The organism is Salmonella sp. 32020114201800008SM (assembly GCF_017572025.1).
Lineage (GTDB): Bacteria > Pseudomonadota > Gammaproteobacteria > Enterobacterales > Enterobacteriaceae > Salmonella > Salmonella enterica.
This window is the reverse complement of the sequence record NZ_JAGEQM010000005.1, coordinates 1-57,671: the sequence shown is the minus strand read 5'-3', so window position 1 is coordinate 57,671 and position 57,671 is coordinate 1. Positions and strand designations below refer to the sequence as shown.

Sequence of the window (57,671 nt, the reverse complement as noted above, 5' to 3'; positions counted from 1 at the left end):
AAGCTGAATACGTTCAGTCAGGTTGAACGCCACGAAGTTTTCCGAGTTCAGCCCTTGCTCTTTCCACTGCGGGTTGGTGCACTTCGCGCCGTTCATGACAATAAAGTCAGGTTTGAAGCCTACCAGCTCTTCGTCCGTTGGGCGAATGAACATATTTTTAACGAAGTGGGCCTGCCAGGCGACTTCCGTAATAAAGCGCACGGAAAGACGCGTATCGGCATTTGCGCCGCAGAACGCATCAACAATGAATAAGCGTTTACCGGAAAGCTGATGCGTCACCAGACCTTTCAGGTGTTGCCAGGTTTCCTGGGAAAGCGGCTTATTATCGTTTTTACCTTTACCCTTATCGGACCACCACAGCGTATCACGCGTGGTGTCGTCGCGAACAATATACTTATCCTTAGGCGAACGACCGGTAAAAATACCGGTATCAACGGCAACAGCGCCCAGGTTAGTTAACACGCCACGCTCATAGCCTTCCAGACCAGGATTAAGTTCTTCCTGATAAAGGGTGTCGTAGCTGGGATTGTAAACGATATCCTGGACGTCGTTGATACCATAAGCCTTGAGATCTTGCGGGGTTAAATTGTTAACGCGCATATCACTGCTCCTTAGCCAATATATATTACCGAAAATAGTAAGGTTTTTTGAGGTTGGTTAACCGCGACAAGGCTCATAGATTTACGTATCTGGACAAAATCACGATTGACGAAAAACACTGTGACTCCTGTCACGCAGCGGCGGTTATTATGGCAGGAAACCTACTTTTGTTGTGGAAAATGTTCTGAAAACGTTAAAAGGAAGTGTTTTTGACCGACATAATGTGACTGTAATCGCATTCATGTAAGAAAGTTACGTAACACCAACATTAACAATATCGATTCACCTCTCTGCGTTTTTTTCTGAATTATGCATGACGACGCCTGGCGGTGAACAGATGGTGCAATAATGCGGCTTTCTCATCATTCTGGATAACGACATGGAAAGTGTAGCGCTTTCACGTACTACTCGCTGGGGGATGTTGCTCACCGGTTTGCTGCAGGGCGTCTTGTGCTACCTGCTGATGGCCTGGCTGGTACCACAAAATAGCGACTGGCTGTTCTATGGTATGCCTGCGACGATAGCGTTGTCGTCAATGCTATTGCTTACCGTGGTCTCTTTTAAACAGCGCGCGCTGTGGGGCTGGCTGGGGCTGATCTTTGTGGTCGTGCTGGCAATGAGCGGCTGGCTGAAATGGCAGGTTGAGGCGGTGGAGAAATGGCGCCTGGCCGAGCTCCTCTGGCTGTATGGTCTCCGGCTTGTGTTGATGGCGATGCTGGTATTACCCTGGATGCAATATCAGTTACATTCGCAAACCGGTTCGGCGCGTTATCCCCAGTTTTATATGCGGTTATGGCATAACGTACTGACATTGTTTATCGTCCTGGTCGCCAACGGACTGTTCTGGCTGGTTCTCCTGCTCTGGAGCGCGCTATTCAGGCTGGTGGGCATCCGCTTTTTCAGCACCCTTTTCTTTGAAACTGAAGCCTTTATTTATGTGACCATCGGCTTGATTACGGCGCTGGCGGTCATTCTCGCCCGCACGCAGTCGCGCCTTGTGGCGGCGGTGCAAAAGCTGCTGACGCTGATCGCGACGGGTTTACTGCCAGTGGTGTCGCTGCTGGCATTGCTGTTTATTGTGACGTTACCCTTTACCGGACTGGAGGCGATTTCTGCGCGTGTTTCCGCTGCGGGGCTGCTATCCACGCTGACGCTGATGCTGCTGCTCCTCGTGGCGATTGTCAATGAACCGCAAAAGCGCGTATTACCCTATCCGCGCGTACTACGCGGCATGATTAGCGCCTCGCTGTGCGTTGCCCCGATATATATGCTGCTGGCGGGCTGGGCGTTATGGGTACGCATTCAGCAATACGGCTGGACGCCGGATCGTCTGTATGGCGCGCTGACGGCGTCTGTCTTGCTGGTATGGTCCTTCGGTTATCTGATCGGTCTGTTACGCCGCGGACGCGACTCTGGTGAGTGGCAAGGCAAGGTGATACTGAGCGTCTCTTTGTTAACGCTGGTGATATTGCTGTTGCTGGCCTCGCCTGTACTTGATGTCTGGCGTATTAGCGTCAACAGCCATATGGCGCGTTACCATAGCGGTAAAATTACTGCGGATCAGATCAGCCTGTATATGCTGGATCACAGCGGCAAACCTGGCCAGGAAGCGCTGAAATCGTTGCGGGATGACGAGGCGTTTACGCAGAACAGAAAGCGCAATCGTGAACTGATGACGTTTTTGCAGAGAAATAAGGTCTCTCCGACGGCGGACGATTTAGCGCGGGTGGTGATGATTGCGCCCGGTAGCCAGAAGCCGGATGCCGCATTTTGGGCGTTTGTCAAAGAGCAGAGTTATTCGGACGATTCCTGCCTTGAACCGGATGCCTGCGTGCTGGTGAGTCAGGATCTTAACGGCGACGGTCAGCCTGAGCAGGTGCTGTATAACTTTATTGTTGCCGAGAGCCAGGTCTACGGCTTAAAAGAGGGGAAATGGACGCAGAAAGCGTTCGCCCGATTGCCGGACGGGTTTTCTAAGACGCAACTGTTGCACGCGATTGCCGGGCATCGGTTAGACTCAGCCCCCAAAGCCTGGCGCGATATCATTGTTGATGGTCAGCGGTTGGATGTGGATTACTACAACGAGTAAGCTTTTTGCCGGATGGCGGCATAAATGCCTTATCCGGCCTACGGAGCGGGATGCTGTAGGCCAGATAAGCGCAGCGCCATCAGACAATGATGTTGCCGACTACGAGGCGATTAATGAACCTGTGGATCGGCAGGAGAGGCGTTGTTACGGATCTCCGCGATATCCATCGCATTGAACAGGTAATGATTGCCGCAGTAATCGCAGTGCATATCGATTTCGCCTTCTTCCGCCAGAATGCTGTCCACTTCTTCATCCGGCAATGTTTTCAGCGCGCCCGCGCAACGTTCGCGTGAACAGGTGCATTTGAACTCAACATCTTGCGGATCGTAGAGCGTGACTTCTTCTTCGTGATACAAACGCCACAACACGTCATTTGCCGGTAACGTCAGCAGCTCTTCGCTTTTAATGGTTTCCGTCAACATGGCCAGATGGTCGAAATCCTCCGCCTGCGCGTTCTGTGCTGGCATCACCTGGAGCAACATTCCACCTGCCGCCGGTTTACCGTCGACATCGCCGGTACGAATAAACAGGCGCGTCGGCAACTGCTCGGAGCGCAGGAAGTAATCTTCCAGGCACGCCGCCAGAGTATCGCCTTCCAGACCCACTACGCCCTGATAGCGCTCACCCTCTTCCGGCGTAATGGTGATCACCAGATAGCCGTTGCCAACCAGCGTTTTGAGATCCGCATTGTCAGGGATATCGCCCTGAACGCGAGCCACGCCGCGCATCTGCTGCTGATTATTGCCATTGATCACCGCCAGGCTTAACGGCCCGTCGCCCTGGAGTTGTACCGTAATGTCGCCGGCAAACTTCAGCGTCGCGGTCAGCAGGCTAGTGGCGACCAGCAGTTCGGCCAGTACGGTTTTCACCGGCTGCGGGTAGGTATGATTGTCGAGGATCTGTTGCAAGGTTTCCGAAACGGTCACCAGCTCGCCGCGAACGGCAAAGTTTTCAAACAGATAACGATGTAATTGGTCATGTTGCGGCATAATCATCTCTCTTGCGGGTGACAGTTATTCGCTGTCGCCGTGTTTAAATCGTAACAGGTCGCGGCGCTCTTTCTTGTCCGGTCGCCTGTCCGGATGCGGCATGGTCAGGGCGTTAAGCTTGCGTGCCTGCGCCATTTTTTCGCGTTTTTCCACGCTTTCCGCCGTCTCTTCATACAGAGCGACGGCTTCGCTGGCCGGACGGCGCTGTTCGGTGATGGCTTTAACGATCACCGTCCGTTCGTCATTTCCCTGACGCAGGGTAAGGGTTGCGTTCAGCTCGACGATTTTGCTCGGCTTACTGCGCTGGCCGTTGTAATGCACCTTACCGCCTTCAATCATCTCGCGGGCCATCGCGCGGGTTTTATAAAAACGCGCGGCCCACAGCCATTTATCCAGTCTGACCTCAACGGAGGACTTTTCTTTCATGGCGTCTCCTTCACATCAGCGAGGGGATCAGACGGCGGTAGTCGTTCAGGGACGGATGGCGCGTATATTGCTTTTCCGCCAGGCCGGAATCGGGATTCGTCACGCCAAGACAGTAGCGAATACCAAACCGGGCGGCGGCGTCGAGAATCGGTTCGCTGTCATCGATAAACAGCGTTTTCTCTGCGCTTATTCCCGTTTCCTCAGTGACAGCGCGCCATAACCGCTGATCCTCTTTGGGATAACCAAATGTGTGGGTGGAAAGTAATAAATCAAGGTGTGAGGCCAGACCGGTATGCTCCAGCTTCACCGCCAGGTTATGTGGATGCGCATTGGTGAGCAGAATCCGACGTTTTCCGCTGGCTTTTAACGCATTCAGAAACGGTACGGTATCGTCGCGCAAAACGGCGCGCGGCCCTTGCGCCGTCGTCATGGCGCAAATATCCAGACCCAGACGCTCGCTCCAGTAATCCAGACAGTACCAGTTTAGCGTATGCTGTACGGCATGATACTGCTGGCGAATATATTCCTGCGCGTCCTGCGGCGAAATACCCTGCTGCGCGCCGTAGGTTTCCGGTACCAGCTTTTGCCAGAAATAGTTATCGAACGCGAGATCGAGCAGCGTGCCGTCCATATCCAGCAAAACGGTATCCACGTTTTGCCAGTCAATATCAATATGCATGGGGAACTCCAGGGTAACGCAATTTGCGCGACAGGGTAGCATACCCTGTCGCACGGCGGCGCTATCAGATGAGATTTTCCGGAGAGACGGTTAACCTGGGATTGAGGCAGCTTTCATAGTATTCCTGGATGTCCGCCATACGGGTACGGTGGCGTTGATAACGTCTGAACGCCTGAATGCCGTTGTAGACCGCGCTCACTATCATTGCCAGCATCAGCAGCGTGGTACCGAGGTAACGCCACCAGCCGGATTTATCGGGGATACGATGCAGGCTGATATGCTGCGTACCGTTGGCATCGGTATACACGCTGGTGACAATGCCCTCGGCGCTAAATGGCGTCTGCATGAGCGTTTGCGCCAGACGCTGGAAGGCGCTCCACTGTTCCTGCGCGGGATAGTCATACAGCGGCGTTGACGGCCAGGCCTGATCAACCAGTTCGCTGCCTTCATCGCTAGCGATCAGGAATCCGCCGGGAGCGGGGCTATTCAGCGACTGGGCGGCACGCGCGGTCTCGCGAGAAATAAACGGCGCCGTTGAGGTCGTGACCAGATTTTCCAGCGACTCTGCGCTTACGGGGCGTAGCAGCACGTTGACGCCGTCCAGTTTGCCGGCGTTCGCGCGTTTCACCAGCGCGTTCCAGTCTTTACTGTTACCGAGATTAACCAGCGCATTTTTCAGGCGCACGCACTCGTCTTCCGCCGCGCACAAATCAGCGGTTTTCAGAACAATATCGCCAAAGTCATCTAATAATACCATGCCCGATTTTTGGATCGCGGAGCGTAAAGATGCGCTTACGCGCGAGTCGTCTTCGGGTTTTGGATGGAGCTGACGATTTACCGCCTGGCTTAGCGCCATCGCTTTATTCACCAGGTCTGATTCCGGCAGCGGTAGCGCAGGCGCGTCATTCCAGATGATTTGCGAGCAATCGAACGGCATAAACGGTGAGTTAGACTGCCCGCTCCAGGTCGCCCCGGAATGAATATTACACATTCCTTTGCCGCTCAGGTGCAGCGTATCGCCCACCCGTACGCCAGCCTTTTCAAGCTGTTTTACCGTTGTCGCTTCAATGGTTTGCGCGCCTTTCATCCACGATAGCGTGAACTTGATTGGCATATCCAGCGGGATCCAGAACAGCAGCATAAACAACACCAGCAGCGAACCGATAGCAATAACAGTGCTGCGTAACCAGTGCTGCAACGGGAAGTTTTTCACTTCATCATGCAGGGATAAAAACCGGCCCTGGCGCGCGACATGGCGATCAAGGTAAATATCAATATCCGTTTGTTGCCCAAGATCCTGCGTAATGTAGGGTTGCCAGTGGGCAGGGTAAATAAGGTCGATGATGCCCAGCGAAATATTGTTAATCTGCTCCTGATTATTCTCCCCAAACAGTCCCCAGCGGCGGGGCGTTCCCCGCAGACAGTGAATTTCCCGCAGCGCGCTTTTCGACGGCGGCGCAAAAAGCCCCCAAAGTCCGGCTGCCAGCAGCAGGATAGCGCCGCCTATCATCCACGGTACAAAAACGTCTGGCGTTATCAGACAGAAAAAGAATAACAAAAAGGAGGCGACGATTAACAACGCTTCGCGCAAGCCAGCCGGGCGGCTGAGCGCATATTCTTCGTGGGTCTCCTGACGGATATTCAACAGCTCAATCTGCTCGCTCTCTTCGCCGCGAATCGACGCCTGCGTAGAGGCCGTATTCTGTAGCGCGTAGCCACGCGACTCCTGCATATACTCTTGCAGCGTATGGCCGTTTAAAGAGATCACCAGCGGCAGCGTATCCGTGAGGATTAGCTCAACGTTGTTTTCATCATTGATGTACTGTTCCCAGAAAGGCGGCAGATGGACTTCGACGGAGTCGAGGTAGTAGCGCCATTTATTAGGATCGTCAGTGGTAATGCCGTAGCGGGTGATGGAGTGAGTCAGTATCACGACACTGTTGCTTTCCGCATTCAGCGTCAGTGAGATGGGCGCAGTACTGGCGCCTGTCGGCCCCGGAACTTGCTGGATCTGGCTAAGGTTATCGAGATAGTTTTCTACCGCGCTGCGCTCTTCGGGCAACAGTTTACGCGTTTGCGCGTCCTGAAAGGCGCTGATCCACGGTAAACTCCCTCGTCTGGACTTTACCCGGAACCGCCATATTGCCAGTAGAGAGCAGGCCAGCAAAGCAGCTATAAAAATCAGAATGGTGCTCATGCTTTCCCCATCTTACTAAGTCTGTCAGGCGTGGTCAGTCGCACCCTGTCCAATAAACATTTTTCTGTGGTTGGCTATCGGCAAGCGTGGAGTTGAACTTGAGCATTGTAAAGCGCATCCCAGTGAAGGCAAATCATAGCAATACCACCAAAAACGGAATATCAGCAAATTCCTGGAGTTATTTCAACCTATTGACTTTTAATTTGAAATAAGAATTAATTTTTATTACGTTACATAAATGTAAATAAACGGCAATTCGCATTGCCGAAACCGTGCGGTATGTCGCACAATGACCACAGATTACACTGCAAAGATTCTCACAATGAGCAAATCATTACAAAAACCCACCATTCTGAAAGTGGAAACCGTCGCACAATCCCGACTGTTTAACGTAGAAAGCGTGGATCTGGAGTTCAGCAACGGCGTGCGTCGCGTGTATGAACGTATGCGACCATCAACCCGTGAGGCGGTAATGATTGTGCCGATCGTTGATGAGCATCTGATTCTTATTCGTGAGTATGCGGTGGGAACCGAATCCTATGAGCTGGGCTTCTCGAAAGGATTGATCGACCCGGGCGAGACCGTTTTTGAAGCGGCGAACCGGGAGCTCAAAGAAGAGGTCGGGTTTGGCGCGCATAACCTGACCTTCTTAAAAAAACTCAGCATGGCGCCCTCTTATTTTTCCAGCAAAATGAATATCGTGGTGGCGGAAGATCTCTATCCGGAGTCGCTGGAAGGCGACGAGCCTGAGCCATTGCCGCAGGTACGCTGGCCGCTGGCGCATTTAATGGATCTGCTGGAAGACCCCGATTTTAACGAGGCCCGCAACGTCAGCGCGCTGTTTCTGGTACGCGAGTGGTTGAAAGCGCAGGGCCGAATTGCCTGATGGCGCGGCGTTGATCAAGCCAACGGAAAGTTTGTCTCCCCGTTCGCCGTCATCCGCTAAACACAATAAAAAAGGCGCCGGAGCGCCTTTTTTGATCAGAACAGTTCGTGTGTTTCACCATTATCAATAATGGTGGTTCCCACCTCGTGTACCGCCTGTTGTGTCGGCTGCGTGCCTTCGATGAAATACTCTTCACGGCTGTTACCGCCGCTCGCCAGTTGTCCGGTACTGCGGTCGATATTCACCGTGACGATGCCCGGCGGCGGCGTTAGCGGCTGTTCCGGCACGCCTTCCAGCACGGCTTTCATATAGGCGTCCCATGCAGGTTGCGCGCTCTTCGCGCCGCCCTCATAGCCGGAGATTTGATCTTTGATCGCGCCGGAAGCGGTGGTGCGGCCTAAATCACGGCGGTGATCGTCAAAGCCGATCCATACGGAAGTGACGACGCCAGGACCATAGCCGGAGAACCATGCGTCTTTCGAGCTGTTGGTCGTACCGGTTTTGCCGCCGATATCGCGACGTTTAAGGTCGCGCGCCGCACGCCAGCCGGTACCCATCCAGCCGGGTTCGCCAAAGATATTGGTGTTCAGCGCGCTTTTGATCAGAAACGCCAGCGGCGTATTGATCACATGCGGCGCGTATTCCTGCGTGCCGTTTTGCGCGACCAGCGCCTGGTTTGCCTGTTCCAGCTCAGGCATCGGTACGGCGCTGTTTTGCTGCTCTTGCGAAACCGCGACCTCTTCCACATTGGTGTTTTCCAGCACGTCAGATTTCTGCGTATTGCCGTAAATGACCGGGATATCGCACTCCGGGCAGGCGATTTTCGGTTTCGCTTCGAAGATCACGCCGCCCTGATCGTTCTCAATCTTGCTGATGAAATACGGGTCGATCAGGAAACCGCCGTTCGCCATCACCGCATAACCGCGCGCAACCTGCATCGGCGTGAAGGAGGCGGAGCCCAGCGCCAGCGATTCGGTATGCACGATATTCTGCGCCGGGAAGCCGAAGCGTTGCAAATACTCCGCCGCATAGTCGACGCCCATGGCGCGCATGGCGCGTACCATCACCACGTTTTTCGACTGCCCCAGCCCCTGGCGTAAACGAATCGGTCCGGCGTACTGCGGCGGGGAGTTTTTCGGACGCCAGTCTGAACCTGCCCCGGCGTCCCAGCGGGAAATCGGCACATCGTTGAGCATACTGGCGAGCGTCAGCCCTTTATCCATTGCGGCGGTGTAGAGGAACGGTTTGATGTTCGACCCCACCTGACGCAAAGCTTGCGTCGCGCGGTTAAATTTACTCTGATTAAAATCGAAACCGCCGACCAGCGCCATTACCGCGCCTGTTTGCGGGTTAAGCGAAACCAGCGCGGAGTTCACTTCCGGTACCTGCGCCAGCCACCAGTCGTTATCCACCTGACGAACCCAGATTTGCTGACCTGTCTGGACGACATCGGTAACTTTACGCGGCGTCGGCCCCTGCTGTGTATCCGAGCGGTAAGGCCGCGCCCAACGCATTCCTTCCATATGTAGCGAAACGGACGTACCGTCGGCAAGCGCAGCGGTCGCCTCTTGCGGATTAGCGCTGGTGACCACGGCGGGAAGCAGCGGTCCGTAGGTCGGTAACGCTTTCAACGTATCGGTAATTTTTTTACTGTCCCACGCCGTTTCGCCCACTTTCCATAGCACATTCGCCGGGCCGCGATAACCGTGGCGCATGTCATAGTCCAGCACGTTATTACGCACCGCCTGTTGCGCGGCCTGCTGCACTTTGCGGGTGATGGTCGTGTAAATACGATAACCATCTTCGTAGGCGCTTTCGCCATAACGGTTATACATTTCCTGGCGCACCATTTCCGACAGATAAGGCGCGGAGAAGGCGATTTCCGGCGCGTGATAATTTGCGTCGATAGGTTCGCTACGGGCCTGATCGTACTGCGCCTGAGTGATATATCCCTCGCTTAACATTCGCGAAAGCACTACGTTACGGCGCGCTATCGCCCGATCCATCGAGTAGAGCGGGTTAAAGGTAGAAGGCGCTTTAGGTAGTCCGGCGATAACCGCCATTTCGCTTAGACTAAGCTGGTCAACCGTCTTACCAAAGTAGACCTGTGCCGCCGCGCCAACGCCATAGGCGCGGTAGCCGAGATAGATCTTGTTCAGATAGAGTTCGAGGATCTCATTTTTATTCAGCAACTGCTCAATACGAATCGCCAGAAACGCTTCCTTGATCTTGCGCATCAGCGTGCGTTCGGGGCTAAGGAAGAAGTTTCGCGCCAGTTGCTGGGTAATGGTACTTGCTCCCTGCGATGCATGACCGGAGAAGAGCGCGACGCTGGCCGCACGGAAAATACCTACCGGGTCAATGCCGTGATGCTCATAAAAGCGGCTATCTTCGGTGGCGATAAAGGCGTTGATCATTTCCGGCGGAATTTGATCGAGCGTAACGGGAATACGGCGTTTTTCGCCATATTGCGCGATAAGTTCGCCATCCGCGCTGTAAACCTGCATCGGAATTTGTAAACGCACATCTTTCAATGTCGCGACGTCAGGTAGCTGCGGCTCAATATAGCGATAAAGGCCATAAATCGAGCCTGCTCCCAGCAGGATGCAACATACTGCAAGGATCAATAAATACTTTACGAACTTCACTGGAGATTTCCCATTTAGTGTCATTTGGGCAGTTTATAAACAAACGCGCGGTAGTATAAAGGCAAGCCAGACGCATTGATATACCCGTTAACGCGACGGGTGATAAGGAGATCGACCGTTATGGCTTTTAAAACCTGGCAAATAGGATTGCATATTCAGCAGCATGAAGCGCTGGCCATCGCCGTTATTCGCGGCGCATCGGGCTGGTCCCTGCAACGTTGGTGGCGACTGCCGCTAATGAACGCCTCCACGGCAGAGGGTACGATTCCTGACCCGCAATCGCTGGCTCACGTACTGCGACCCTGGAGCCGCGAGCTGCCGCTACGTCACCGTATTTATCTCTCTTTTCCCGCAAATCGGACATTGCAACGCGCTTTTCCACATCCGCCGATGCGTCTGCGGGAACGTGAGCAAGTCGCATGGCTTTCACAAACGATGGCGCGTGAGCTGGATATGGATCCGGACTTATTGCGTTTCGACTTTCAGGACGATGCGCTGAGCCCTGCGTTCAACGTTACCGCCGTGCAAAGCAAAGAAATTTCAGCGCTGTTAACGCTGGCGCAAACGCTCAATGTGCGCATCGCTGCTGTAACGCCCGATGCCTGCGCGCTACAGCGCTTGCTGCCGTTTATACCTTCGGGGCGGCAATGTCTGGTCTGGCGCGATGAGAGCCAGTGGCTGTGGGCGACGCGCTATGCGTGGGGACGTAAATCGGCGCGAGAGGCGATGACGCTGCATGACCTTGCCGCGACGTTATCCGTCGTGCCGGAACATATTTCGTTATGCGCCGAAGGCGAATTCGACCCCTGGCGCGCCGTTACCGTCCGCCAACCGCCGGTTCCGCCGGACGGTTATCGCTTTGCGATTGCGCTGGGTTTAGCCATGGGGGAGATACGCTGATGGCGCATTCTGTCAATTTGCTCCCCTGGCGGCGCCAACATTACGTAGCGCGTCTGCGGCTGTGGTGCGTGGTATGGGGCGCATCCCTGCTGCTGATAGCAAGCCTCGCGACGATCGCCCGGTTGGTTTTTTGGCAGGAGGGGAGGATTAATGAACTGCTACTGACGGCGGAAAACGGACGCACGACGGCGCTTGCGGCGAACATACCGCAGTTGCAGCAGCGTCAGCGGCAGCAACAGGCGCGATTACAACGTCAGGCGCAGCGTGAACTGACGCAAGCCTGGCAATCTATCTTGACTGACCTTGCCAACCTGTTGCCAGAGCAGGCATGGCTGACAAGTCTCAATTATCAGCAAGAGACGCTAGAGCTGGAAGGGCTGGCGAGAACGTTTGACGCCCTGCTCACGCTTGAAACATCGCTTCGTCACTATGTCAGTTTTCCGCTAAACCGCACGGGCGCCACGCGGCAGGATGCGCAAGGGCGCTGGCAGTTCCATTATCAGTTAACGAGGAGCGCCGCCCGTGAACGCGCTCTTTGATCTCTGGTACGGGATGTCGCGCCGTGGTCGGGTTTTTTGTTGGTGTGCAGGCGTGCTGTGCCTGACGCTGACGGTTGCGTTATATGTGGGCTATCCCGGCTGGAAAACGTTGGATACGCAACAAACGCGGTTAAGCCAGCAGCGCGAGGCCGCCCGGCAACAGTGGCGTCATCTGCGCCGTCTGAGCGTCGCGGCTGAACCGCTGTTCGGGCGCACCGTGGAAAATCCGCGTCCTTTTTCGCCGTTAGATTTCCAGGCGCCTCCCCTGCGTTTGCTGCACTGGCAGCCATCGGCGCAGGGGGGAGAAATGGCGCTGAAAACGTCCTGGGATGCGGTGCCGTCGCTGTTTGTCCGGTTAGCCGAAAGCGAGATGAGCGTAAGTCGGTTTTCATTGCGTAGAGAGGGGGCGGAATTATTGATAACGCTGCAACTGGAGCGCCTGGCGAATGAAGGTTAGCCGCGGTGTATTGCTCTGTTTTTGTTTGCTGACGTTGACGGGAATGCGCGATCCCTTCCGCCCGCCGGAAGATCGCTGCCGGATAGCCGAACTCTCGCAGTGGCGATATCAGGGCGCGGTGCGTAAAGGCGAGCGATGGACAGGCATTCTTAAAGATAGTCAGCAAAAATGGCGACGAGTGGAAGAAGGGCAGACGCTGGAAAACGGTTGGACGATTGTCCGCCTGACGGCGGAAGCCTTAACGTTAACGACCGGTAAAAATTGTGCGCCGCCGCAGTGGCGGTGGCTACGTCAGGGAGCGGACAATGAAGCGATGGATAGCCATAATACTGATAGCCTTGATGCCCGCCGCGCAGGCGGGAAAAGCGGCGAAAGTGACGCTAGTGGTTGATGACGTCCCTGTGGTGCAGGTTTTGCAGACTTTAGCCGAGCAGGAGCGGCAGAATCTGGTGGTGTCGCCGGACGTCAGCGGGACATTATCGCTACATCTGACGGATGTGCCGTGGAAACAGGCGCTACAGACGGTGGTCAATAGCGCGGGGCTGGTGCTACGTCAGGAGGGGAATATTCTCCATGTTCATTCACAGGCCTGGCAGAAAGAACACAGTGCGCGGCAGGATGCCGAGCGGTTAAGGCTTCAGGCTAATTTACCGCTGGAAAACCGCAGCATTAGCCTGCAATACGCCGATGCCGGCGAACTGGCGAAAGCGGGCGAGAAACTCCTGAGCGCGAAGGGAACCATCATGGTAGATAAGCGCACCAACCGCCTGCTGTTGCGCGATAACCGCGCGGCCCTGGCGGAGCTGGAAAAATGGGTATCGCAAATGGATCTGCCGGTGGCGCAGGTGGAGCTGGCGGCGCATATCGTCACCATTAACGAAAAGAGTCTACGGGAACTGGGCGTAAAGTGGACGCTGGCTGACGCGACGCAAGCGGGCGCGGTGGGTGACGTGACGACGCTTTCCAGTGATTTATCCGTCGCCGCCGCCACCTCACGCGTCGGGTTTAACATCGGGCGCATTAACGGACGCTTGCTGGATCTGGAGCTGTCAGCGCTGGAGCAAAAGCAGCAGTTGGATATTATCGCCAGCCCCCGGCTGCTGGCTTCCCATCTGCAGCCAGCCAGTATCAAGCAAGGCAGCGAAATTCCTTATCAGGTTTCCAGCGGCGAAAGCGGCGCGACCTCCGTGGAATTTAAAGAAGCGGTGCTGGGGATGGAGGTGACGCCCACCGTTTTGCAAAAAGGGCGCATCCGCCTGAAGTTACATATCAGCCAGAATGTTCCCGGTCAGGTACTACAACAGGCTGACGGCGAAGTGCTGGCGATAGATAAACAGGAAATTGAAACGCAGGTAGAGGTAAAAAGCGGCGAGACGCTGGCGCTGGGCGGTATTTTTTCGCGAAAAAATAAATCGGGTAGCGATAGCGTGCCGCTGTTGGGGGATATTCCCTGGCTTGGTCAGCTCTTCCGCCATGACGGCAAAGAGGACGAGCGACGCGAATTAGTGGTGTTTATCACCCCCAGACTGGTGGCGACAGAATAATTTATGCATAAAAAAGCGCTGTTTTTGCACTGAACGCATCTGCGGGATTTGACGTGCGGATGTATTTAGCATACAAGGAGTACCGATTTGAGAGTCGTGCTTTTCGTTGCTTACGCATTGATTAATGCGCTTTGCCTTGCCGAAGGTGTGCATAAGACCGATGATAAACGGCTGAATGTCCGCTGATGCAGACGTATTGGTTCTGCGGATTGCGCGCAATTGTTTGAAAGTAGAGCAATTTGTAGGCCGGATATGTTGTTCTGGTCGCCATCCGGCAACGCTAACTCGGGTTTTGCAACAATCAGGCTTGGTGATTTATTCAGTTGCCAAACCCGCTTGAGTATTGAGATAATTTTCAGTCTGACTCTCGCAATATCTTATGAGGTTTCAGTTCATGTCCTGCTGCGCTGGGTGTCTGTGAAGCGGGTTTACCATTAACGAATAGTCTTAGTAGTACCGAAAAAATGGCAGAGAAACGCAATATCTTTCTGGTTGGGCCTATGGGTGCCGGAAAAAGCACTATTGGGCGCCAGTTAGCTCAACAACTCAATATGGAATTTTACGATTCTGATCAAGAGATTGAGAAACGAACCGGAGCTGATGTGGGCTGGGTCTTCGATGTTGAAGGTGAAGACGGCTTCCGTAATCGTGAAGAAAAAGTTATCAACGAATTGACGGAAAAACAGGGTATTGTGCTGGCAACCGGCGGTGGCTCTGTAAAATCGCGTGAAACGCGTAACCGTCTCTCCGCGCGTGGCGTCGTGGTCTACCTTGAAACGACCATCGAAAAACAACTGGCGCGCACGCAGCGTGATAAAAAACGCCCGCTGTTGCAGGTTGAAGCACCGCCTCGCGAAGTTCTGGAAGCGCTGGCTAACGAACGCAATCCGCTGTACGAAGAGATTGCCGACGTCACCATTCGCACCGACGATCAAAGCGCTAAGGTTGTGGCAAACCAGATTATTCATATGCTGGAAAGCAACTAATTCAAGCAGAATACGCTGGGTAAGCGGGCACAAGTAACTAAGGTGGATGTCGCGTCATGGAGAGGATTACAGTCACTCTCGGGGAACGTAGTTACCCGATCACCATCGCGGCTGGTTTGTTTAACGAACCAGCTTCATTCTTGCCGCTGAAATCAGGCGATCAGGTCATGTTAGTGACCAACGAAACCCTGGCGCCGCTTTATCTGGACAAGGTTCGCGGCGTACTCGAACGGGCGGGCGTTAACGTAGACAGCGTGATTCTTCCTGACGGCGAGCAGTATAAGAGCCTGACGGTGCTGGATACGGTGTTTACGGCGTTACTGAAAAAACCGCATGGTCGTGATACCACTCTGGCCGCGCTTGGCGGCGGCGTGATTGGCGATCTCACCGGTTTTGCGGCGGCCAGCTACCAGCGAGGCGTTCGTTTCATCCAGGTGCCAACTACCTTACTGTCGCAGGTTGATTCTTCCGTGGGCGGGAAAACCGCCGTCAACCATCCCCTTGGCAAAAACATGATTGGCGCGTTTTACCAACCCGCTTCTGTGGTTGTCGATCTTGATTGCCTGAAAACGCTTCCCGCACGCGAACTGGCATCGGGACTGGCAGAGGTGATCAAATACGGCATTATACTCGACGCAGACTTCTTCACCTGGCTTGAGGGTAATCTGGATGCGCTATTGCGTCTGGACGGCCCGGCGATGGCGTACTGTATTCGTCGTTGTTGCGAGCTGAAAGCCGAAGTTGTTGCCGCCGACGAGCGTGAAGCGGGCTTACGTGCTTTACTGAATCTTGGGCATACCTTTGGCCACGCCATTGAAGCGGAAATGGGATATGGCAATTGGTTACATGGTGAAGCCGTTGCCGCAGGTATAGTGATGGCTGCGCGCGCATCCGAGCGTTTGGGGCAGTTCAGTTCTGCTGATACGCAGCGCATCATCGCGCTACTCGAACGGGCCGGGTTGCCAGTCAATGGCCCTTGCGAGATGTCCGCGCAGGACTATTTGCCGCACATGCTGCGAGATAAAAAAGTGTTAGCGGGGGAGCTGCGTTTAGTGCTTCCGCTGGCCATAGGGAAAAGTGAAGTGCGCGGCGGAGTGTCGCACGAAGTCGTTCTTAGCGCGATTGCTGACTGTCAGCAGGCGTAACAACAAGAAAGGTCAGACTGATATTGCGTAGCTGTCAGTCTTTTAGCTTCAGGTTATGTGCAATGTCGTAAGCATTAACCTTTGAGTGGGGTGTTAAATGGATGAATTCAAACCAGAAGACGAGCTGAAACCCGATCCCAGCGATCGTCGTACTGGTCGTTCTCGTCAATCTTCAGAACGCGATAGTGAACCGCAGATCAACTTTGATGACGTTGATCTGGATGCCGACGATCGCCGTCCGACGCGTACGCGTAAAGCGCGTAGTGAAGAACCTGAAGTTGAAAAAGAGTACGAATCCGATGAAGACGATACGGTGGACGAAGAGCGTGTTGAACGCCGCCCACGTAAGCGTAAAAAAGCGGCCCATAAGCCAGCCTCTCGTCAGTACATGATGATGGGCGTTGGCGTACTGGTGCTGCTGCTGTTGATTATCGGTATCGGCTCCGCGCTGAAAGCCCCCTCAACGTCTTCCAGCGAGCCGTCGGCCTCTGGCGAAAAGAGTATCGATCTTTCCGGTAACGCCGCCGACCAGGCGAATGCGACCCAGCCTGCGCCGGGCGCCACCTCCGCAGAACAAACCGCGGGCAATACGTCGCAGGATATTTCGTTGCCGCCGATTTCTTCAACGCCGACGCAGGGACAGTCGCCTGTGGTCGCTGACGGTCAGCAGCGCGTGGAAGTGCAGGGCGATCTGAATAATGCGCTGACGCAGAATCCAGAGCAGATGAACAATGTTGCGGTGAACTCTACGTTGCCGACAGAGCCTGCAACCGTCGCGCCAGTTCGCAATGGCAGCACGACGCGTCAGGCGGCGGTTAGCGAACCTGCCGAGCGTCATACCACGCGTCCGGAACGTAAACAGGCCGTCATTGAACCTAAGAAACCGCAGACCACGGCGAAAACCACCACTGCGGAACCGAAGAAACCGGTCGCGCCAGTGAAACGCACGGAACCGGCAGCGCCAGCCGCGACGCCGAAAGCGACCACCACGACGGCTGCGCCGACAGCGACGGCAAGCGCTGCGCCGGTACAAACCGCGAAGCCAGCGCAAGCCTCGACGACGCCTGTCGCAGGCGGCGGGAAAAGCGCCGGCAACGTTGGCGCATTAAAGAGCGCGTCATCCAGCCACTACACATTGCAGCTCAGTAGTTCTTCAAATTACGACAACCTGAACGGTTGGGCGAAGAAAGAGAACCTGAAAAATTATGTGGTATACGAGACGACGCGTAATGGACAACCGTGGTATGTGCTGGTAACGGGGATGTATGCTTCGAAAGAAGATGCTAAACGTGCGGTGTCCACCTTACCTGCCGATGTGCAGGCGAAAAACCCGTGGGCAAAACCGTTGCATCAGGTTCAGGCCGATCTGAAATAATCCAGGCTGTGTCCTGCAATTGCCTGTGAGTGTCGCTGACAGCTATTTTTGTTCAGGACAGGCGCGAGGGGCGCATTTGCTACCGTCAAATGCGCCGTAAAGCAACGCGGCACAGCCTAAAGCGCAGGATGCTGTCGGAGCTTTCTCCACAGCCGGAGAAGGTGTAATTAGTTAGTCAGCATGAAAAAAAATCGCGCTTTTTTGAAGTGGGCAGGGGGAAAATACCCTCTGCTTGATGATATCAAACGACATTTGCCAAAAGGCGAGTGCCTTGTCGAACCTTTTGTGGGTGCCGGATCGGTGTTTCTTAACACCGACTTTTCTCGTTATATCCTCGCCGATATCAACAGCGACCTTATTAGCCTCTATAACATCGTGAAGTTACGTACTGACGAGTATGTACAGGCTTCGCGCGAGCTGTTTATGCCTGAAACTAACCAGGCTGAGGTCTATTACCAACTCCGTGAGGAGTTCAACACCTGCCAGGACCCCTTTCGTCGGGCGGTACTGTTTTTATATCTGAACCGCTACGGTTATAACGGACTCTGTCGCTATAACTTACGCGGGGAATTTAATGTACCGTTTGGTCGTTATAAAAGACCTTACTTCCCGGAAGCGGAGTTGTACCACTTTGCAGAAAAAGCGCAGAATGCGTTCTTTTACTGTGAGTCATACGCAGACAGTATGGCGCGTGCGGACAAGTCGTCGGTGGTCTATTGCGATCCGCCTTATGCGCCGTTGTCCGCCACGGCTAACTTCACAGCGTATCACACCAATAGTTTTAGCCTGACGCAACAAGCGCATCTGGCGGAAATCGCTGAGAATCTGGTCAGTAACCGGATACCGGTGCTCATTTCCAACCATGATACGGCGCTCACACGCGAGTGGTATCAACTCGCAAAATTGCATGTCGTCAAAGTTAGACGCAGTATAAGCAGCAACGGCGGCACACGTAAAAAGGTGGACGAACTGCTGGCTCTGTACCAACCAGGAGTCGCAACGCCTGCAAGAAAATAATTCTCAAGGAGAAGCGGATGAAACAGTATTTGATTGCCCCCTCAATTCTGTCGGCTGATTTTGCTCGCCTGGGTGAAGACACCGCCAAAGCGCTGGCTGCCGGTGCTGATGTTGTACACTTTGACGTCATGGATAATCACTATGTGCCGAACCTGACTATCGGCCCGATGGTGCTGAAATCCCTGCGTCAGTACGGTATTACCGCGCCTATTGATGTCCACCTGATGGTCAAGCCAGTCGACCGTATCGTGCCCGACTTCGCCGCCGCTGGCGCGAGCATCATTACCTTTCACCCGGAAGCCTCCGAACATGTTGACCGCACGCTACAGTTGATTAAAGAACACGGCTGTAAAGCGGGGCTGGTATTCAACCCGGCAACGTCGCTCAGCTATCTCGATTACGTCATGGACAAACTGGATGTGATCCTGCTGATGTCCGTGAACCCAGGCTTCGGCGGCCAGTCTTTTATTCCGCAGACGCTGGATAAACTGCGCGAAGTGCGTCGCCGCATTGATGCCTCCGGTTACGACATTCGCCTGGAAGTGGACGGCGGCGTGAAGGTGAACAATATCGGCGAGATCGCCGCAGCAGGTGCGGACATGTTTGTTGCGGGGTCGGCAATTTTCGATAAACCCGACTACAAAAAAGTAATTGATGAAATGCGCAGTGAGCTGGCAAAGGTAAGTCATGGATAAGTTGCAGAATATTCGGGGCGTCGCCTTTGATCTTGACGGTACGCTGGTGGATAGCGCGCCGGGTCTTGCTGCGGCGGTGGATATGGCGCTGTATGCGCTGGAACTGCCGGTCGCGGGCGAGGAGCGCGTGATTACCTGGATTGGTAACGGCGCAGACGTATTGATGGAACGCGCGCTGGCCTGGGCTCGCGAGGAGCGCGCCACGCTGTGTAAGACGATGGGTAGACCGCTCGTTGATGAAGATATTCCTGCCGAGGAACAGGTACGCATTCTGCGTAAGCTGTTCGACAGGTATTATGGCGAAGTGGCGGAAGAGGGCACCTTTTTATTTCCGCATGTCGCCGACACGCTGGGCGCGCTGCACGCCAGCGGATTGTCATTAGGTCTGGTGACGAATAAGCCGACGCCGTTCGTCGCGCCGTTGCTGGAATCGCTTGATATCGCCAAATACTTTAGTGTGGTTATCGGCGGCGATGATGTGCAAAATAAGAAGCCGCATCCGGAGCCGCTGTTGCTGGTGGCAAGCCGGCTGGGCATGATGCCGGAGCAGATGCTTTTTGTCGGCGATTCGCGTAATGATATTCAGGCTGCAAAAGCGGCGGGCTGCCCTTCGGTTGGCCTGACATACGGCTACAATTATGGCGAAGCGATCGCCCTTAGCGAGCCGGACGTCATTTATGACAGTTTTAACGATCTTTTGCCCGCACTTGGGCTTCCGCATAGCGATAACCAGGAAATAAAAAATGACTAAGCCCATCGTTTTTAGTGGCGCACAGCCCTCAGGTGAATTGACCATTGGCAACTATATGGGGGCATTGCGTCAGTGGGTAAACATGCAGGATGACTATCATTGCATCTACTGCATCGTAGACCAACATGCTATTACCGTACGTCAGGACGCGCAGCAGCTACGTAAAGCGACGCTGGATACGCTGGCGCTGTACCTGGCATGTGGTATTGATCCTGAAAAGAGCACTATTTTCGTTCAGTCCCATGTGCCGGAACATGCGCAGCTTGGCTGGGCGCTGAACTGTTATACCTATTTCGGCGAGCTGAGCCGTATGACGCAGTTTAAAGATAAATCTGCGCGCTATGCGGAAAACATTAACGCCGGCCTGTTTGATTACCCGGTGCTGATGGCGGCAGACATTCTGTTGTACCAAACTAATCTGGTGCCGGTAGGCGAAGATCAGAAGCAGCATCTGGAACTGAGCCGCGATATCGCCCAGCGTTTTAACGGGCTGTATGGCGATATTTTCAAAGTACCGGAACCGTTTATTCCAAAATCCGGCGCGCGCGTGATGTCGCTGCTGGAGCCGACGAAGAAAATGTCCAAATCGGACGATAACCGTAATAACGTGATCGGCCTGCTGGAAGATCCGAAATCGGTAGTGAAGAAAATCAAACGTGCGGTCACTGACTCCGACGAGCCGCCGGTAGTACGTTATGATGTGAAAGAGAAAGCGGGTGTCTCTAACCTGCTGGATATTCTTTCCGCCGTGACCGGTCAGAGCATTCCTGAGCTGGAAAAACAGTTTGAAGGTAAGATGTATGGCCATTTGAAAGGTGAAGTGGCGGAGGCGGTTTCCGGAATGCTGTCTGAGTTGCAGGAGCGCTATCACCGTTTCCGCAACGACGAAGCGTTCTTGCAGAAGGTGATGAAAGACGGGGCGGAAAAAGCCAGCGCACGTGCGGCCGAAACGCTGAAAGCAGTTTACGAAGCCATTGGCTTTGTGGCGAAACCGTAACGGTAATTGCTTGCCCGATGGCGCTAGCTTATCGGGCCTGCCAACGAACGTAAGTTGGACAAGGCACCTGTGCCGTACCGTTTATCAGAACTGTAAAAAAACCGGGAAATCCCGGTTTTTTTGTATCTGCGCAGTCGTTTCTATTATTGATCGGCAGCCGGGCCGCAACCGCCAATAATTTTAGAAATAGAAATTGCAGGGTGCAGCAAATAATCGTAGCTGCAGTTATTTTTTTTGTTTTCGATATGACCAGTACAGGCGGTAAGCGTCGCCAGAACCCCTGCCACAACGGCAATTTTTACAAATTTAAACATTTCAAAATCCTTGTTGATAAAACGAGCACTACTGATGGAATAAATATAAGATCTATTTAGCGTATAGTACGATAGCAATTATTAAACTATACAGGTAGTCCAAATAAGGACTTTATCTTTACCAGGGGATATGATTTAAAAAGGCCGCTTAATAATAAGCGGCCTGTATTAGTGTTATATAATGTCGTTTATTTAACGAAATGTTTTCTTAACGTTAAGCATAAAGCCTTTATCGCTGATACTGTCTTCCTTCCACTGGTATGCATCCAGATGTAGCGCGGTATCATTGCTGCTATATTTCACGCCGATGGTTGCCAGGCCATTAATGCCGCCGCCTTTTTGACCGTCATCCACGCCGAACGATTGACCCGCCGCACCCTGTAATGACGCTGTACGCTGGCTCTTGCTGTAGCTCAGGTTCGGGCCGCCTTCCAGGGTAGCGGTGGCGCTCCAGCCGTCTTTCCCGGCGTAATCCAGCTTCAGGCCGACAATAGAGTCTACCGCCGTTTCGTTGCCAGAGTTCATGGACAGGTTAAAATCTCCGGCGCTGCGCTCTTTGTAGCCTCCTTCCATGGTGTGACGGAATTTCACCCCGGCATACGGCGTGACTTTCAGCGTATCACTCATCATGGTGAAAGTTTTCGCCCCTTCACTGCGAAACTCAAGGTACTGCTGACGCATGTCGGAATCGGCAATTTTGTTGACATCGCCATAAGCGACAGAACGGCTGCTGTCGAGGTTGTGCACGTCATAACGCAGGCTGTTGTTCCACGCCAGACCTTCATCAAACGCCATGCTGTGCTTCAGGCCAAAGAACTGGCTGTAGCCGCCGGTCAGGCCGTTGTCGCCCGCTTTTTCTGAACCATCGCCGTCCAGACGGGCAATACCGTATTCCAGCGTCAGGTTCTGGTTTTCGGTTAAGTCCAGTTTCTGGCGCAGCGCCAGCATGTCGTACTGGGTATCGTTACCCAGCTCGGCGCGCGGGTCGCCTTTCGCCACCACGTTAAACGCCAGACCATCTTTGATCTGCGGCGCAGCGTCGGCCAGCATGGTAAAGCGGTTGCTGAGTACACGCGCTTCGCGGAATACGGTCGTCGCCTGAGCACCGCTGACCTGCTTAAGCGCGCTGTTCAGTTCGGCGGTGGTGCCAACGTTAAGGCTGGTGTACAGCTCGTTGTTGGTGTAACCGGCGTCCAGCGCCTGCGCCACATCATTAACGCTGCTGTCGGTCGCCACATCGGCGTAGGCGTTTTTGGTCATGGTGACGTCAACGTTGCCGCTGGCATCGGTGCTACCCTGGGCGTTCCACACCACGCTGGTGGAGGTGATGTTGTCCGCGCCCTGGATATTGCTGCCGGTGAAGGCGTTATCCACCACCACGGTGGTCTCCGCCGTGCCGCTGGTAAAGCCGGTATCCACCTTCACGTTGTCGCCAATCACCAGATTGTTGGCTTTCAGCGTACCGGAACTGCCGTCGGCGTTGGTGCCGACAATATAGTTGGAGAGCTGCTGCGGCGCGTTGGGATCCGCTGGCGGCGTGGGGATGCTGCCCTCGGTCGGGGCGGTAGTCGCATCCGGGATGACGATGTCCGCTGTCCCGTTATGGTCGTTCTGCGTGCCCGTAGTACCCGGCGCGTAGATGTCGCAGCCGCTGTCGCACAGCAGGTTGATTTCGCCGTTGTTGATGATGGCTTTGGTCTTGCCGCCAAACGCATACGAGTCATCCGCGTAAACGTTGATCACGCCGTCTGCGGTGTTGTTTATGGTGGTGGCATTACCGTTGCCCTTGATGCCGATAAGCCCGGTGCCGTTGGTGCCGTCCTCCTTGCCCTGCTCGGTGCCGACGTTGATGGTGCCGCTGTTGACCAGGTTAATTACATAACTGCTGGTGCCGCCGCTAATCGCCACGGCGTTATCGCCCTGCACGTTGATAGTGCCCTGGTTGCCGAAGTTATAGCCGCGGCCCAAATTGATTAGCGGCGCATCCGGGTTAATACCGTTAATCACGCCGGTTGCGGTGTTCCAGATCCATTTGGGGTCATTGCTGCCGTTGACCGTGGTGATGGCGCTGTAACCGTTAGTGGCGGTGATGGTGCCGCTGTTCACCTGGGTCAGCGAATCGTTGGCGCGCGTCAGATTGATGATGGTGTTCTCGCCGCCTTCCACCGCGCTGCCGCTGTTGGTAAGCGTTGCGTCCTCTTCGTTATAGAAATAGAAGCTGCCGCTGACCAGCGATTTGCCATCTTCCGCCACCGTCATATCGCCAGTATTGACGATTTCCTGCTGGTAGCTGGTGCCCGCTATGGAGCCGGTGAAATCGCCGTTATTGTAAAAAGTGACGTCGCCATTAAGGGTTAACAGATCGGTGGTGATGCTGCCGTCCGCTTCATTAAAGAGGCTGTGCCAGGTGGAAATAGCGTCCGCGTCCAGCGTCCCGTAGTTAGCCAGCGCGTTAGCCCCGCCGTTAATCGTCACGGTGCCGTTGACGGTGAGCGAGGCGCCCGCTTCGTTGTACAGCCAGCCCCCGTTAACGTCCACATCGCCGTTCAGGGTTTCAGTACCGTAGTTGGCCAGCGTACCGGCGGTGAAGAAACCTGTGTCGGAGGTCCTGGTGTCGCTGTCGCCGCTGCCGGGCAGAGACTGAATCCAGATTTTGTCCGTTGGCGTGCCGCCCATGTGTGAATCAGTATCATCCATCGGGCTGCCGTTAAGGTTGATAGAGCCGTTATTGATGATGTAGCTGGAACTGTCGCTCAGAAACGCCTGGCCGTAATCGGCGTCGATGTTAATCACGCCGCTGGTGTCGTTGATGACGACGCCGCCGTTGAGCGCCGCCATCCCGACCAGCTCGTTTGCCTGGCCGGTCACGCCGTCATCGGCGGTCAGGGTGATCACGCCCTGGTTAATGGCGGTGCCGCCATTAAGCGCCATCATGCCGAACCCGGCGTTGTTGACGGTAATGTTGCCGGTGTTGATGGCGGTGGCGTCGCCATCGGCATCGGTGGAACCCGCCACCATTCCTGAGCTGGTGAGATAGAGCGATGATGGCTGCCAGTAGCTGGTGCTGGTGATGTTATTTTCATCGTCCAGCGTCGGGACAAGGCCATCCAGATAGATATCGCCTTCGTTTAGTGCTTTACCTCGGCTGGCGGTAACGCCATATACACCTGCCCCCTGCAAATGGATCGTGGCGCCCTCATCGTTAACGACATCGCCATAATCCGAAGCCATCATGGCGTAAAAGGTGTGGGTGTACCATTTCAATGGGTATACTTCAATACCGCCACTGCCCTGCGGCGTCTGATCAGAAATGAGGGTGATATCGCCGCCGGCTTTGTTATGAACAGCCGATCCCTCGCCACTAGCCCTTGTGATGGCTGCACGATCCTCACTACTGTTGCTACTGGTCGCGTAGACCAGAATATCTCCGCTGTTGCTGACTTCCGAGCCGTTATCTGCGCGAATGACGGAATACACGCCATGGCTTGTAATATCGCCTTTATTTTCAATTGATGTGCCTTCGCCATCAGCCATCAGCAACGCGTTGTAGGTGTAATAGCCTGTGGGTATATAACTGACATTAACGTCAACAACTGAGTCATCACCCAGAATCAGGGAGCCGCCGTTGTTGACCCGCGCCAGTACAACGTGCCCCCCCACTACCGTGTTGGTATCAATGGTAGAATGACCGTTTAGCGTAACGTTACTGTTACCGCTGACGCTGATGCCGGTAATGTCTGCAGAGGTTCCATCAAGTGGATATTCACTGTGGGTGATATTAATACCGCCGCCAATCTCAACGTCGTTATCATCACCTGTTACGCTCAGGCCAACAACGTCCAGGTATTGTCCGCCGGTGGCGGACAGATCGTTGTCATCAATATTCAGCGCGCCATTAAGGGTAACGGTATTGCCGTTACCGCCGACGACAACGCCGGTTAACGGGGGAGCCCCGGCAGCCAGATCATCCTGCCCGTAGTCGGCGCTGATATTTACGTTGCCGGTGATATCAACGGCGTTGCTGTCGCCGCTCACGCTCACCCCTGTCGCTGAGCTAAACACGCCTTCGCTGTCCTGGACTGAGACAACGTTAATATCGCCATCCAGCGTAACCTGCGACATATCGCCGCTCACCAGCGCGCCGGTGCCGTTAAGGCTGACGTCAATATCCCCTTTGTTTTTGAAGGTGTTTTTTTCGCCTGCAACCACAAAACCCACCGAGTCCGCATCACGTACGGTGGCGTTGCCGGTATTTTTTGCTTCATTTCCGGTGCCATAGGTGATGATGCCCATCGCGCCGTCGGTGACCAGCAGATCGCCCGCCTGGGTCAGGCTGCCGTTGTCGCCGTTGATAATCACGGCGGCAGAGCCCGCGCCATCCACCGCGATATCACCGGTATTGGTGGTATGGGCGTCGTCGCCGTCAATGCGCGTACCGACGGCGCCGCCGGAGATAGTCTGATTACCTTCGTTGATAACGAGCGCGTTGTCGCCTTCGATATACAGCGCCGTGGCGTCTGCGCCGCTGACGGTAGTGCTCCCGGCGTTATCGATAACCACGTTGTCGCCGGTAATGTGGCCGCCGGTGCCGCCGTCGGTGATGGTCATATCACCGTCATTGTTGACGCGGGCGTTATTGCCGTCAATGACGGTGCCGGTGGAGCCTGCGCCGCTGATGTTAGAGGTACCGGTATTCTTAATCGTGGCGTTGTCGCCGTCGATGATGATGGCGGTGCCGCCGCCGCTCACGGCAATGTCACCGGCGAAATTGGTGGTGGTGCCGTTGCCGGAAATCAGCGCGCCGGTGGCGTTGTCCACCGTTGAGTGGCCCGAAATGGTGTTGGTAGTGCCGTCACCGGAGATAACCATGCCAGTGGCGCCGTCGGTCACACTGGAGTCCCCGGTGAGCGTGTTGACGGTTCTATCGCCGGAAATAATCACGCCGGTGCGATCCTGGCCGCTGATATCCATGCCGCGATCGGAATTATGCGCCTGGTCATCGCCGCTGATAACGGTGGTGTTATCGTCGGCAATAATCAGATAGCCCCGGCTGTCGTACTTCCAGTAGAGACCGTTTTCCTGGGTGCCTTCAATCACGGCGGCATTGGCGTCGGTCACGTCCCAGCCGGTGACGTTCAGCGTTTTACCGTCCGCGGTGGTGAGCTGCCACTGGTAGTCCTGTTCTGAATAATTCCACACGGCACCCTCAAGAACGCTGCCGTTATCCAGTTTGAAGCTGTCGAAGGTCAGGGTGTCTTTGCCTTTATCGATGGTGACGCCGTTGCTGAAGGTAATAACAGAGTCATCTGGGGGCGTGTCGTCGTCATCGCCGCTATCATCGGGCGGGGTTACATCGTCATCGCCGCTATCATCGGGTGGGGTCACATCGTCATCGCCGCTATCGTCGGGCGGGGTTACATCGTCATCGCCGCTATCGTCAGGCGGGGTCACATCGTCATCGCCGCTATCGTCGGGCGGGGTCACATCGTCATCGCCGCTATCGTCGGGCGGGGTTACATCGTCATCGCCGCTATCATCAGGCGGGGTTACATCGTCATCGCCGCTATCGTCGGGCGGGGTTACATCGTCATCGCCGCTATCGTCGGGTGGGGTCACATCATCATCGCCGCTATCATCGGGTGGGATCACATTGTCATCGCCGCCATCGTCAGGCGGGGTGACGTTGCCGCCATCGTCGGGTGGGGTAACGTCGCCGCCATTATCGGGCGTAGGGGGGGTATAAGAATGATTAGAATCTCCGCCACCGTTATTTTCAACGCCAATAGCCACACCTGCGACCAGTGCAGCAACGCCGCCAGCAACCCAGCCCCAGTGATTATCATTTTCAGGTGTAGCAAGGCAGGTCGGTGAGAGTTTTGCGCGTTTTTCTTTAGGCAGGGAGGAGATATTACTGGGACATTCTTTTTCATCATCGTTATTTTCTGCGGCGATGGCCGGAATGTAATAACTTTGTAGCGTTAAAGCGATAGCGATAGAAATAAGTTTTTTCTTTTGCATAGGGTTCATCCTTAATTAATATTTTCCTTGCGTACTAAACATATGCAGAGAGCGATACAGGCAATGATGAAATGGCCAGAAGAAAAATTATGCTTTAGTGTTTATTTTATCACCCGATAACCAGGTCAGGTCAAATTGAGTGCTTAACGGTGTTATTTATTGTATGAATGAATAAGGGGTGAATTTGACGAGTAAAAGGGTTTTTAGGCAGAATTATTACTATTTAAATTTTTCTGGTGTATTTAAAGTTGATTTCTTAATTCACTTTTAAGTAAAAATAATTTGAGATTACGAGTAGTTGTAAAATAAAGCCCTGTTATTCAGGGCTTTATTTTAATTAATAATTAGAGAACCAATTTAATTTATCGCGTAAGCCAACGACCCGGCCAACGATAATCAGCGCCGGGCTTTCAACCTGTTGCGCTAATTCACCAAGCTGCGTCAGCACACCGTGGACGACGCGTTGCTTCACGGAGGTACCGTTTTCTACCAGCGCAACCGGCATATCGGCCTGCATACCGAATGCGATCAGTTTTTCCTGGATAGTCGCTGCCTGATTCAGCCCCATGTAGAACACCAGCGTCTGTTTTTCTGCCGCCAGGTTTTCCCAGTCCAGCTCGCCGCCGGTTTTCAGGTGACCCGTGACCAGACGTACGCTTTGTGCGTAATCGCGATGGGTTAGCGGAATACCGGAGTAGGCGGAGCAGCCGGAAGCCGCGGTAATCCCCGGCACTACCGAGAAAGGAATACCGGCATGACACAGCGTTTCCAGCTCTTCGCCGCCGCGACCAAAGATAAAGGGATCGCCGCCTTTCAGGCGTACCACGCGTTTACCTTTTTGCGCTTCACGCAGCAGGATCTGGTTGATTTCTTCCTGTGGGACGCAGTGGTAACCCGCGCGTTTCCCCACAAAGACCCGATCGGCATCGCGGCGTACCAGGTTCATAATGTCGTCGGAGACGAGGCGATCGTAAACCACGATATCCGCCTGTTGGATTTGTTGTAACCCTTTCAGCGTCAGCAGTCCGGCATCGCCCGGCCCGGCGCCGACCAGCACGACTTCGCCACGGTGATCCAGCGGTTCGCTAAACAGGCGTTCGGTTGTCGCGTTAACCGCTTTCTCATCGGCATTCGCCAGCGACTGCGCCAGCCGGTCATTGACGAAAAATTTTTCCCAGAAGCGACGACGCTCGCCCATCGTGGCAAACTGCTTTTTCACTCGGGCGCGGAGTTGCCCGGCATAGCGCGCGACCTGCCCCAGATGCTGCGGCAGCAGCGATTCCAGTTTCTCGCGCAGCAGACGCGCCAGCACCGGGGAGGTGCCGCCCGAGGAGACGGCGACCATCAGCGGCGAGCGGTCAATAATGGAGGGCATGATAAAGCTGGCGGCTTTCGGCGCATCCACCACGTTGCAAAAGATACGGCGTGACTCCGCCGCGTCGCTGACGCGCTGGTTGACGGTATCGTCGTCAGTGGCCGCGATCGCCAGCCAACACGAGTCGAGAAGCGTTTCGTCGAACGGTCCCTCAACCAGAGTCAACATGCCTTCATTTGCCCATACGGTGAACTGTGGAATAAAGGTTAGCGCATTGACCGTTAAACGTGCGCCTGCTTCCAGCAGTAACCGTGCTTTGCGTTCTGCGACATCGCCACCGCCGACGATCAGACAGTCGCGGTCGCGTAATTGACAAAATATAGGCAAATGGTCCACGACATTACCCCTTAATTATTGGCAGCAGCCTCAGGCTGATTGATTTTTGCCGGAGCCGGACGCTCCGATTTTGGCGTAGCATACCAATAACCCAATCCCATGAATACGACACCGGACAAAGTATTACCGAGTGTCACCCACAACAGGTTATGACCAATTCCGGCCAGGGTATAGGCGTCGCTGTGATGACCAAACCAGGAGAGGGCGAACAGCGTCATATTCGCGACGGAGTGCTCGTAGCCGGAAGCGATAAACGCCAGCAGACACCACCAGATAGCAAGAAATTTTGCCGTGCCTTCGGTGCGGATTGCCATCCAGATTGCCAGACAAACCAGCCAGTTACACAGCGCGCCTTTGAAGAACAGTACCGTGGCGGGCGCGGTGGTTTTCGCCAGCGCGACTGAGTGAACGATGCTGGTATCGACCGGCAATAAACTGCCGCCGCCCCAGCTGTAAAGCAGGGCGACAAACACGGAACCGACCAGGTTGCCGAGCCAGGTTTGCGGCAGGATAGCCCACATTTGACCGTGGCTGATGGTGCCTGCTTTGACGCCCAGCGTCAGGAACATGGTGTGGCCGGTAAACAGTTCGGAACCGGCGATGATGACCAGCGTTAAGGCGATACCGAAGGTCGCTCCCATCACCAAAGGACGCACGGACGGGTCGAGCAGATTGCCGAGGGTGAAAATAAGAATGATACCGAGACCGACATAAGCCCCGGCCATTGCCGAACTGACCCAGAAGCCGAGCGGATTATTCGCCGACAGGCGTGCGATGCGCGCAGCGTTAGCCGCACACTTATTAATAGTGTCTGTAAACATTTGATTATCCTTTTCTCACTTCATCCTTTGCACTGCCTCTTTGTTGGCTGCCCTCGCTCACCCCAGTCACATAGTGAACTATGCTCCTGGGGATTAATGAGGGACATCCTTGTCCCTCACCGAAGGCAGCCAGCGGCTGTTCAAATTCGTTCCTGACGAATTTGTTGCTCAGTTGCCGCCGCGATGCAGTACAAATGATTTTGTGATAACAATTAAAATGAAAAAAAATACAAAAAAGGGGAGGCGTTGCGCCTCCCAAAAATAATTAACCGCGCAACTGCACCACGCCGTCTTTCACCCGCGCGTCGTAATGTTTCACAGAGAACTGCTCATCTTCCATGCACAAACCATCGCTCAGGCGGAAGCGCTGCTTTTTCAACGGGCTGGCGACCCACAGTTCGCCCTGGTGTTCCGCAATCAGCCCACGAGACAGCACGCTGGCCTCAAAGAACGGGTCGATGTTGCTGATCGCGAACACCTGATCGCTATGGTAAGGACGGAAAATTGCCACCTGCTCGCCGCCTGACAGCGCGCAGACGCCGGTTCCCGGCAGGATGTCATCGATTTTGCAGATGTTTTGCCACTGACTCATGCGTTTTCCTCCACCAGAGTGACCGGGATACGTTCATACGGCGTGGCCGGACGATGCTGTTCACGTTCAGGCACAACCTGGACGTTCGGGTCGCGTTTGTCGCTGTTGATAAAGTGCTTAAAGCGAACCTGTGCGGATGGGGTGTTAACGGTTTCTGTCCACTCGCAGACCACCGCTGCGCGCAGGCGCGCCATCTCTTCTTCCAGATGTTCGTTCAGGCCCAGCTTATCGTCGATGATGACCGATTTCAGATACTCGATGCCGCCTTCCAGATTATCCAGCCACGGCGCGGTACGGGTCAGTTTGTCGGCAGTACGGATGTAGAACATCATAAAGCGGTCGAGGTACTTGATCAGCGTTTCGCGATCGAGATCGGCTGCCAGCAGATCCGCATGACGCGGTTTCATCCCGCCGTTACCACAGACGTACAGGTTCCAGCCTTTCTCAGTGGCGATGATACCCACATCTTTACCCTGCGCTTCCGCACATTCACGGGTACAGCCGGAGACGCCGAACTTCATTTTGTGCGGGGTGCGAATGCCTTTGTAGCGGTTTTCCAGCTCCACGCCGAAACCGACGCTGTCGCCCACGCCGTAGCGGCACCAGGTGCTGCCGACGCAGGTTTTCGCCATCCGCAGCGCTTTGGCGTACGCGTGACCGGTTTCGAAACCGGCTTCAATCAACTGACGCCAGATTTCCGGCAGATCGTCTTTTTGCGCGCCAAACAGACCGATACGCTGAGAACCGGTAATTTTGGTATAGAGGTTAAACTCGCGGGCGATACGCCCCACGGCCACCAGGCCTTCCGGGGTGATTTCACCGCCCGCCGAGCGCGGGATCACCGAGTAGGTGCCGTCTTTCTGGATATTCGCCAGGAAGTTATCGTTAGTATCCTGTAGCGGCGTGTGCTGCGGTTTGAGGATGTATTCGTTCCAGCACGACGCCAGCAGCGAACCGACGGTCGGCTTACACACTTCGCAGCCGTAGCCTTTACCGTGTTTCGCCAGCAGTTCTTCAAAGGTTTTGATACCTTCCACGCGGATTAAGTGGAACAGTTCCTGACGAGAATAAGCAAAGTGCTCGCACAGGTTGTTGTTGACTTCAATACCCTGTTTCGCCAGTTCGGCGTTCAGTACCTGCGTCACCAGCGGGATGCAGCCGCCGCAGCCGGTTCCGGCTTTGGTTTCCGCTTTCAGCGCCGCCACGGTATGGCAGCCTTTATTGATAGCGGCGATCAGATCGCCTTTAGTCACATCGAAGCAGGAGCAGATCTGCGCGCTGTCCGGCAGTTTATCCACGCCGATAGCGGGTTTACCACTGCCCGCGTGCGACGGCAGGATCAGCGAATCCGGGTTTTCCGGCAGTTCGATGGCGTTTAGTACCAGTTGCAGCAAATTGCCGTAATCGCTGGTGTCGCCGACCAGTACTGCGCCGAGCAGCGTTTTGTTATCTTCGCTGACAATTAGACGTTTGTAGACTTCTTTGCTTTCATCGAGGTAAACGTAACTACGCGCGCCCGGCGTGCGGCCATGCGCGTCGCCGATGCCGCCGACGTCCACGCCCAGCAGCTTCAACTTGGCGCTGAGATCCGCCCCTTCAAAGGCGTTTTCACTGCCGAGGATATGGTCAACGGCGACCTGGGCCATTTTATAGCCTGGTGCGACCAGACCGTAAACGCGGTTGTTCCAACTGGCGCACTCGCCGATAGCGTAGATATCTGGGTCAGACGTCTGGCAGGTGTCGTTAATCACGATCCCGCCGCGCTGCGCGACGGCCAGACCGCACTGGGTAGCCAGCTTGTCGCGGGGGCGAATACCGGTAGAGAAGACGATGAAATCGACTTCCAGCTCGCTGCCGTCGGCAAAACGCATAGTCTTACGCGCTTCGTTACCCTGCTGAACAATCTCTTGCGTGTTTTTACTGGTGTGTACACGCACGCCCATGCTTTCGATCTTGCGACGTAGCTGCTCACCGCCCATCTGATCGAGCTGTTCCGCCATCAGCATTGGCGCAAATTCAATGACGTGGGTTTCCACGCCGAGGTTTTTCAGCGCACCGGCGGCTTCCAGCCCCAGCAGACCGCCGCCGACCACCGCCCCGCGCTTGCTGCGACGGGCGCAGGCTTCGATAGCGTTGAGGTCTTCAATGGTACGGTAAACGAAGCAATCCTGGGTTTCGGAGCCTTTAATCGGCGGGATCCACGGATAGGAACCGGTCGCCATGATCAGCTTGTCATAATAAACGGTACGACCCGCGCTGGAGTGAATCACTTTCTCCTGACGGTTAATGGTAATTGCGCGTTCGCCAACCAGTACCTTTACGCCGTGCTTCTCGTAAAATCCTTCACGCACCAGAGAGAGCTCTTCCGCGGTGTGGTGAGAGAAGTAGGATGACAGGTGGACACGGTCATAGGCTTTACGGGGTTCTTCACAGAACACGGTAATGTCGAACAGGCTAGCGTCGGATTTATCAAGGAGATCCTCAATAAAGCGGTGGCCGACCATGCCATTACCGATAATAGCGAGTCTGACTTTGCTCATTTTTGCCTCGATTTCTTTTCTATTACCGCCTACCTTAACGATTCAGCAACCCCGCTTATTGATGTAAATCAAATTCACCTTTATATACCTCTTAATGGGTATATGGCTGATTTGTCAGGATTTTTATAAGTGGCGGAATTGTCAGGCTTTTCAGGTTTGTACAAATAACATACAAAATGAGGGATTTTCAGGCCAACAGGCCTACCCCGTCAGGAGGGGGATAGAGTGCCGGAGGGCGACGTCGCCATCCGGCAAGGATTATCAATGCGTAGCCGGCGCGCTATGCTGACGATGACGGGATACAAAACCGAGCGCAAAGCACATCACAAAGACCACCGCATACAGACCATTCGCGGTGAGTAACGCCGCCTGTGGGCCGCTGTGCGCCACAATCGGGCCGGTGACGACGAAGGTCAGCATCGTTCCGATAGTGCCGCAGGTCAGAATAAAGTTAACCAGCTTAGGCGAGGCCACTTTCGTTTGCTGCGATCCCAGCGTAATGATGGAGGTATAAATGGCGCTGGAGAAGAAGCCCAGCGTCAGTATAAACCACTGCATATGCGCCTGCGTGCCGGTAATAAACAAATACATCAGTACCGCCGCCATACCCGCCAGTACGGTCAGAATGCGTTGCAGATCGAAAAAGCGCAGGATAAAGCTGAACGCCCACATGCCAAACATATAGGACATCCAGAAATCACTCACCAGCGCCCCGGCGTCATTCAGGCTCATGCCGAGGCCTTTGGCGTATTCCGGCACCCAGGAGATAAAGCCTAATTGACCGAGGATATAGCACAGCGCGGCGACGGCCAGAAACAGTACGCCAATGCCCCATTTTTCTTTGACGACAGGCGCCTGAGAGTGCTGCGCATGTTTACCCAGCGCCGGAAATTCACAGCCGAAGGTCAGGATGAAAATCGCCAGGTAGACCAGGCCGATGCAGGCGTAGACCCAGTACCACTCAATACTACGCGCCAGCAGGAAGGCGGCGACCATAGGAAAAATCATCCCCGCCATGCTGAAGAAGGAGTCGGTAAACAGCAGTCGGGAACCGCGCTGACGCCCTTCATACAGTTGCGTAATCAGGAAGGTGCCAATCGACATGGTGATCCCGCTGACCAGCCCCAGCACAAACATCGCCGCTGAGAACAACGCCAGGCTATGGCTGAACATCAGCCCGGCCACCGCCAGCACCATCAGGATAAAACCAAAGCGTAGCTGTGTTTTCAGCGGGATGATTTCCATCAGCCACGCATTGAGGAAGATCGAGATCAAAATCCCGGCGTTCAGAAAAGTAAAGGTGTTACTCATGCTGGAAACGGGCAGATGAAAATAGTCTGCGATATTTCCCATCACCATCCCGGTGACAATCACCAGCGCCCCGGTCAGGGCGTAGGAAAGAAAGCTGATCCATGTGAGCTTGATGCGGTTGCTGTTAGTCATGTCTGGCCTTGAAGAGAAGTGAAGCGCGTGGAGGGCGCGTTAAGCGGGCAGATTTTAGGCGCTTTTGTGATGCATTTAAATAATTATTAGTGATAGTAATGTTCATTGCATTTTTTAATGTGATGTTTGTCACATCCATATTGCAAGAATACGGCGTTGCGTCGTAACGTTACATTTGTTTCATATACGTAAAATTAGGTAAAGGGCTGGCCTGGCCCAGGAAGGCTCTTTAGAATCATTCCACTTGCTTTATTTCTGCTCTCTTTAAGGAAATCTCATGCTCAAATCGACTCTGGCGGCTGTCGCAGCTGTTTTCGCTCTTTCTGCTCTTTCTCCCGTAGCGTTGGCAGCAAAAGGTGATCCTCATGTGCTGTTAACCACCTCCGCCGGGAATATTGAGCTGGAGCTGAACAGCCAGAAAGCGCCGATTTCTGTGAAAAACTTTGTCGATTACGTCAACAGTGGTTTCTATAACAACACTACGTTTCACCGCGTTATTCCTGGCTTTATGATTCAGGGCGGTGGTTTTAACGAGCAGATGCAGCAGAAGAAACCGAATCCGCCGATTAAGAATGAAGCCGACAACGGTCTGCGTAATACTCGCGGCACGATCGCGATGGCGCGCACCGCAGATAAAGACAGCGCCACCAGCCAGTTCTTTATTAACGTCGCGGATAACGCTTTTCTCGACCACGGCCAGCGCGACTTTGGCTATGCGGTATTTGGTAAAGTGGTAAAAGGTATGGATGTCGCCGATAAAATCTCACAGGTACCGACGCACGATGTCGGACCTTATCAGAATGTGCCGACAAAACCAGTCGTTATCCTTTCCGCGAAAGTCCTGCCATAAAACATGCCTGCGCGGGTGCGAGCCGCCCGCGTTTTCTCCCTGTCTCAGCGTAACCTGAAATTGCTGCTTATACTTGTGGTCAAGCACAGACATATTCAGGGAGGCCCGGTGAAGAAACTTACCGATAAACAAAAGTCACGCTTTTGGGAACAGCGGCGCAACGTTAACTTCCAGCAAAGCTGCCGTCTCGAAGGTATTGAGATCCCCTTAGTAACTCTGACCGCCGATGAAGCGCTGGCACGTCTTGACGAGCTTCGGAGGCACTATGAGCGATAAATTTGGCGAAGGGCGCGATCCGTACCTCTATCCGGGGCTGAATGTGATGCGTAATCGGCTGGGGATTCATCAGGCCCAGCGACTGGCGCAAGCGGCATATGAAATGACCGCGCTCCGTGCCGCCACGATTGAACTGGGGCCGCTGATACGCGGCTTGCCTCATCTGTGCGCGATTCATCGCCAGCTCTATCAGGATATTTTCGACTGGGCAGGGCAACTGCGGGAGGTCGATATTTACCAGGGCGATACCCGTTTCTGCCACTTTGCCTATATCGAAAAAGAGGGCAACGCTCTGATGCAGGATCTGGAAGAAGAGGGCTATCTGGTCGGTCTGGCGCACGAGAAGTTTGTCGAGCGGCTGGCGCATTACTACTGTGAAATTAACGTGCTTCATCCGTTTCGTTTGGGGAGCGGGCTGGCGCAGCGCATCTTCTTTGAACAGCTGGCGTTACATGCAGGCTATGCGCTGAGTTGGCAAGGTATTGCGGTTGAAACATGGAAGCAGGCGAACCAGAGCGGCGCGATGGGCGATCTCTCTGCTTTGCAGGCGATTTTTCAGAAAGCGATAAGCGAAGCTCGCGAAACTGAGTAAAATAGTGCGGTTCTACTCACCTGGAGCCGCCATGATCCTGCTTATCGATAACTATGATTCCTTTACCTGGAACCTCTACCAGTATTTTTGTGAACTGGGCACGGAAGTGCAGGTCCGGCGCAATGATGCGCTGACGCTGGCGCACATTGACGCTTTGAACCCGCAAAAAATCGTTATCTCTCCTGGCCCCTGTACGCCGAATGACGCTGGCATTTCACTGGCGGTCATCCGCCATTATGCCGGACGTATTCCGATGCTGGGCGTTTGCCTGGGTCATCAGGCGATGGCGCAGGCCTTTGGCGCGTCGGTGGTGCGGGCAGCGAAAGTGATGCACGGTAAAACGTCACCTGTTACGCATAATGGACAGGGCGTGTTTCGGGGATTGCCCAGCCCGTTAACCGTGACACGTTACCACTCGCTGATTGTCGACCCTGCCACGTTGCCTGAGTGTTTTGAGATCACCGCCTGGAGCGAAACGCAGGAGATTATGGGCATTCGCCACCGCGAGTGGGATCTGGAAGGCGTGCAGTTCCACCCGGAAAGTATTCTCAGCGAACAAGGACACGCTCTGCTGGAAAATTTCCTCCGGCGTTGATTTGTGGTTGCTATTGAGTGATTTTTTATTCATATTTTGTGATTATAATTTCACTGACATTTCTACTTAACCGGGTGGTAATGATATGGCAACTGAACAAACGGCCATTACGCGCGCAACTTTTGATGAGGTGATTCTGCCTGTTTATGCACCGGCGGACTTTATTCCGGTCAAAGGTAAAGGCAGCCGCGTATGGGATCAGCAGGGCAAAGAGTATATCGATTTCGCCGGCGGGATTGCAGTGACTGCGCTGGGCCATTGCCATCCGGCACTGGTCGAGGCGCTGAAATCCCAGGGGGAAACCTTGTGGCATACCAGTAACGTTTTTACCAATGAACCGGCGTTGCGTCTGGGACGTAAACTGATCGACGCCACGTTTGCCGAGCGCGTGCTGTTTATGAATTCCGGCACCGAAGCGAACGAAACCGCTTTTAAACTGGCGCGTCATTATGCCTGCGTGCGCCATAGCCCGTTCAAAACGAAAATCATTGCCTTCCATAACGCCTTTCATGGCCGTTCCTTGTTTACCGTCTCTGTAGGCGGGCAGCCAAAATATTCCGACGGCTTTGGGCCGAAACCCGCCGATATTGTTCACGTTCCCTTCAACGATCTTCATGCGGTGAAAGCGGTAATGGATGACCACACCTGCGCGGTGGTGGCCGAGCCGATTCAGGGTGAAGGCGGCGTGCAGGCGGCTACACCGGAATTCCTCAAAGGGTTACGCGACCTGTGTGACGAGCATCAGGCGTTGCTGGTGTTTGATGAAGTGCAGTGCGGGATGGGGCGCACCGGAGACCTGTTTGCCTATATGCACTACGGCGTCACGCCGGATATCCTCACCAGCGCCAAAGCGTTAGGCGGCGGTTTTCCGGTGAGCGCCATGCTGACCACGCAGGAAATAGCCTCGGCCTTCCATGTCGGTTCGCATGGTTCAACCTATGGCGGTAATCCGCTGGCCTGTGCGGTGGCTGGCGCGGCATTCGATATTATTAATACGCCAGAGGTACTACAAGGCATTCACACTAAGCGGCAACAGTTTGTGCAACATTTGCGGGCGATTGACGAGCAATTTGACATTTTCAGCGATATTCGCGGCATGGGGCTGCTGATTGGCGCGGAACTGAAACCGAAGTACAAAGGTCGGGCGCGTGATTTTCTGTACGCAGGCGCGGAGGCTGGCGTGATGGTGCTCAATGCCGGAGCCGACGTGATGCGTTTTGCCCCGTCGCTGGTGGTGGAAGAGGCGGATATCCATGAAGGAATGCAGCGCTTTGCGCAGGCGGTAGGGAAGGTGGTGGCCTGATGGCGGATTGCCGGATAAGCGTAGCGCATCCGGCAGTCGGTCTTAACCTTTTGTATCCCGTAGCCGCTTACTCAGCCAGATACCGTGATGCGGACGCTGACGCCAGGCCATCGACGAAATGGTGTGCATGGTGTTCAGATGGCCAATGATGCGCTGTAAATGTTGTTCCAGAGTGCTCAATAAGCCATGTGACGGCATGTCCGGCGACTCCAGAATGTTGACATCGCCGGAGCCGCCTGGCCTGTCGTACTCCAGGCGCTGCTGGCAGCGCTGAATTGCAATCTCGCAAGATTCCAGATAGCGCTGCGCCAGATCAGGCGTCAGCATGGTGTGTTCCCGCGCCAGCGTCGTCATGGCGTTGATATGCTCGACAATAAACTGGCTGTGCGTGACCCACAGTTTCATATCCGACAGATAGTGGGTATTGAATCCGGGTTCCTGCATTGCCTGATTTAACGAGTTGAATAACGTGTTATGCGCCTGGTTGACCCGCATTCTTTGATAAGCGAGCGGGGTGGCCTGCGGATCGTTACTGAGGATCAGTCGGATAGCTTCTTGATCGGCTTCCAGCGCATCATGGGCGTTTTTACGTAATAGCCCGCTTTGCCATTGCGGCCACAGCCAGACCATGCCGCCAAAGGCAATTAAACAGCCAATCAGCGTATCGATCAGCCTCGGCACAATAAACTGCTCTCCGTTTAACGTCAGTAACTGGATGGTGTATACCGCCGTCACCGTAAAGCCGACCGTCGCCCAGCCGTAGTTTTTACGAATAATCAGATAACTTGCCAGCGTTAGTACCAGCATGACCGCCAGCGTAATGCTTTCGGGAATATGTAAGTGCAGCGTGACGCCGGCAATCACCAGGCCGACCAGCGTTCCGACCGAACGGTGCAGAATACGTACGCGCGTCGCGCCATAGCCGTTTTGGGTGACAAACAGCACCGTCATGAGGATCCAGTACGGTTTAGGCAGGTGCAACGCGCTGCCCATCAGACTGGCGATACTCATCATCACGCTGATGCGTCCGGCGTTGCGTAGCGCCGGCGATTTTAGAGACATATAATTTTTCAGCGCCGGAAGTAGCGGCAGACGACGCTGTTTATCGGCCATCAGGTCGCGGGCGTACAGCGGCCGCTGAGTACGCAGCACACGGGCGATTCGACTGAAGTGCCAATAGCAGAACTGGCCTACCGGATTTTCAGGATGCTGATTGGCGATCTTCTCCAGAGCGCCAATCTGTTTTTCCATGGAGAAGCGCGTAGGCAGACGATGATACAGAATGTCATCCGCCAGCACGCGCAGACGGGCGGCGACCGTTTGCGCATTCCAGCGAATCACCTCTTCCGCATGGCTGCGTTCTACCAGTTTCTGTACCTCTTCCGGCTGATGCAAGCTGACGGAGATGTGCTCCTGCAAATCCATCGCTTCCTGAAAAGCTCGCAACAGGCGCTTGTAATCATTATTGTTGTGCGCCGAAAGCATATGCATCTGTTGGTAACACTGGGTAATGAGATCGACCGCTTTTTGCTGGCGTATCAGCAGGGGAGGCAGCGCTTTTTCCGGATCGATATGTTGGGTGAGCAGGCTGTATTTCGCTTCACAATAATCGGCCAGTTCACGGTATAACAAACTCAATGACTCGCGCAGCGGCTGTTCGCGCCATAGCCAGAACCAAAACCAGTTAAACACGCCGTACCATAGCGTGCCCAGCGCATAAATGAGCAGCGGCTCCCAGACGGGCATGTATCCCGCAAGGCTCAGGGTAAAGATGGCGGCAATCAGCGATGCTGGCAGTAGCCGCGCGTGAAGCGGGCTAATTTCCGCCGTCACGCCAAGCACCAGCGTGAGGCCGGTCAGGATCAACGGCAGGGGGATGGATTCCGCCAGCAGAAGTTGCGTTACCAGACTGCATCCGGCGAACAGCGACGCGCCGATGATCAGGCGTTTAAAAAAGCGTTTGTGCGGGGTATCCAGACCTGCAATGTTGCAGCAGGCGGGAACGAGAGAGAAAAGCAAGCCCAGGTGTAGCTGGCCTATTAATAAACCAACAGCCACAGGCAGGCACAGCACCAGCGTTTGCCGTAGTGCGTAATTAATCTCTGGGTGATAAATCAGTCTTCGCCACATCGATGCAAACAAAAATGGCGCATGATAAAACGCGCCATTCTGACGGAATTAACGGGTGCCGTAGACGACGATGGTCTTGCCATGCGCGGAGATCAGGTTTTGATCTTCCAGCATTTTCAAAATACGACCAACGGTTTCGCGGGAGCAGCCGACGATCTGGCCGATTTCCTGACGGGTGATTTTGATCTGCATCCCATCCGGGTGCGTCATGGCATCGGGCTGTTTCGCCAGATTCAGCAGCGTCTGAGCGATACGCCCGGTGACGTCAAGGAAGGCGAGGTTACCTACTTTTTCAGAGGTGACTTGTAAGCGACGAGCCATCTGGGAAGAGAGGCGCATCAGAATATCCGGGTTGACCTGGATTAATTGGCGAAATTTTTTGTAGGAAATTTCAGCGACCTCACATGCGGTTTTCGCACGTACCCAGGCGCTGCGTTCCTGGCCTTCTTCAAACAGGCCCAGTTCACCAATAAAATCACCCTGATTCAGATAAGAAAGGATCATTTCTTTCCCTTCTTCATCTTTGATCAGCACTGCCACGGAGCCTTTAACGATGTAGTACAGCGTTTCTGCTTTTTCACCCTGGTGAATCAGCGTGCTCTTTGACGGGTACTTATGAATGTGGCAATGAGACAAGAACCATTCAAGAGTCGGGTCTGTTTGCGGTTTGCCAAGCACCATGCGCGGTTATCCTCTGTTATAAGCTGTCTCCAGAGCCAGAAAACGGCACTGTCTCTGGGGTTGCAAAAATATACTTCCCGCTACCTGGGAAGGGGGCTACGAAAATAGATTGTAGCCTGTAATGTGATGTCCTCTGCATACATGCAGTACGTCAATGTATTACTGTAGCATCTTGTCTGTTTTAGCATAGCTTTCGCCGTGTGTCTCCTGGTGTCTCGCTTCAGCATGACCCAGGTCGCCTTCCATTGCGACTTTTGTTGTATGCGCGTAATCTTTCAGGAAAATTGAAACATTGGAGTTACGAAATATGCAAGCGCGTGTAAAGTGGGTTGAAGGGCTCACGTTCCTCGGAGAGTCCTCCTCCGGCCACCAGATTTTAATGGATGGTAACTCCGGTGACAAAGCGCCGAGTCCGATGGAGATGGTATTAATGGCGGCTGGCGGATGTAGCGCTATTGATGTGGTATCAATCCTGCAAAAGGGCCGTCAGAATGTCACCAACTGCGAAGTGAAGCTGACATCCGAGCGCCGGGAAGACGCGCCGCGCCTGTTTACGCACATTAATCTGCATTTTATCGTTACCGGCAGCGATCTGAAAGAGGCTGCCGTCGCGCGCGCTGTCGATCTCTCCGCGGAAAAATATTGCTCGGTGGCGCTAATGCTGGAAAAAGCGGTCAATATTACCCATTCGTATGAAGTGATTGCGGCGTAACATGTGATGCCGGATGGCGGCGTGGCTTTATCCGGCCTACCCGTTTTTATCTCGTAGGCCCGATAAGCGTAGCGCCATCGGGCATTTCACCGCGGTTATTCGATTTTTTTGCCTTCCATTAATCGCTGCACCAGCGGCAACATAATGAGCTCCATCGCCAGCCCCATTTTGCCGCCCGGCACCACTAATGTATTAATGTGAGAAATGAACGAGCCCTGGAGCATCGCCAGAAGCCAGGGAAAATCGATCCCTTCCAGATTGCGGAAATGGATCACCACAAAACTCTCATCCAGCGAGGGAATACCTTTTGCGGCGAACGGATTGGACGTGTCGACGGTCGGTACGCGCTGGAAGTTAATATGGGTACGCGAGAACTGCGGCGTAATGTAATTGATGTAGTCGTCCATGGAACGCACCACGGAATCCATCACCGCTTCACGGGAGTGTCCGCGCTCGCTGGTGTCGCGGATTAGTTTCTGAATCCACTCGAGGTTGACGATAGGCACCACGCCAACCAACAGATCAACATGACGCGCGACATCATGTTGCGGGGTGACGACGCCGCCGTGCAGTCCTTCATAAAACAGCACATCGGTCGGTTCGGGTAGCGGCTGCCAGGGCGTAAACGTGCCGGGAACCTGATTCCACGGTACGGCTTCATCATAGGTATGCAGATATTTACGCGACTGGCCTTTACCCGTCTGCCCGTACTCAATAAAGGTATGTTCCAGTAGGCTGAAGTCATTGGCTTCAGGCCCGAAATAGCTGATATGCCGCCCGGCGTCACGCGCTTTGCGGATCGCCATATCCATTTCCGGGCGGGTGTAACGATGAAAACTGTCGCCTTCCACCTCGGCGGCGTGCAGATTTAACTGCGCGAAAATTTTACGAAACGCGAGGCTGGTGGTGGTGGTCCCCGCGCCGCTTGACCCTGTTACTGCTATCACCGGATGTTTGGCTGACATGGCAACTCCATGATTGAGCTTTAGTAATAATGTATTGTCGGCAAAGGCGTTTTATTCGCGAAACTGCTTTTTCGGCATAATATTGACCGTTTCATGTAATTCAGACCATACCAGCACGGCCTCGCCGGATTGCAGTTGGCGTTTTACGTCAGCGACTTTTTGTTCAAGCGAACGTTCATGTTCACCATAATCGGTGCCTTCGCGCAACACAAAGCTTTCGATCAGGTTGTCCAGCGTGTCGGGGGCGAGCCCCTGCCAGGGAATGATCATGATGACGCCTCCAGGTACGTTGTCAGCCAGTCAGGAATTCGGCGTTCCAGCCACATTTCAGGGCGCAGCGGCGTACCGCCGATAAATCCTACGTGTCCGCCATGCTCAGTCAGCTGATACTCCACCTGCGGGGGCAGATCTTCCGCTTTAGGGATCACATGATGATCCATAAACGGATCGTCTTTAGCGTGAATAATCAGCGTCGGTTTAGCAATCTGGTTAAGCAACGGCATGGCGCTACACTGACGATAGTAGTCGATGGCGTCGGCAAAGCCGTGAATTTTCGCGGTGATCAGGTCGTCAAACTCGCGAATACGGCGCATTGATTTCAGTTGCGCCAGATTCACCGGCAGCGACCCGGGATATGCCGCCAGCTTGCGTGACGCATTCGCTTTTAACAGATTAAGCAAATAACGCTGATAGATGCGGGAAAACCCTTTGTCCATGTGGTAGCTACAGGCTTCGAGAACGAAAGGCGCAGAAACAATTACCGCCGCCTCGATGGGAATATCGCGGCCTTCTTTCGCCAGCAGGCACGCCAGCATATTACCGCCGAGCGAATAGCCCACGGCGGCTGTCGGAACGGCGCCGAACTCCCGCTGTAGCCAGCGTAAAAACCAGGCTCCGTCCTCCGTTTCACCGGAGTGGTAAATACGATTCAGACGGTTGGGTTCGCCGCTACAGCCGCGAAAGTGCATCACCACGCCCAGCCAGCCGCGCTTTTGCGCCGCCTCAATCAGCCCGTGGGCATAGGGGCTGTTCAGGCTGCCTTCCAGACCGTGAAAGACCACCAGCCGCGGTTTATGCTTTGCCTGTTGCGGTTCTTCGCTCCATGCCAGATCGACAAAATCGCCGTCCGGTAGCTCCAGCCGCTGCCAGTGGGCGTTGAACTTCACTTTGCGGCGGATTAAGCGCGGCAGCATAGTTTGTAAATGGCGATTACGAATGCCACGCATGGGAATAAATTCATGCGAGTCATTGACAGGCGGGGTCATTTCTGTGGACGTGATCTCAACCATAGCACCAGAACAATTGATAATTGGAAACAATACTATACCGCGCATAAGGTTCACAGATTAGTCAATATGTGATTTTACGTTCAATTGGTCGTCTGGCGAAATAAAATTGCGCCTCATTTCACCAGAGGGGGCGGTATGCAAGGCGCGCGCAATACCCCACAGAAATCGCGTGAACCCCTGCATCAGCCGAATTAATCGTGGTAGTGTGGCAACACGATAGTTATGTGACTCAAGGAGAAGGCATGTCGAAGACACTTTTACAGATCCATTTTAACTTTAGCGGCCCTTTTGGCGAGGAGATGACTCAGCAACTGGTCGGGCTGGCGGAGTCTATCAATGAGGAGCCGGGCTTCATCTGGAAAATCTGGACAGAAAGCGAGAAAAACCAGCAAGCTGGCGGCATTTACTTGTTTGAATCCGAAGAAACGGCGCAGGCTTATATTAAAAAACACACTGCGCGTCTGAAAAATCTTGGCGTTGATGAGGTGACGTTTAAATTATTTGGCGTGAACGACGCGCTGACGAAAATAAATCACGGCAACCTTTGCCGCTAAATCACATAACGCAGGCTTCTGTTCCGGTGCTGCTGACCGCAACGGTAATCTTTATACCGGGGCGAGTACCTAAGAGGCCTTTATGGACGAACAGCGGACCACGAACGTTCTCTTCCAGCGTGTGCAGCGCCTCGGCGGTGCGGGCGATGTTACCCTTCTCCACAAGCATCATGAAGATGGTGAGCTTGCGGAAGGTAATGTCATCGGTGATAGACAGGTTCATCGTCCGCCCCGTGCGTTAGAGCCTATCCCAGTAGGCGTAATTGTTGAAGCCAGTTTGGGGCCGGACAGCGCGCAGAAACCGGAGCGTACACATAGTACGTGAGGATTTCGAGCACTGCCCGGCCCTAAAATGGCGAATAAAATAGCCTAATGGGATAGGCTCTTAGTCGTTCTGCATCATCTGCTCAAGCTGCTCCTGCGCCTCAAGCCATGCCATTTCACATTCTTCCAGCCCGGATTTGGCGCTGGCCTGCAGTTGCAGACACTCGGTCATCTCCGCTTTACGGCTTGGGTCATACAGGCTGCTGTCGCCAAGCTTCTCTTCCGCCTGCGCCAGTTGGGCGTTGAGCTTTTCCATCTCTTTTTCCAGACGGGTAATCTCTTTACGCAGCGGTTGCGTCAGAGTGCGTAGCTCGGCTTCGCGACGCTTCTGATCTTTGCGTGACTGAGCGCTGTTGGCGTTGTTTTCCTTCGGTGCGTCGTCGGCCTGGTTTTCCTGTTTCTGCACGTCACTCAGCCACTGCTGATAATCCTCCAGGTCGCCGTCGAACGGTTCGACCTTTTTGTCGTGAACCAGATAGAGGTCGTCAGTGGTGGAGCGAATCAGGTGGCGGTCGTGCGACACGACGACCAATGCGCCTTCGAAATCAATCAGCGCTTCGGTGAGCGCCTGACGCATGTCGAGATCCAGGTGGTTGGTCGGTTCATCGAGCAGCAGCAGATTTGGACGCTGCCAGACGATCAGCGCCAGTACCAGGCGCGCTTTCTCGCCGCCGGAGAAACGTTGCGTCTCTTCCGTTACTTTGTCGCCCTGGAAACCGAAGCCGCCGAGATAGTCGCGCAGCTTCTGCTCCAGTTCCTGCGGCGCCAGACGCGCCATATGCTGCAGCGGGGATTCATCGGCGCGCAGGAACTCCAGTTGGTGCTGGGCGAAGTAGCCGAGCTTAATGCCTTTGGCGAGGCCGATTTCACCATGTAGCGGCTCCAGTTCGCCCGCCAGCAGCTTGATCAGCGTCGATTTCCCCGCACCGTTGCGGCCCAGCAGGCCGATACGCGAGCCGGGCACCAGGTTCAGCTTGATGGATTCCAGAATGATGCGATCGCCATAACCTGCGCTGACTTTTTCCATCTTCAGCAGCGGGTTCGGCAGGCTTTCCGGCGCGCGGAAGCTGAAATGGAACGGGTTGTCGACATGAGCCGGGGCAATCAACTCCATACGCTCCAGCATCTTGATACGGCTTTGCGCCTGCTTGGCCTTGGTCGCTTTGGCGCGGAAACGGTCGATGTAGCTTTGCAGATGCGCCACACGCTCCTGCTGACTCTCATACATCGCCTGCTGTTGCGCCAGGCGCGTGGCGCGCTGAACTTCAAACGCGCTGTAGTTGCCGGTGTACTCGAACAGAGTCTGTTGTTCGATATGGATAATTTTATCCACTATCGGGTCAAGAAAGTCGCGATCGTGGGAGATCAGAATCAGGGTGCCCGGATAGCTCTTCAGCCATTTTTCCAGCCAGATGACGGCATCCAGATCGAGGTGGTTGGTCGGTTCGTCGAGCAGCAGTAAATCGGAACGGCAAATCAGCGCCTGGGCCAGGTTAAGGCGCATCCGCCAGCCGCCGGAAAAGTCGCTGACCGGACGTTCCAGCTGATCGTTAGAGAAGCCGAGACCGTGTAGCAGGCTGGCGGCGCGCGAACGAACGGTCCATGCGTCGATGGCGTCCAGCTTGCCATGTATGGAGGCGATAGCATGTCCGTCGTTACGTTCGTTGGCGTCGTTAAGCTGCGCCTCCAGCTGCCGGTATTCACGGTCGCCGTCAATGACATACTCAATCGCTGGCTGAGGCAACGCAGGTGTTTCCTGATTCACCCACGCTAATTGCCAGGTTCCGGGCAGGGTAAAACTCCCGGCATCGGCGCTGATTTCATTTTTTAGCAATGCCAGCAGGGTAGATTTACCGCAGCCGTTTTTACCCACCAGGCCGACTTTCTGGCCTGGATTAATGGTAGCCGAGGCATTGTCCAGTAGGACGCGCACGCCGCGACGAATTTGTAACGAGGAGAAAACAATCATAAGGCGCCGTATGTTCAGACTATGTTAATTTATCATTATGATAATGTAATATTCGGGCGTACCGCCGCGCTGGAGCGCAATGGTAGCTCAAAACAACAACGATACACAAAATCATTCAGGTGCCTTTGGTGAGGGACAAGAATATCTCTCATTAATTCCCAGCGGCGGACATGGAGTACGTTTCTGAGTTGAACAAACGCTGTCAACGTAAAAGCGGCCTGAAGAATGGCATGTATCGACCCAAAACAACCGGGAGGGGGATTGATGTCTCAGCCAGCGAAAGTCTTGCTGTTGTATGCCCATCCGGAATCTCAGGACTCGGTTGCTAACCGGGTACTGCTTAAACCGGCCATACAGCACAATAACGTAACCGTGCACGATCTTTATGCGCGCTATCCTGATTTTTTTATCGACACGCCCTATGAACAAGCCCTGTTACGTGAGCACGACGTCATTGTTTTTCAGCATCCCCTTTACACCTATAGCTGTCCGGCTTTACTGAAAGAATGGCTTGATCGCGTTTTGAGTCGGGGGTTCGCCAGCGGACCAGGGGGAAACCAACTGGTGGGAAAGTACTGGCGTAGCGTGATTACGACCGGCGAGCCGGAGAGCGCTTACCGGTATGACGCGCTAAACCGCTATCCAATGAGCGATGTACTCCGCCCTTTTGAACTGACCGCGGCCATGTGCCGGATGCACTGGATGCCGCCCATTATTGTGTACTGGGCGCGCCGCCAGTCGCCGCAGACGCTGGCCAGTCATGCGAAAGCCTATGGCGAGTGGCTGGCGAATCCTGTGAGCGCGGGAGGCTATTGATGGAAGGTGCTGATTTATTGACCGCGGGAGTGTTGTTCCTCTTCGCGGCGGTAGCGGCGGTGCCGCTGGCCGCGAGGCTGGGCATCGGCGCGGTGCTAGGGTATTTGCTGGCGGGAATCGCCATCGGTCCGTGGGGGCTGGGATTTATCAGCGATGTTGACGAGATCCTGCACTTTTCCGAACTGGGCGTCGTGTTTCTGATGTTTATCATTGGTCTCGAACTCAATCCGTCACGGCTTTGGCAACTGCGGCGCTCTATCTTCGGCGTCGGCGCTGCTCAGGTGCTGTTAAGCGCGGCGGTGCTGGCGGGATTATTGATGCTTGCTGATTTCTTATGGCAGGCGGCGGTCGTCGGCGGGATTGGCCTGGCGATGTCTTCGACGGCGATGGCGCTACAACTGATGCGCGAGAAAGGCATGAATCGTAGCGAGTCCGGGCAGTTAGGGTTTTCCGTCTTACTGTTTCAGGATTTAGCGGTGATCCCCGCGCTGGCGTTGGTGCCTTTATTGGCGGGATCGGCCGACGAGCATTTCGACTGGTTTAAAGTGGCAATGAAGGTACTGGCTTTCGCGGTAATGCTGATTGGCGGTCGTTACCTGCTGCGCCCGGTATTTCGTTTTATTGCTGCGTCCGGCGTGCGGGAGGTCTTCACTGCCGCGACGCTGTTGCTGGTGTTGAGCTCCGCCTTATTTATGGATGCGCTGGGACTGTCGATGGCCCTGGGAACCTTCATTGCCGGCGTTTTACTGGCAGAGAGTGAATACCGGCATGAGCTGGAAAATGCTATCGATCCCTTTAAAGGTTTACTGCTTGGGCTGTTCTTTATCTCCGTCGGTATGTCGCTAAATCTCGGCGTACTTTATACCCATTTACTGTGGGTGGCGGCGAGCGTTGTTATTCTGGTCGTCATAAAAATGCTGACGCTGTATCTGCTGGCGCGGCTATATGGAATAAGAAGTTCTGAACGGATGCAGTTTGCCAGCGTGCTGAGTCAGGGGGGCGAGTTCGCTTTTGTGCTCTTTTCTACCGCCTCTTCTCAGCGCCTGTTTCAGGGCGATCAGATGGCGTTATTATTGGTGACTGTCACATTATCAATGATGACCACGCCGCTACTGATGAAAGGGATTGATAAGTGGTTATCGCGCCGTCTTAATGGCCCGGAAGAGAATGATGAAAAGCCGTGGGTTGAAGATGATAAGCCCCAGGTGATTGTCGTCGGCTTTGGCCGTTTTGGTCAGGTGATCGCTCGCTTATTGATGGCGAATAAGATGCGTATCACCGTGCTGGAACGCGATATCGGCGCCGTTAATCTGATGCGCAAATATGGTTATAAAGTGTATTACGGCGACGCTACACAAGTCGAGCTGCTGCGTTCTGCGGGCGCGGAGGCGGCGGAGTCGATAGTCATCACGTGTAATGAACCGGAAGACGCGATGAAGCTGGTGGCGCTGTGTCAGCAGCATTTTCCTCATCTGCATATTCTTGCGCGAGCGCGTGGACGTGTGGAGGCCCATGAGTTATTACAGGCTGGCGTCACGCAGTTTTCCCGTGAAACGTTTTCCAGCGCGCTGGAACTGGGACGTAAAACTCTGGTGTCGTTAGGTATGCATCCGCATCAGGCGCAACGCGCGCAGTTGCATTTTCGTCGGCTGGATATGCGAATGTTGCGGGAGCTGATCCCGGAGCATAGCGACATGGTACAGATTTCGCGCGCCAGAGAGGCCCGACGCGAGCTGGAGGAGATTTTTCAGCACGAAATGCAACAGGAACGGCGCCAGTTGGATGGCTGGGATGAATTTGAGTAGAGGTGAACAATGGCAATCCGTAAACGTTTTATTGCAGGCGCGAAATGTCCGGCCTGTCAGGCGCAGGATACAATGGCGATGTGGCGTGAAAATAATGTCGATATTGTTGAATGCGTTAAGTGCGGGCATCAAATGCGGGAAGCGGATAAAGACGTTCGCGAGCATGTTCGCAAAGAAGAGCAAGTGATCGGGATTTTTCATCCGGACTAGCGATATGCCGCAGGTTTTTTTAAGCTAAGGGGTACACGGCTGCAGAATTCCGCTACAATCTGCGCCACTATTCTTCCCATGCTCAGGAGATATCATGAAAGTAGCAAAAGACCTGGTGGTCAGCCTGGCCTATCAGGTACGTACAGAAGACGGTGTGTTGGTTGATGAGTCTCCGGTGAGTGCGCCGCTGGATTACCTGCACGGTCACGGCTCCCTGATCTCTGGTCTGGAAACCGCGCTGGAAGGCCATGAAGTTGGCGACAAATTTGATGTCGCTGTTGGCGCGAACGACGCTTACGGTCAGTATGACGAAAATCTGGTGCAGCGTGTGCCTAAAGACGTCTTTATGGGCGTTGATGAACTGCAGGTAGGGATGCGTTTCCTGGCGGAAACCGACCAGGGCCCGGTACCGGTAGAGATTACCGAAGTGGAAGACGATCACGTTGTGGTTGATGGTAACCACATGCTGGCGGGCCAGAATCTGAAATTTAACGTAGAAGTTGTTGCGATTCGTGAAGCGACTGAAGAAGAACTGGCTCACGGTCATGTTCACGGCGCGCACGATCACCACCACGATCACGGTGAAGATGGCTGCTGTGGCGGTCATGGTCATGACCATGGTCACGAGCACGGCGGCGAAGGCTGCTGCGGCGGTGGTGGTAAAGGCGGCTGCGGTTGCCATTAATCCCCGTCGTCTTTCAAGCCACCGCGGTGTTGGCTACGCTTTCAAACCCCGGTCACATAGTTATCTATGCCCCCGGGGAATTTTCAAGCTTGCCGCCTTGCTGTGACTCGAAATCCTTAGGGTATTATCATTGGTTCGATAAATCATCGGGCACAAAAAAAGCGGGTTATCCCCGCTTTTTTTTCGTCTCAATAATGCGGCGGCGGCGTTTCTTCTGCCTGAGAGGCGATATTTGACGGCTGACTGGCTTTTAACTTTTCCGTGAGCAAACGCAGATGATCGCGCAGCTTCGCCATCTCCATTTCATGTGCGGTTACCGTCAGGTTTAGTTCTTCTATGGTAATCTCCTGGAACGCCAGACGGCTTTCCAGTTCAGCCAGACGAGCTTCCATCGTGATATCCTGCATGATGTACCTCTTTATGTTGTCTCCGTCGGCGGATTCTACTTAACTTTACCGGCTTTCACAGCAACCATTACGCGCCCTACGAAACTAATTTAAACAAAAAGAGTCTGAAAAGAAGTGATAATAGGGCGTGTTCGTATGTTGATTTGTTCTGCAACGATTTATAGTACGCTTCTTACGTAAGTTAACATGGGGCGAGATGCCCCGGCCCTGGAGATATGGATGAAATCACTGTTTAAAGCCACGCTGCTGGCAACTACGATGGCCGTTGCTATGCACGCACCGATCACTTTTGCTGCTGATGCGGCGAAACCGGCAGCTACCGCTGATAGCAAAGCAGCATTTAAAAACGACGATCAAAAAGCGGCTTATGCGCTGGGCGCCTCGCTGGGTCGTTACATGGAAAATTCGCTTAAAGAGCAGGAAAAGTTAGGCATCAAACTGGATAAAGATCAGTTGATTGCCGGCGTTCAGGATGCCTTTGCCGATAAGAGCAAACTGTCCGATCAGGAAATTGAGCAAACGCTGCAGACGTTTGAAGCACGCGTGAAGAGCGCTGCTCAGGCGAAGATGGAAAAAGACGCTGCCGATAACGAAGCAAAAGGTAAAGCGTTCCGCGACGCTTTTGCTAAAGAGAAAGGCGTGAAAACCTCCTCTACCGGTCTGCTTTACAAAGTAGAGAAAGAAGGCACAGGCGAGGCGCCGAAAGATAGCGATACCGTTGTGGTGAACTACAAAGGTACGCTGATCGACGGTAAAGAGTTTGATAACTCTTACACGCGCGGCGAACCGCTCTCCTTCCGTCTGGACGGCGTTATCCCTGGCTGGACTGAAGGCCTGAAAAATATTAAGAAAGGCGGCAAGATCAAGCTGGTTATCCCACCGGCGCTGGCCTACGGTAAAACGGGCGTTCCGGGTATCCCGGCGAACTCCACCCTGGTATTCGACGTAGAGCTGCTGGATATCAAACCAGCGCCGAAAGCGGATGCTAAACCTGCCGATGCGGCTGACGCTAAAGCCGCAGATGCTGCTAAAAAATAAAAACTGAGAGCCGCCGCTTGTAATAGCGGCGGTTTTTTTTATTCAGGCCGGATATATTACTCACCATAATTTGATTTGCGGATAACGGCGCTTGCGCTGGTCGTTAAGGGCGAGACCGTAGGCTGAATGACCGCCAACGCACACGTAGTCTGAAATAGACGAGCAAATTAGTACTGGAAAGATGAACCCTCACTGTATTAATTTAATCATCCGCGTAAATAATGAGCCTGCCCTGAAAACATAACGACAGGCTCCTGAAAAGGAGTGTTTTTTTTCATGTCCAGGTCGCTTTTAACCAACGAAACCAGTGAACTTGATTTGCTGGATCAGCGTCCCTTCGAGCAAACCGACTTCGATATTCTGAAATCCTACGAAGCGGTAGTGGACGGGTTAGCGATGCTTATAGGTTCCCATTGTGAAATCGTATTGCACTCTTTGCAGGATCTAAAATGTTCAGCCATTCGTATTGCCAATGGCGAACATACGGGCCGTAAAATTGGCTCGCCGATTACCGACCTGGCGTTGCGTATGTTGCACGACATGACAGGGGCGGACAGTAGCGTGTCGAAATGCTATTTTACGCGCGCGAAAAGCGGTGTCTTGATGAAGTCGTTGACGATTGCCATTCGCAACCGCGAGCAGCGCGTCATTGGTCTACTGTGCATCAACATGAATCTTGATGTGCCATTTTCACAGATTATGAATACCTTTATTCCGCCGGAAACGCCGGAAGTCGGCTCAGCGGTTAATTTTGCCTCCTCAGTCGAAGATTTAGTCACCCAGACGCTGGAGTTCACGATCGAAGAAGTGAATGCCGATCGTAATGTCTCTAACAATGCGAAAAATCGTCAGATCGTCCTTAACTTGTACGAAAAAGGCATTTTCGATATTAAAGACGCCATTAACCAGGTAGCCGATCGTCTGAATATCTCAAAACACACGGTTTACCTCTATATTCGCCAGTTCAAAAGCGGCGATTTTCAGGGGCAGGATAAATAATGCGTTATGCCATTATGGTCACCGGGCCGGCATATGGCACCCAGCAGGCCAGCAGCGCATTGCAGTTCGCCCACGCGCTGCTCAATGAGGGGCATGAGTTAGCCAGCGTCTTTTTCTATCGGGAAGGTGTCTATAACGCCAATCTCCTGACCTCGCCGGCGAGCGATGAATATGATCTGGTACGCGCCTGGCAGAAATTGAATACGCAGCATGGCGTAGCGCTGAACATCTGTGTCGCGGCGGCGCTTCGTCGCGGTATTATTGATGAAACTGAAGCCGGCAGACTGGGGTTGCCGTCCGCCAATCTTCAGCCGGGCTTTACGCTAAGCGGCCTGGGCGCGCTGGCGGAGGCTTCTCTCACCTGCGATCGGGTGGTGCAGTTTTAATGAAACGTATTGCATTTGTCTTTTCCACCGCGCCGCACGGTAGCGCCTCAGGTCGTGAAGGGCTGGATGCGCTGCTGGCGACGTCAGCGCTAACGGAAGCGCTGGGCGTCTTTTTTATCAGCGACGGCGTCTTTCAGTTATTACCAGGACAAAAACCAGACGCTGTGCTGGCGCGTGACTATATTGCTACTTTCAAGCTCTTTGATTTGTACGATATTGATCAATGCTGGATCTGCGCGGCATCGCTGCGCGAGCGTGGTCTGGAAAACGTTAATTTTGTGGTAGACGCCACGCCGCTGGAACCCGTGGCGTTACGCCGCGAGCTTGGCAACTATGATGTCATCCTGAGATTCTGAGGCGTTTATGCTGCATACCTTACCTCATTGCGCTTCGGGCGTTGATTTTCCCGCTTTGCTGCGCCTGCTAAAAGAGGGCGATGCGCTTTTGTTGCTCCAGGATGGCGTTACCGTCGCGATTGAAGGTAACCGCTTCCTTGAAAGTCTGCGCGATGCCCCCATAACAGTCTATGCCTTGAAAGAAGACATTGACGCCCGCGGCCTGGGTGGTCAAATTTCAGACAGTGTCGTCAGGGTTGACTATACTGAGTTTGTCAGACTCACGGTTAAGTATGCCAACCAGATGGCCTGGTGATGGCGGGATCGTTGTATATTTCTTGACACCTTTTCGACACCGCCCTAAAATTCGGCGTCCTCATATTGTGTGAGGGCGTTTTATTACGTGTTTACGAAGCAAAAGCTAAAACCAGGAGCTATTTAATGGCAACAGTTAACCAGCTGGTACGCAAACCACGTGCTCGCAAAGTTGCGAAAAGCAACGTGCCTGCGCTGGAAGCATGCCCGCAAAAACGTGGCGTATGTACTCGTGTATATACTACCACTCCTAAAAAACCGAACTCCGCACTGCGTAAAGTTTGCCGTGTTCGTCTGACTAACGGTTTTGAAGTGACTTCCTACATCGGTGGTGAAGGTCACAACCTGCAGGAGCACTCCGTGATCCTGATCCGTGGCGGTCGTGTTAAAGACCTCCCGGGTGTTCGTTACCACACCGTTCGTGGCGCGCTTGACTGCTCCGGCGTTAAAGACCGTAAGCAAGCTCGTTCTAAGTACGGCGTGAAGCGTCCTAAGGCTTAATGGTTCTCCGTTAAGTAAGGCCAAACGTTTTAAATTAATGTCAAACTAAACTCGTAGAGTTTTGGACAATCCTGAATTAACAACGGAGTATTTCCATGCCACGTCGTCGCGTCATTGGTCAGCGTAAAATTCTGCCGGATCCGAAGTTCGGATCAGAACTGCTGGCTAAATTTGTCAATATCCTGATGGTAGATGGTAAAAAATCTACTGCAGAATCAATCGTATACAGCGCGCTGGAGACCCTGGCTCAGCGTTCTGGTAAATCTGAACTGGAAGCTTTCGAAGTCGCTCTCGAAAACGTTCGCCCGACTGTAGAAGTTAAATCCCGCCGTGTAGGTGGTTCTACTTATCAGGTACCAGTTGAAGTCCGTCCGGTCCGTCGTAATGCTCTGGCAATGCGTTGGATCGTAGAAGCTGCTCGTAAACGCGGTGATAAATCCATGGCTCTGCGCCTGGCGAACGAACTTTCTGACGCTGCAGAAAACAAAGGTACTGCAGTTAAGAAACGTGAAGACGTTCACCGTATGGCAGAAGCCAACAAGGCGTTCGCACACTACCGTTGGTAATCCCTTCGGAGTCATAGTCACCAGGCGGGCGCTTCAGGTAAGTCGCCCGTTTTGGATAACTTAACTGAACGCCTAAAGATATCAACGAGGAATCAAATGGCTCGTACAACACCCATCGCACGCTACCGTAATATCGGTATCAGTGCGCACATCGACGCCGGTAAAACCACTACTACCGAACGTATTCTGTTCTACACCGGTGTAAACCACAAAATCGGTGAAGTTCATGACGGCGCAGCTACCATGGACTGGATGGAGCAGGAGCAGGAGCGTGGTATTACTATCACCTCCGCAGCGACTACTGCATTCTGGTCTGGTATGGCTAAGCAGTATGAACCGCATCGCATCAACATCATCGACACCCCGGGGCACGTTGACTTCACTATCGAAGTAGAACGTTCCATGCGTGTTCTCGATGGTGCGGTAATGGTTTACTGCGCAGTTGGTGGTGTTCAGCCGCAGTCTGAAACCGTATGGCGTCAGGCAAACAAATACAAAGTTCCGCGCATTGCGTTCGTTAACAAAATGGACCGCATGGGCGCGAACTTCCTGAAAGTTGTTGGTCAGATCAAAACCCGTCTGGGCGCGAACCCGGTTCCGCTGCAGCTGGCAATTGGTGCTGAAGAAGGTTTCACCGGCGTTGTTGACCTGGTGAAAATGAAAGCCATCAACTGGAACGATGCCGACCAGGGCGTTACCTTCGAATACGAAGATATCCCGGCTGACATGCAGGACCTGGCTAACGAATGGCACCAGAACCTGATCGAGTCCGCCGCAGAAGCTTCTGAAGAGCTGATGGAAAAATACCTGGGTGGTGAAGAACTGACTGAAGAAGAGATCAAACAAGCTCTGCGTCAGCGCGTTCTGAACAACGAAATCATCCTGGTAACCTGTGGTTCTGCATTTAAGAACAAAGGTGTTCAGGCGATGCTGGATGCGGTAATTGATTACCTGCCATCCCCGGTAGACGTACCTGCGATCAACGGTATTCTGGACGACGGTAAAGATACTCCGGCTGAGCGTCACGCAAGCGACGACGAGCCGTTCTCTGCGCTGGCGTTCAAAATCGCTACCGACCCGTTTGTGGGTAACCTGACCTTCTTCCGTGTGTACTCCGGTGTGGTTAACTCTGGTGATACCGTACTGAACTCCGTGAAAACCGCACGTGAGCGTTTCGGTCGTATCGTTCAGATGCACGCCAACAAACGTGAAGAGATCAAAGAAGTTCGCGCGGGCGACATCGCGGCTGCTATCGGCCTGAAAGACGTGACTACCGGTGACACCCTGTGTGATCCGGAAAACCCGATCATTCTGGAGCGTATGGAATTCCCTGAGCCGGTAATCTCCATCGCGGTAGAACCGAAAACCAAAGCTGACCAGGAAAAAATGGGTCTGGCTCTGGGCCGTCTGGCAAAAGAAGACCCGTCATTCCGCGTATGGACTGATGAAGAATCTAACCAGACCATCATCGCTGGTATGGGTGAACTTCACCTGGATATCATCGTTGACCGTATGAAGCGTGAATTCAACGTTGAAGCTAACGTGGGTAAACCTCAGGTTGCTTACCGCGAAGCGATTCGCGCGAAAGTTACCGACATCGAAGGTAAACACGCGAAACAGTCTGGTGGTCGCGGTCAGTATGGTCATGTTGTTATCGACATGTACCCGCTGGAGCCGGGCTCTAACCCGAAAGGTTACGAGTTCATCAACGACATCAAAGGTGGTGTAATTCCTGGCGAATACATCCCGGCCGTTGATAAAGGCATCCAGGAGCAGCTGAAATCTGGCCCGCTGGCTGGTTATCCGGTAGTTGATCTCGGTGTGCGTCTGCACTTCGGTTCTTACCATGACGTTGACTCCTCTGAGCTGGCGTTTAAACTGGCTGCGTCTATCGCCTTTAAAGAAGGCTTTAAGAAAGCAAAACCAGTTCTGCTTGAGCCGATCATGAAGGTTGAAGTAGAAACACCTGAAGAGAATACCGGTGACGTTATCGGCGACCTTAGCCGCCGTCGTGGTATGCTCAAAGGTCAGGAATCTGAAGTTACAGGCGTTAAGATCCACGCTGAAGTACCGCTGTCTGAAATGTTCGGATATGCAACTCAGCTGCGTTCTCTGACCAAAGGTCGCGCATCGTACACTATGGAATTCCTGAAGTATGATGATGCGCCGAACAACGTTGCTCAGGCCGTAATCGAAGCCCGTGGTAAATAAGCCGCAGGGTTAAAAACCAAAATCCCGTGCTCTCTCCTGAAGGGGAGAGCGCTATAGTAAGGAATATAGCCGTGTCTAAAGAAAAATTTGAACGTACAAAACCGCACGTTAACGTCGGCACCATCGGCCACGTTGACCACGGTAAAACTACCCTGACCGCTGCAATCACCACCGTACTGGCTAAAACCTACGGCGGTGCTGCTCGTGCATTCGACCAGATCGATAACGCGCCGGAAGAAAAAGCGCGTGGTATCACCATCAACACTTCTCACGTTGAATACGATACCCCGACCCGCCACTACGCACACGTAGACTGCCCGGGGCACGCCGACTATGTTAAAAACATGATCACCGGTGCTGCGCAGATGGACGGCGCGATCCTGGTTGTTGCTGCGACTGACGGCCCGATGCCGCAGACCCGTGAGCACATCCTGCTGGGTCGTCAGGTAGGCGTTCCGTACATCATCGTGTTCCTGAACAAATGTGACATGGTTGATGACGAAGAGCTGCTGGAACTGGTTGAAATGGAAGTTCGTGAACTTCTGTCTCAGTACGACTTCCCGGGCGACGACACTCCGATCGTTCGTGGTTCTGCTCTGAAAGCGCTGGAAGGCGACGCAGAGTGGGAAGCGAAAATCATCGAACTGGCTGGCTTCCTGGATTCTTACATTCCGGAACCAGAGCGTGCGATTGACAAGCCGTTCCTGCTGCCGATCGAAGACGTATTCTCCATCTCCGGTCGTGGTACCGTTGTTACCGGTCGTGTAGAACGCGGTATCATCAAAGTGGGCGAAGAAG

55 protein-coding genes (1 of these 55 running past the window's edge) are annotated in these 57,671 nt (G+C 53.9%); 34 read left to right on the top strand and 21 right to left on the bottom strand.

The window, feature by feature from the left end; all coding sequences use genetic code 11:
• Positions 1-600: the beginning of a phosphoenolpyruvate carboxykinase (ATP) gene (gene pckA, locus J4613_RS14490; RefSeq protein ID WP_001265689.1), read on the bottom strand. It extends 1,020 nt beyond the left edge of the window; the window shows 600 of its 1,620 coding nt (coding positions 1-600); it begins with the start codon at positions 598-600; its stop codon lies beyond the left edge, outside the window.
• Positions 601-979: 379 nt separating this feature from the next.
• On the opposite strand from pckA, the gene J4613_RS14485 reads away from it, so the two are divergent.
• Positions 980-2,689 (top strand): DUF4153 domain-containing protein, encoded by a 1,710-nt coding sequence (locus J4613_RS14485; protein WP_080219189.1) that lies wholly within the window; start codon positions 980-982, stop codon positions 2,687-2,689.
• A gap of 110 nt (positions 2,690-2,799) precedes the next feature.
• Here J4613_RS14485 and hslO read toward each other — a convergent pair whose 3' ends face one another.
• The 4 genes from hslO to igaA form a co-directional block, all read right to left on the bottom strand.
• Complete coding sequence (hslO, locus tag J4613_RS14480; protein ID WP_001135571.1) at positions 2,800-3,678, bottom strand: Hsp33 family molecular chaperone HslO; 879 nt, start codon at positions 3,676-3,678, stop codon at positions 2,800-2,802.
• Between the two features lie 24 nt (positions 3,679-3,702).
• Positions 3,703-4,104 carry a ribosome-associated heat shock protein Hsp15 gene (hslR, locus tag J4613_RS14475; protein ID WP_000660723.1) on the bottom strand — a complete coding sequence of 134 codons (402 nt, stop codon included), beginning with the start codon at positions 4,102-4,104 and terminating at the stop codon, positions 3,703-3,705.
• Between the two features lie 10 nt (positions 4,105-4,114).
• Complete coding sequence (gene yrfG / locus J4613_RS14470; protein WP_001582569.1) at positions 4,115-4,783, bottom strand: GMP/IMP nucleotidase; 669 nt, start codon at positions 4,781-4,783, stop codon at positions 4,115-4,117.
• Between the two features lie 64 nt (positions 4,784-4,847).
• Complete coding sequence (gene igaA, locus J4613_RS14465; RefSeq protein ID WP_023136939.1) at positions 4,848-6,980, bottom strand: intracellular growth attenuator protein IgaA; 2,133 nt, start codon at positions 6,978-6,980, stop codon at positions 4,848-4,850.
• 322 nt (positions 6,981-7,302) lie between these two features.
• Between igaA and nudE the strand changes: the two genes are divergently transcribed.
• Positions 7,303-7,866, top strand: a complete 564-nt coding sequence (nudE, locus tag J4613_RS14460; protein ID WP_000045725.1) for an ADP compounds hydrolase NudE — start codon at positions 7,303-7,305, stop codon at positions 7,864-7,866.
• A 95-nt stretch (positions 7,867-7,961) separates the two neighbouring features.
• Here the strand turns inward: nudE and mrcA are convergent, their stop codons facing one another.
• Complete coding sequence (mrcA, locus tag J4613_RS14455; RefSeq protein ID WP_000673814.1) at positions 7,962-10,514, bottom strand: peptidoglycan glycosyltransferase/peptidoglycan DD-transpeptidase MrcA; 2,553 nt, start codon at positions 10,512-10,514, stop codon at positions 7,962-7,964.
• Between the two features lie 120 nt (positions 10,515-10,634).
• Here mrcA and J4613_RS14450 point away from each other — a divergent pair, with 120 nt between their 5' ends.
• From J4613_RS14450 to trpS, 12 genes are all read left to right on the top strand, one after another.
• On the top strand, positions 10,635-11,414 hold the full coding sequence (locus J4613_RS14450; RefSeq protein WP_000874738.1) for a hypothetical protein: 780 nt from the start codon (positions 10,635-10,637) through the stop codon (positions 11,412-11,414).
• A complete protein-coding gene (locus tag J4613_RS14445) occupies positions 11,414-11,953 on the top strand; it encodes a PilN domain-containing protein (RefSeq protein ID WP_000951390.1) in 540 nt (179 codons plus the stop codon). Before J4613_RS14450 ends, J4613_RS14445 begins: the two co-directional genes overlap by 1 nt.
• Positions 11,937-12,410: a hypothetical protein gene (locus J4613_RS14440; RefSeq protein ID WP_111742219.1), complete on the top strand. Its 474-nt coding sequence runs from the start codon at positions 11,937-11,939 to the stop codon at positions 12,408-12,410. Before J4613_RS14445 ends, J4613_RS14440 begins: the two co-directional genes overlap by 17 nt.
• Positions 12,400-12,801 (top strand): HofP DNA utilization family protein, encoded by a 402-nt coding sequence (locus tag J4613_RS14435; RefSeq protein ID WP_000868833.1) that lies wholly within the window; start codon positions 12,400-12,402, stop codon positions 12,799-12,801. The genes J4613_RS14440 and J4613_RS14435 overlap by 11 nt, the downstream gene beginning before the upstream one ends.
• The gene (gene hofQ / locus J4613_RS14430; protein ID WP_000832811.1) at positions 12,716-13,954 is read left to right on the top strand and encodes a DNA uptake porin HofQ; all 1,239 of its coding nucleotides are present in this window, start codon (positions 12,716-12,718) and stop codon (positions 13,952-13,954) included. Before J4613_RS14435 ends, hofQ begins: the two co-directional genes overlap by 86 nt.
• Positions 13,955-14,418: 464 nt before the next feature.
• Positions 14,419-14,940, top strand: coding sequence for a shikimate kinase AroK (aroK, locus tag J4613_RS14425; RefSeq protein ID WP_000818621.1), 522 nt, complete (start codon positions 14,419-14,421; stop codon positions 14,938-14,940).
• A gap of 56 nt (positions 14,941-14,996) precedes the next feature.
• Positions 14,997-16,085 carry a 3-dehydroquinate synthase gene (aroB, locus tag J4613_RS14420; protein ID WP_111742220.1) on the top strand — a complete coding sequence of 363 codons (1,089 nt, stop codon included), beginning with the start codon at positions 14,997-14,999 and terminating at the stop codon, positions 16,083-16,085.
• 97 nt (positions 16,086-16,182) lie between these two features.
• A complete protein-coding gene (gene damX / locus J4613_RS14415) occupies positions 16,183-17,460 on the top strand; it encodes a cell division protein DamX (protein WP_111742221.1) in 1,278 nt (425 codons plus the stop codon).
• 180 nt (positions 17,461-17,640) lie between these two features.
• A complete protein-coding gene (gene dam / locus J4613_RS14410; protein ID WP_000742132.1) occupies positions 17,641-18,477 on the top strand; it encodes an adenine-specific DNA-methyltransferase in 837 nt (278 codons plus the stop codon).
• A 17-nt stretch (positions 18,478-18,494) separates the two neighbouring features.
• Positions 18,495-19,172 carry a ribulose-phosphate 3-epimerase gene (rpe, locus tag J4613_RS14405; RefSeq protein ID WP_000816286.1) on the top strand — a complete coding sequence of 226 codons (678 nt, stop codon included), beginning with the start codon at positions 18,495-18,497 and terminating at the stop codon, positions 19,170-19,172.
• Positions 19,165-19,923: a phosphoglycolate phosphatase gene (gene gph / locus J4613_RS14400; protein ID WP_023237395.1), complete on the top strand. Its 759-nt coding sequence runs from the start codon at positions 19,165-19,167 to the stop codon at positions 19,921-19,923. The genes rpe and gph overlap by 8 nt, the downstream gene beginning before the upstream one ends.
• On the top strand, positions 19,916-20,920 hold the full coding sequence (gene trpS, locus J4613_RS14395) for a tryptophan--tRNA ligase (protein WP_000165562.1): 1,005 nt from the start codon (positions 19,916-19,918) through the stop codon (positions 20,918-20,920). The genes gph and trpS overlap by 8 nt, the downstream gene beginning before the upstream one ends.
• 143 nt (positions 20,921-21,063) lie before the next feature.
• On the opposite strand, the gene J4613_RS14390 is transcribed toward trpS, so the two are convergent.
• From J4613_RS14390 to tsgA, 7 genes are all read right to left on the bottom strand, one after another.
• Complete coding sequence (locus J4613_RS14390; RefSeq protein WP_000472323.1) at positions 21,064-21,234, bottom strand: YhfL family protein; 171 nt, start codon at positions 21,232-21,234, stop codon at positions 21,064-21,066.
• 192 nt (positions 21,235-21,426) lie between these two features.
• Entirely contained in the window at positions 21,427-27,261 is a 5,835-nt protein-coding gene (bigA, locus tag J4613_RS14385) for an autotransporter adhesin BigA (protein WP_111742222.1), read from the bottom strand.
• A gap of 328 nt (positions 27,262-27,589) precedes the next feature.
• Positions 27,590-28,963 carry a siroheme synthase CysG gene (gene cysG / locus J4613_RS14380; RefSeq protein ID WP_000349897.1) on the bottom strand — a complete coding sequence of 458 codons (1,374 nt, stop codon included), beginning with the start codon at positions 28,961-28,963 and terminating at the stop codon, positions 27,590-27,592.
• A gap of 11 nt (positions 28,964-28,974) precedes the next feature.
• Positions 28,975-29,784, bottom strand: a complete 810-nt coding sequence (gene nirC / locus J4613_RS14375; RefSeq protein WP_000493569.1) for a nitrite transporter NirC — start codon at positions 29,782-29,784, stop codon at positions 28,975-28,977.
• Positions 29,785-30,049: 265 nt separating this feature from the next.
• Positions 30,050-30,376: a nitrite reductase small subunit NirD gene (gene nirD / locus J4613_RS14370; RefSeq protein WP_000084814.1), complete on the bottom strand. Its 327-nt coding sequence runs from the start codon at positions 30,374-30,376 to the stop codon at positions 30,050-30,052.
• Complete coding sequence (gene nirB / locus J4613_RS14365; RefSeq protein ID WP_000049250.1) at positions 30,373-32,916, bottom strand: NADPH-nitrite reductase large subunit; 2,544 nt, start codon at positions 32,914-32,916, stop codon at positions 30,373-30,375. Before nirB ends, nirD begins: the two co-directional genes overlap by 4 nt.
• Before the next feature lie 261 nt (positions 32,917-33,177).
• Positions 33,178-34,359: an MFS transporter TsgA gene (gene tsgA, locus J4613_RS14360; RefSeq protein WP_111742223.1), complete on the bottom strand. Its 1,182-nt coding sequence runs from the start codon at positions 34,357-34,359 to the stop codon at positions 33,178-33,180.
• A gap of 277 nt (positions 34,360-34,636) precedes the next feature.
• On the opposite strand from tsgA, the gene ppiA reads away from it, so the two are divergent.
• The 5 genes from ppiA (at position 34,637) to J4613_RS14335 (ending at position 37,975) form a co-directional block, all read left to right on the top strand.
• Positions 34,637-35,209, top strand: coding sequence for a peptidylprolyl isomerase A (gene ppiA / locus J4613_RS14355; RefSeq protein WP_000920481.1), 573 nt, complete (start codon positions 34,637-34,639; stop codon positions 35,207-35,209).
• 108 nt (positions 35,210-35,317) lie between these two features.
• Positions 35,318-35,485: a YhfG family protein gene (locus J4613_RS14350; protein WP_001620545.1), complete on the top strand. Its 168-nt coding sequence runs from the start codon at positions 35,318-35,320 to the stop codon at positions 35,483-35,485.
• Positions 35,475-36,077: a putative adenosine monophosphate-protein transferase Fic gene (locus J4613_RS14345; protein WP_001280665.1), complete on the top strand. Its 603-nt coding sequence runs from the start codon at positions 35,475-35,477 to the stop codon at positions 36,075-36,077. The genes J4613_RS14350 and J4613_RS14345 overlap by 11 nt, the downstream gene beginning before the upstream one ends.
• A gap of 31 nt (positions 36,078-36,108) precedes the next feature.
• Positions 36,109-36,672, top strand: a complete 564-nt coding sequence (gene pabA, locus J4613_RS14340; protein ID WP_080170110.1) for an aminodeoxychorismate synthase component 2 — start codon at positions 36,109-36,111, stop codon at positions 36,670-36,672.
• Between the two features lie 85 nt (positions 36,673-36,757).
• Entirely contained in the window at positions 36,758-37,975 is a 1,218-nt protein-coding gene (locus tag J4613_RS14335) for an aspartate aminotransferase family protein (RefSeq protein ID WP_111742224.1), read from the top strand.
• Between the two features lie 42 nt (positions 37,976-38,017).
• On the opposite strand, the gene J4613_RS14330 is transcribed toward J4613_RS14335, so the two are convergent.
• Together J4613_RS14330 and crp are read right to left on the bottom strand one after the other, a co-directional pair.
• Positions 38,018-40,105 carry a YccS/YhfK family putative transporter gene (locus J4613_RS14330; protein WP_000269311.1) on the bottom strand — a complete coding sequence of 696 codons (2,088 nt, stop codon included), beginning with the start codon at positions 40,103-40,105 and terminating at the stop codon, positions 38,018-38,020.
• Positions 40,106-40,153: 48 nt separating this feature from the next.
• Positions 40,154-40,786, bottom strand: coding sequence for a cAMP-activated global transcriptional regulator CRP (gene crp / locus J4613_RS14325; RefSeq protein WP_000242758.1), 633 nt, complete (start codon positions 40,784-40,786; stop codon positions 40,154-40,156).
• Positions 40,787-41,093: 307 nt separating this feature from the next.
• Here crp and J4613_RS14320 point away from each other — a divergent pair, with 307 nt between their 5' ends.
• Entirely contained in the window at positions 41,094-41,498 is a 405-nt protein-coding gene (locus tag J4613_RS14320; protein WP_001148919.1) for an OsmC family protein, read from the top strand.
• Positions 41,499-41,593: 95 nt separating this feature from the next.
• On the opposite strand, the gene J4613_RS14315 is transcribed toward J4613_RS14320, so the two are convergent.
• The 3 genes from J4613_RS14315 to J4613_RS14305 are packed head-to-tail and all read right to left on the bottom strand — an operon-like array spanning position 41,594 to position 43,797.
• Positions 41,594-42,463, bottom strand: a complete 870-nt coding sequence (locus J4613_RS14315; RefSeq protein WP_001274690.1) for a phosphoribulokinase — start codon at positions 42,461-42,463, stop codon at positions 41,594-41,596.
• A 51-nt stretch (positions 42,464-42,514) separates the two neighbouring features.
• Positions 42,515-42,733, bottom strand: coding sequence for a YheU family protein (locus J4613_RS14310; RefSeq protein ID WP_000586568.1), 219 nt, complete (start codon positions 42,731-42,733; stop codon positions 42,515-42,517).
• Positions 42,730-43,797: a hydrolase gene (locus tag J4613_RS14305; RefSeq protein WP_017442187.1), complete on the bottom strand. Its 1,068-nt coding sequence runs from the start codon at positions 43,795-43,797 to the stop codon at positions 42,730-42,732. The genes J4613_RS14310 and J4613_RS14305 overlap by 4 nt, the downstream gene beginning before the upstream one ends.
• A 197-nt stretch (positions 43,798-43,994) precedes the next feature.
• Here J4613_RS14305 and J4613_RS14300 point away from each other — a divergent pair, with 197 nt between their 5' ends.
• Positions 43,995-44,306 carry a monooxygenase gene (locus J4613_RS14300; protein WP_000047689.1) on the top strand — a complete coding sequence of 104 codons (312 nt, stop codon included), beginning with the start codon at positions 43,995-43,997 and terminating at the stop codon, positions 44,304-44,306.
• A 1-nt stretch (position 44,307) separates the two neighbouring features.
• On the opposite strand, the gene J4613_RS14295 is transcribed toward J4613_RS14300, so the two are convergent.
• Together J4613_RS14295 and J4613_RS14290 are read right to left on the bottom strand one after the other, a co-directional pair.
• Complete coding sequence (locus tag J4613_RS14295) at positions 44,308-44,529, bottom strand: LysR family transcriptional regulator (protein ID WP_001620536.1); 222 nt, start codon at positions 44,527-44,529, stop codon at positions 44,308-44,310.
• A 162-nt stretch (positions 44,530-44,691) separates the two neighbouring features.
• A complete protein-coding gene (locus J4613_RS14290) occupies positions 44,692-46,599 on the bottom strand; it encodes an ABC transporter ATP-binding protein (protein ID WP_000634765.1) in 1,908 nt (635 codons plus the stop codon).
• Positions 46,600-46,863: 264 nt separating this feature from the next.
• Between J4613_RS14290 and kefG the strand changes: the two genes are divergently transcribed.
• The 4 genes from kefG (at position 46,864) to slyD (ending at position 50,115) form a co-directional block, all read left to right on the top strand.
• The gene (kefG, locus tag J4613_RS14285; protein ID WP_000081820.1) at positions 46,864-47,415 is read left to right on the top strand and encodes a glutathione-regulated potassium-efflux system ancillary protein KefG; all 552 of its coding nucleotides are present in this window, start codon (positions 46,864-46,866) and stop codon (positions 47,413-47,415) included.
• Positions 47,415-49,220, top strand: coding sequence for a glutathione-regulated potassium-efflux system protein KefB (gene kefB, locus J4613_RS14280; protein WP_111742225.1), 1,806 nt, complete (start codon positions 47,415-47,417; stop codon positions 49,218-49,220). The genes kefG and kefB overlap by 1 nt, the downstream gene beginning before the upstream one ends.
• Before the next feature lie 9 nt (positions 49,221-49,229).
• Positions 49,230-49,430: a YheV family putative zinc ribbon protein gene (locus tag J4613_RS14275; RefSeq protein WP_001007735.1), complete on the top strand. Its 201-nt coding sequence runs from the start codon at positions 49,230-49,232 to the stop codon at positions 49,428-49,430.
• 94 nt (positions 49,431-49,524) lie between these two features.
• Positions 49,525-50,115, top strand: a complete 591-nt coding sequence (slyD, locus tag J4613_RS14270) for a peptidylprolyl isomerase (RefSeq protein ID WP_000861341.1) — start codon at positions 49,525-49,527, stop codon at positions 50,113-50,115.
• A 188-nt stretch (positions 50,116-50,303) separates the two neighbouring features.
• On the opposite strand, the gene J4613_RS14265 is transcribed toward slyD, so the two are convergent.
• Positions 50,304-50,522 (bottom strand): protein SlyX, encoded by a 219-nt coding sequence (locus tag J4613_RS14265; RefSeq protein ID WP_001152701.1) that lies wholly within the window; start codon positions 50,520-50,522, stop codon positions 50,304-50,306.
• Between the two features lie 219 nt (positions 50,523-50,741).
• Here J4613_RS14265 and fkpA point away from each other — a divergent pair, with 219 nt between their 5' ends.
• From fkpA to J4613_RS14220, 9 genes are all read left to right on the top strand, one after another.
• Positions 50,742-51,560, top strand: a complete 819-nt coding sequence (fkpA, locus tag J4613_RS14260) for an FKBP-type peptidyl-prolyl cis-trans isomerase (RefSeq protein ID WP_000838222.1) — start codon at positions 50,742-50,744, stop codon at positions 51,558-51,560.
• A gap of 276 nt (positions 51,561-51,836) precedes the next feature.
• Entirely contained in the window at positions 51,837-52,559 is a 723-nt protein-coding gene (locus J4613_RS14255; RefSeq protein WP_000091471.1) for a transcriptional regulator, read from the top strand.
• Entirely contained in the window at positions 52,559-52,945 is a 387-nt protein-coding gene (gene tusD, locus J4613_RS14250) for a sulfurtransferase complex subunit TusD (protein ID WP_001268012.1), read from the top strand. The genes J4613_RS14255 and tusD overlap by 1 nt, the downstream gene beginning before the upstream one ends.
• Positions 52,945-53,301, top strand: coding sequence for a sulfurtransferase complex subunit TusC (gene tusC, locus J4613_RS14245; protein ID WP_000820705.1), 357 nt, complete (start codon positions 52,945-52,947; stop codon positions 53,299-53,301). The genes tusD and tusC overlap by 1 nt, the downstream gene beginning before the upstream one ends.
• A 7-nt stretch (positions 53,302-53,308) precedes the next feature.
• Positions 53,309-53,596, top strand: a complete 288-nt coding sequence (tusB, locus tag J4613_RS14240; protein WP_000903398.1) for a sulfurtransferase complex subunit TusB — start codon at positions 53,309-53,311, stop codon at positions 53,594-53,596.
• Between the two features lie 125 nt (positions 53,597-53,721).
• Entirely contained in the window at positions 53,722-54,096 is a 375-nt protein-coding gene (gene rpsL / locus J4613_RS14235) for a 30S ribosomal protein S12 (protein ID WP_000246815.1), read from the top strand.
• 95 nt (positions 54,097-54,191) lie between these two features.
• The gene (gene rpsG / locus J4613_RS14230; protein WP_001138043.1) at positions 54,192-54,662 is read left to right on the top strand and encodes a 30S ribosomal protein S7; all 471 of its coding nucleotides are present in this window, start codon (positions 54,192-54,194) and stop codon (positions 54,660-54,662) included.
• 96 nt (positions 54,663-54,758) lie between these two features.
• The gene (fusA, locus tag J4613_RS14225) at positions 54,759-56,873 is read left to right on the top strand and encodes an elongation factor G (protein ID WP_000124693.1); all 2,115 of its coding nucleotides are present in this window, start codon (positions 54,759-54,761) and stop codon (positions 56,871-56,873) included.
• Between the two features lie 71 nt (positions 56,874-56,944).
• The coding region (locus tag J4613_RS14220) for an elongation factor Tu (protein WP_069106894.1) at positions 56,945-57,671 on the top strand (727 nt) is incomplete at its 3' end.

Bases quoted from the DNA above. Each gene is read 5' to 3' on its own strand.
- J4613_RS14485 (WP_080219189.1), top strand. From the start codon at position 980: ATGGAAAGTGTAGCGCTTTCACGTACTACTCGCTGGGGGATGTTGCTC.
- hslO (WP_001135571.1), bottom strand. From the start codon at position 3,678: ATGCCGCAACATGACCAATTACATCGTTATCTGTTTGAAAACTTTGCC.
- hslR (WP_000660723.1), bottom strand. From the start codon at position 4,104: ATGAAAGAAAAGTCCTCCGTTGAGGTCAGACTGGATAAATGGCTGTGG.
- yrfG (WP_001582569.1), bottom strand. From the start codon at position 4,783: ATGCATATTGATATTGACTGGCAAAACGTGGATACCGTTTTGCTGGAT.
- igaA (WP_023136939.1), bottom strand. From the start codon at position 6,980: ATGAGCACCATTCTGATTTTTATAGCTGCTTTGCTGGCCTGCTCTCTA.
- nudE (WP_000045725.1), top strand. From the start codon at position 7,303: ATGAGCAAATCATTACAAAAACCCACCATTCTGAAAGTGGAAACCGTC.
- J4613_RS14450 (WP_000874738.1), top strand. From the start codon at position 10,635: ATGGCTTTTAAAACCTGGCAAATAGGATTGCATATTCAGCAGCATGAA.
- J4613_RS14445 (WP_000951390.1), top strand. From the start codon at position 11,414: ATGGCGCATTCTGTCAATTTGCTCCCCTGGCGGCGCCAACATTACGTA.
- J4613_RS14435 (WP_000868833.1), top strand. From the start codon at position 12,400: ATGAAGGTTAGCCGCGGTGTATTGCTCTGTTTTTGTTTGCTGACGTTG.
- hofQ (WP_000832811.1), top strand. From the start codon at position 12,716: ATGAAGCGATGGATAGCCATAATACTGATAGCCTTGATGCCCGCCGCG.
- aroK (WP_000818621.1), top strand. From the start codon at position 14,419: ATGGCAGAGAAACGCAATATCTTTCTGGTTGGGCCTATGGGTGCCGGA.
- aroB (WP_111742220.1), top strand. From the start codon at position 14,997: ATGGAGAGGATTACAGTCACTCTCGGGGAACGTAGTTACCCGATCACC.
- damX (WP_111742221.1), top strand. From the start codon at position 16,183: ATGGATGAATTCAAACCAGAAGACGAGCTGAAACCCGATCCCAGCGAT.
- dam (WP_000742132.1), top strand. From the start codon at position 17,641: ATGAAAAAAAATCGCGCTTTTTTGAAGTGGGCAGGGGGAAAATACCCT.
- rpe (WP_000816286.1), top strand. From the start codon at position 18,495: ATGAAACAGTATTTGATTGCCCCCTCAATTCTGTCGGCTGATTTTGCT.
- gph (WP_023237395.1), top strand. From the start codon at position 19,165: ATGGATAAGTTGCAGAATATTCGGGGCGTCGCCTTTGATCTTGACGGT.
- trpS (WP_000165562.1), top strand. From the start codon at position 19,916: ATGACTAAGCCCATCGTTTTTAGTGGCGCACAGCCCTCAGGTGAATTG.
- J4613_RS14390 (WP_000472323.1), bottom strand. From the start codon at position 21,234: ATGTTTAAATTTGTAAAAATTGCCGTTGTGGCAGGGGTTCTGGCGACG.
- bigA (WP_111742222.1), bottom strand. From the start codon at position 27,261: ATGAACCCTATGCAAAAGAAAAAACTTATTTCTATCGCTATCGCTTTA.
- nirC (WP_000493569.1), bottom strand. From the start codon at position 29,784: ATGTTTACAGACACTATTAATAAGTGTGCGGCTAACGCTGCGCGCATC.
- nirD (WP_000084814.1), bottom strand. From the start codon at position 30,376: ATGAGTCAGTGGCAAAACATCTGCAAAATCGATGACATCCTGCCGGGA.
- nirB (WP_000049250.1), bottom strand. From the start codon at position 32,916: ATGAGCAAAGTCAGACTCGCTATTATCGGTAATGGCATGGTCGGCCAC.
- tsgA (WP_111742223.1), bottom strand. From the start codon at position 34,359: ATGACTAACAGCAACCGCATCAAGCTCACATGGATCAGCTTTCTTTCC.
- ppiA (WP_000920481.1), top strand. From the start codon at position 34,637: ATGCTCAAATCGACTCTGGCGGCTGTCGCAGCTGTTTTCGCTCTTTCT.
- J4613_RS14345 (WP_001280665.1), top strand. From the start codon at position 35,475: ATGAGCGATAAATTTGGCGAAGGGCGCGATCCGTACCTCTATCCGGGG.
- pabA (WP_080170110.1), top strand. From the start codon at position 36,109: ATGATCCTGCTTATCGATAACTATGATTCCTTTACCTGGAACCTCTAC.
- J4613_RS14335 (WP_111742224.1), top strand. From the start codon at position 36,758: ATGGCAACTGAACAAACGGCCATTACGCGCGCAACTTTTGATGAGGTG.
- J4613_RS14330 (WP_000269311.1), bottom strand. From the start codon at position 40,105: ATGTGGCGAAGACTGATTTATCACCCAGAGATTAATTACGCACTACGG.
- crp (WP_000242758.1), bottom strand. From the start codon at position 40,786: ATGGTGCTTGGCAAACCGCAAACAGACCCGACTCTTGAATGGTTCTTG.
- J4613_RS14320 (WP_001148919.1), top strand. From the start codon at position 41,094: ATGCAAGCGCGTGTAAAGTGGGTTGAAGGGCTCACGTTCCTCGGAGAG.
- J4613_RS14315 (WP_001274690.1), bottom strand. From the start codon at position 42,463: ATGTCAGCCAAACATCCGGTGATAGCAGTAACAGGGTCAAGCGGCGCG.
- J4613_RS14310 (WP_000586568.1), bottom strand. From the start codon at position 42,733: ATGATCATTCCCTGGCAGGGGCTCGCCCCCGACACGCTGGACAACCTG.
- J4613_RS14305 (WP_017442187.1), bottom strand. From the start codon at position 43,797: ATGCGCGGTATAGTATTGTTTCCAATTATCAATTGTTCTGGTGCTATG.
- J4613_RS14300 (WP_000047689.1), top strand. From the start codon at position 43,995: ATGTCGAAGACACTTTTACAGATCCATTTTAACTTTAGCGGCCCTTTT.
- J4613_RS14295 (WP_001620536.1), bottom strand. From the start codon at position 44,529: ATGAACCTGTCTATCACCGATGACATTACCTTCCGCAAGCTCACCATC.
- J4613_RS14290 (WP_000634765.1), bottom strand. From the start codon at position 46,599: ATGATTGTTTTCTCCTCGTTACAAATTCGTCGCGGCGTGCGCGTCCTA.
- kefG (WP_000081820.1), top strand. From the start codon at position 46,864: ATGTCTCAGCCAGCGAAAGTCTTGCTGTTGTATGCCCATCCGGAATCT.
- kefB (WP_111742225.1), top strand. From the start codon at position 47,415: ATGGAAGGTGCTGATTTATTGACCGCGGGAGTGTTGTTCCTCTTCGCG.
- J4613_RS14275 (WP_001007735.1), top strand. From the start codon at position 49,230: ATGGCAATCCGTAAACGTTTTATTGCAGGCGCGAAATGTCCGGCCTGT.
- slyD (WP_000861341.1), top strand. From the start codon at position 49,525: ATGAAAGTAGCAAAAGACCTGGTGGTCAGCCTGGCCTATCAGGTACGT.
- J4613_RS14265 (WP_001152701.1), bottom strand. From the start codon at position 50,522: ATGCAGGATATCACGATGGAAGCTCGTCTGGCTGAACTGGAAAGCCGT.
- fkpA (WP_000838222.1), top strand. From the start codon at position 50,742: ATGAAATCACTGTTTAAAGCCACGCTGCTGGCAACTACGATGGCCGTT.
- J4613_RS14255 (WP_000091471.1), top strand. From the start codon at position 51,837: ATGTCCAGGTCGCTTTTAACCAACGAAACCAGTGAACTTGATTTGCTG.
- tusD (WP_001268012.1), top strand. From the start codon at position 52,559: ATGCGTTATGCCATTATGGTCACCGGGCCGGCATATGGCACCCAGCAG.
- tusC (WP_000820705.1), top strand. From the start codon at position 52,945: ATGAAACGTATTGCATTTGTCTTTTCCACCGCGCCGCACGGTAGCGCC.
- tusB (WP_000903398.1), top strand. From the start codon at position 53,309: ATGCTGCATACCTTACCTCATTGCGCTTCGGGCGTTGATTTTCCCGCT.
- rpsL (WP_000246815.1), top strand. From the start codon at position 53,722: ATGGCAACAGTTAACCAGCTGGTACGCAAACCACGTGCTCGCAAAGTT.
- rpsG (WP_001138043.1), top strand. From the start codon at position 54,192: ATGCCACGTCGTCGCGTCATTGGTCAGCGTAAAATTCTGCCGGATCCG.
- fusA (WP_000124693.1), top strand. From the start codon at position 54,759: ATGGCTCGTACAACACCCATCGCACGCTACCGTAATATCGGTATCAGT.